Below are 57,523 nucleotides of genomic sequence, written 5' to 3' on the forward strand. Positions count from 1 at the left end.
TCGCGACCCGCGCGCAGCGCGGCGCCGCGCCGGTGCTGGCGCTCGCCCCCCGGGGGGGGGCGGGGGGGGGCGGGGGGGGGGGGCCGGGCGCCCGCCCCCCCCCCCCCCCACCACCCCGCCGTCGACAGGGCTACGGCTTCTCCCCGTCGCAGAGCGCGCTCACCTCCTCCGCGGTGAGCGCCTTGTCGTAGGCGTGGACCTGGTCCACCGCTCCGTCCCAGAAGTCGGTGTTCTCTCCGTTCCACTGGGCGCGGCCCACGGCGAGGGGGCCGGTGGCGACGTAGGCGGGGCCGGCGGTGGCCGTCGCCACCGGCTTGCCGTCGACGTAGAGCCTGATCCGGTCGGTCGCGTCGTCGCGGACACCGACGAGGTGGTACCAGCGGCCGGTCTCCGGCCGGGTCTCCAGCCGTGCGCGCTGCCCGTCGGGCGTGCTGAAGGCGAACGCGCCCTGGCCGTACTGCAGGTAGAAGGGGCTGGCCTGGCGCCGTCCGTCCTGGCTGACGGCGGTGGCGTAGTTGCCGGGGAGGGAGTCGAGCCTGACCCAGGCGGAGACCGTGTAGCTGCCGGTGGTGTCGAGCACCGGTCCGTCGGTCCGGGCGTACTGTCCCCGGCCGTCGAACTCCAGCGCGCTGCCGCTGACTCCGGTGGTCCAGCCGGTGCCCTCGCTCAGCGTGAGCGGCCTGTTGCCCGGGCCGTCGTCCTTCGCGGTGGTGCCGGTGCCCTCGTCGAGGGCCCAGGACCCGCCGCCCTTCAACTGCTCGCGGTCACCCGCCGCGGCGCCGGCCGCGATGACCTCGCGGTTGATCTCACGCACCCTGGCCGGGTCGACCTTGATCTCCCGGCGGTCGTAGGTGTAGAGGCCGTTGAGTTCGTTCTCCAGGTCGGTGATCTGGGTGTACACCGAGCCGGAGAGTTCGGCGCCGGCCTGGTCGAGGTAGAACTTCTCGGTGTTCTCGACGTACTTGCGGGTCAGTGCCTCCTTGTCGGTGACACCGCTGTAGATCACGGTCGGCGTGCCGGGCCACATGTGGCCCGGGGTGCGCAGCGTGAAGCCGCCGTGCTCACCGTCCATCGCCGCCCGGTGGTCCGGGAAGGGCGCGTCGTCGTTGTTGTAGTCGTGGTGGTCGATGATGTCGCCCTTGCCCGAGTCGCCCTTGGAGTTGCAGCAGTTGACACCACTGTGGGCGTTGACGATCCGGGACGGGTCGGCGGCCTTCACCGACTCGGCGATACGGCCGCTCTCCTCGCGGTTCCACTCGCCCCAGCCCTCGTTGAAGACGATCCAGCCGATGACGGAGGGCGAGCTGTGGTGCTGGCGCATCATCTCGCGGCCCTGGTCGACGAAGGCCCGCTGCCCGGTCTCGTTGGTGATGTTCCCGGAGACGAAGTCCTGCCAGACCAGCAGGCCGAGCCTGTCCGCGTGGTAGAACCAGCGGGGCGACTCCACCTTGATGTGCTTGCGGACGGCGTTGAAGCCGAGCTTCTTGTGCGCCTCGAGGTCGAAGGCGAGGGCGTCGTCGCTGGGCGCGGTGTAGAGGCCGTCGGGCCAGAAGCCCTGGTCGAGGGTGGCGAGGGAGAAGACCGGCTTCTTGTTGAGGACCAGCTTCGGGTAGCCGCCGACCTCTTCGATCCCGATCTCGCGCATGCCGAAGTAGCTGCCGACCCTGTCGGTGGACCTGCCGTCCTCGAGCCTGACGTCGAGGTCGTAGAGGTAGGGGTCGTCCGGGCTCCACAGGTGCTGCCCGGCCACGCGGAGGTCCAGCTCGCTGTTGGCCGGTCCGCCGACCCGGCCGACGACCTTGCCGCGGGCGTCGCGGGCCACGGCCTCGACGCGGGCGTGCTTCGAGGCGCCCTCGGACCGGACGGTCACCGCCAGGGTGCCGGTGTCGATGTCGGGCGTGGTGACGACGTCGTCGATGGAGGTGTCGGCGACGGGCTCCATCCAGACGGTCTGCCAGATGCCGGACGACTGGGTGTAGAAGATGCCGCCGGGGTGGGTGGACTGCTTGCCCGTCGGCTGGTCGGCGCCGCCGGTGTCGGTGACCGCGACGACGATCTCCTGCTTGCCCCGGCCCTTGATCGCGTCGGTGATGTCGGCACTGAAGGCGTTGTAGCCGCCGGTGTGTTCGGCGACCTTCCTGCCGTTGACCCAGACGGTGGCCCGGTAGTCCACGGCGCCGAAGTTGAGCTTCAGCCGGTTGGCGTCGCCGCTCTTGCCGACCTTCCAGCTCTTCGGCACGTCCACGAGCTTGCGGTAGAACATGTGGTCCTCGTGCCGCTCGAGCCCGGAGAGCTGCGACTCGACCGGGAACGGCACGATGATCTTCTCGTCCAGGTCCTTGCCGAAGACCGGCTGCTCACCGGCCTCGGCACCGCTGAACTGCCAGGGCCCGTTGAGGTTCTTCCACCGGGCGCGGACCTGCTGCGGCCGGGGGTACTCCGGCAGCGGGTCGTTCCTGTCGACCTTGTCGCCCCACGGGGTGGTGATGCGGTGGACGGACGTGTTCGTGGCGTAGCGGACGATCCGGGGCACGGTCCTGCCGCCGGCCGTGAGTCCGCCCTCGCCGTCGTAGGTGAACCGGACCTGCTGGTTCTTCTGGATCGGCGCGGAGAGCGTGATCAGAAGGGAGTCGGGGTCGCCGGGGGCGGCCGTCACCGACGTGACCGGCATGGCGGTCGTGTCGGCTTCGATCCTGAGGTGGCCGGCCACCTCGGCGAGGTCGCCCACCCGGTCCTCGAACCGGACGCGCAGCTGCCGGCCGTCCTCGGTGACGGCCGGTTCCACGGGGAAGACCTCGAAGCCGGCGGGCGGGGTGAACGCGGTCGTCGGCACCAGCTGCTTGGCCGTCGTCGGCGTCGACCAGCGCAGGAACATGTTGGCGCCGCCGACGTCCTGGAACATCTCCATACGGAAGTCGTGCTTCTCGCCGGCGGTCAGCTCGACCGGGGCGCTGGTCTGCTCCTTGTCCCAGTCGCCCACCCAGTGGTCGATGACCGGCTCGTCGTCGATGAAGAGCCGGAAACCGTTGTCGCCGACGGCGTGGAAGGTGTATTCACCGGTCTCCGGTGCCTCGATCTGCCCGGTCCAGCGGGCGGTCGTGTGCTCCGTCCGCCCGGTCAGCTCCTCGAAGGTTCCGGTCAGTCCGGAGAAGTTGATCTGCGGCTCCAGCAGGGTGCCGCCGAGTTCGGCGAAGTCCCGGGCGCCCGGTGCCGACATGCTGAAGTACTCGCCCTTCAGGCCGTGCACCACGGCGTCGGCGGCGGTCGAGCCGGCGGACACGTCGGCCATCGGCACGGCGGCCGACGCGGCGGGCGCCAGGGCGCCCATGGACAGGGCCAGGGCGGCCACGGTCAGCAGAGCCCACGATCTGGTTCTCGGGCGGGTGAGTTGTCTTGTCATCGAACCTTTCCTCGCGCAGGGGGCAGGGGACCAGGACGAAACAGGGGTGGCCGTCGGCTCGGCCGACCGTCATTCCAACGTTGGAAATCCGGTGTGCAGCGGAATGACAACACGCCGCCCGGCGACTGTCCAGGTCTCGCGCACAGCTGACGGACCGTCAATACGATTATCGGTACGGCGCGATGACGGGCTCCCGGGCGGCGGCCGGACTCCGCGGCTCTCTTGACACGCCCGCCACCGGTCACCATCCTGTGGGAACGTATTTCATCGATGTAAACCTCGGCGCGGAGGTGACGGGACGCGATGGCCGGACTTCCCGACAAGCCGATGGGGCTCCCTCGCCGGCCGGCCCGCGTCGTCGGCTTCGTGCTGTCCGGCGTCCTCGCCGCCGCGCTGACCCTGGCCTCCGCCGAGCCCGCCCGGGCCGACCGGACCGGTCTGCGCGCCGGAGATCGTGCGGGACGGCGGCCGCTACCACATCTACTTCACGGCCGGGCGCGGCGCGGCCCACCGGATGTACGTGATCAGCTCGACCAGCCCCGACAGCGGCTACTCCGCCGAGACGCGACTGGCCCTGCCCGACGACAAGTGGGCCATCGACGGGACCCTGTTCACCTTCAGCGGTCAGCGTTGGTTCGTCCGGTCCGGCTGGGCCGGGGACACCGACGTCGAGCAGAACCTGTACATCGCCCGGATGAGCAGCCCGACCACGCCGACCGGTGCGCGGTACGTCATCTCGCAGCCCCGGGAGAGCTGGGAGCGGGTGGTCGGCGACCCGTTCGTCGACGAGGGCCCGGAGCCCATCAAGGACCCCAACGGACAGGTGCACATCACGTACTCCGCCAACGGCAGCTGGAGCGACCGGTACTGCCTGGCCGACCTGCGGCTGCGGGCCGGCGGCGACCCGACGTACGTGTGGGACTGGTACGAGTCCAACGGCTGTCCGTTCGGCTCCGACCGGGCCACCATGATGGCCGGCTGGGACCCGACGCTGCACGTCGACGGCCCCGGCCACCACAGCTTCGTGCTGCTCGGCGGTGACATCGGCACCAGCCCGCCCGCCGGGCCGGGGTTCCCGCTGATGTTCCACGCGGTGCCGAAGGGCACGCCGTACGCGTGGGAGAACCGCTACTGGTACACGGGAACGTTCTGCTGGTGGGGCGACACCACCTACCGTCGCGCCAACGTGCCCGGGCCGAACACCGACACCGGCTGGAGCCTGAAGTTCTTCGAGTAGGTCAGCCCCTGCCGTCGGTGAACGGACCGCCGGCCGCGAAGGCGTGGGCGGCGAAGCGTTCGCCGATGCGGCGGTGCGCGGCCGCGTCGGGGTGGAGCCGGTCGGGCAGCGGCAGTTCGGAGTGGTCCGCCTCGCCGTAGAGGTCACGGCCGTCGAGGTGGTGCAGGTTCGGGTCGTCCGCCGCGCGCTGCGTCACGATGCGCCTCAGCTCGTCGCGGATGACGTTGAGCGTCAGCTTGCCCCCGGCCCGTTCCCCGGGGTCGCCCGCGGCGGTGAACAGGAGCCGGCCCTCATCGAGTCGGCTGAAGTCGTAGGCGGTGGGGCCGGGCGTGTCCTCGTGGATGGGGCACAGGATCGGTGAGACGACCAGCAGCGGCGTGGTGGGGTGGCCCTCGCGGACCGTGTCGAGGAAGCCGTGGACGGCGGGCGTGAAGGCGCGCAGCCGCATCAGGTCGGTGTTGACCAGGTTGATGCCGATCTTGACGCTGATCAGGTCGGCGGGCGTGTCGCGCAGGGTGCGCGCGACGAACGGGTCGAGCAGGGCACTGCCGGCGAAGCCCAGGTTGACCAGTTCCACACCGCCCGCGGCCGCGGCGAGCGCGGGCCAGGTCGCGGTGGGGCTCGCGGCGTCGGAGCCGTGACTGATGGAGCTGCCGTGGTGCAGCCATGTCCTGCGGCCGGAGGCGGGTGCGGGCTCGACGGGGGCGTCGGTGCGCAGGGCGACGAGTTCGGTGGTCTCGTTGTGCGGCAGCCAGATCTCGACGGTCTTGTCGCCCTCGGGCAGTCCGGCGAAGCGGAGGGTGGCGACGGGGCCGGTACCGCGTTCGGCGGTTCCGGTGCCCATGTCGATGGTCAGGGTGTTGCCCCCGGTCGCGCTCGCCCGGCCGGCCGGGCGTCCGTCGACCAGCAGGTCGTACAGGCCGTCCGGGCGGGGCGGGGCACCCACGTAGATCCGCTTGGTGGGCAGCGTGTCGAGCTCGACGGTGGTCGCCCGGGTGCGGAAGACCAGTCGTACGCCGGAGCCCTGGGACTCGGCCATGGCGAGCTGTCCGTCCGTGTTCTGGGCGCGGGCCCGGGCGGGCAGGCGGTGGGGCAGGACCCCGTTCGCCGTGGGCTCCAGGTCGAGGGCGCCGCGCACGAGGTCGGCGGTGATCGGTGCGGTGGTCCAGGTGTGCGGGGTGGAGGGCATGGTTTCCGTCCGTGGGTCGGGGCGGCTGGATGGTCCTGGGGCGGCGGTCAGGGCGCGGGCCAGTTGCGCAGGAGGGCGTCGAGCGCGTCGAGGACGCGTGACCAGGTGTCCTGCGTGTCGGGGGCGCTGTGGCTGAAGCCTCCGCCCATCTCGAGGCTGACGTAGCCGTGGAAGACGCTGCCCAGCAGGCGGACCGCGTGGGTCTGGTCCGGCTCCGTCAGGTCGTAGCCGCGCAGGAGGGCACGGGTCATCTGTGCGTGCCGCACCCCCGCGCTGCCCGCGGCCGCCTCCGGATCGAGCCGGAACTGGGCCGCCGCGTAACGTCCGGGATGCTCCCGCGCGTAGTCGCGGTAGACGTTCGCCAGCGCGGTCAGGGCGTCCTTGCCGGCCCGTCCGGCCAGGGCGTCGGCGGCCCGGTCGGCGAGTTCCTCCAGGGCGAGCAGCGCGATCCGCGTCTTGAGGTCCTGGGAGTTCTTCACATGGGAGTACAGGCTCGCCACCTTGACGTCGAAGCGCCGGGCGAGCTCCGAGACGGTCACCCGGTCGAAGCCGACCTCGTCGGCGAGCTCGGCTCCCGCACGGGTCAGGCGTTCGACGGTCAGTCCTACGCGTGCTGCCATAACCATCCTCGCAATCAACTGAAGTGATTGTGCACTTCCCTAATACTTTTAGGCAAGCGTGCCGCACGTGATCACCGGCGGGCCCCGTTGTCAGTGGTGGGCGGCAGGATGCGACGCATGACAACACCTGCAGCAGTGATCGTGGATGCCGCCGCCTACGCGCAGGCGGTCGAGGACTCCGTGCGGGCGGCCGCCGCCTATTACGGGGGCGGTACCTCGCCGCTGGACGACGACGCGTACGACCGGCTGGTGCGCGGGATCGCCGACTGGGAGGCGGAGCATCCCGACGGGATACTCCCCGACTCCCCCACCGGCAAGGTCGCCGGTGGCGCGGTGGAGGGCGACGTGCCGCACACGGTGCCGATGCTCAGCCTCGACAACGTGTTCTCCGCCGAGGAGTTCACCGCCTGGACGGCCTCCCTGTCCCGCCGTACCGGACGTGAGGCGACACGCTTCAGTGTGGGTCCGAAGCTGGACGGGCTCGCGATCGCCGCCCGGTACAGCGACGGCCGCCTCACCCGGTTGATCACCCGCGGGGACGGGACGGCCGGGGAGGACGTCTCGCACGCGATCGGCACCATCGAGGGGCTGCCCGAGAAGCTGGACGAACCGGTCACCGTCGAGGTGCGCGGGGAAGTCCTCATGACGGCGGCCCAGTTCGAGCACGCCAACGAGGTGCGCACCGGTCACGGCGGGCAGCCGTTCGCCAACCCGCGCAACGCGGCGGCGGGCACCCTGCGGGCGAAGGAGCGGCTCTACACGGTGCCGATGACGTTCTTCGGCTACGGACTGCTGCCGCTGCCCGGCACCGACTCCGCCCTCGCCGGGAAACTGAACGAGCTCGCGCACAGCGAGCTGATGGCGCTGGCCGCCGGCCTCGGCGTGCACACCAGTGCCCGGACCGCCGTCCCGGACGTCGTCGCCGAGACCGCCGAGGAGGTCCTGGACCGGGTGAAGGAGATCGCCGCGGTCCGCGCCGAGCTGCCGTTCGGCATCGACGGGATCGTCGTCAAGGCCGACCTCGCCGAGGACCGGCGGGCCGCGGGGTCCGGCTCCCGCGCGCCGCGATGGGCGATCGCCTACAAGCTGCCGGCCGTGGAGAAGATCACCCGGCTGCTGGAGGTGGAGTGGAACGTCGGCCGCACCGGCATCATCGCGCCGCGCGGCGTGCTCGAACCGGTCGTCATCGACGGCTCCACCATCACCTACGCCACCCTGCACAACCCGGCCGACATCACCCGCCGCGACCTGCGCCTGGGCGACCACGTCATGGTGCACCGCGCCGGCGACGTCATCCCCCGCATCGAGGCGCCGGTGGCCCATCTGCGGACCGGTGAGGAACGGCCCGTCGAGTTCCCGGCGCAGTGCCCGCGCTGCGGTTCGGACATCGACACCCGTGAGGAGCGCTGGCGGTGCGCGCAGGGCCGCAACTGCCACCTCGTCGCGTCCCTCGCCTACGCCGCGGGCCGCGACCAGCTCGACATCGAGGGTCTGGGCGCCACCCGCGTGGTGCAGCTCGTCGACGCCGGACTGGTCGCCGATCTCGCCGATCTGTTCACCCTGCGGCGCGAGCAGTTGCTCGCCCTGGAGCGGATGGGCGGGACCAGCACCGACAATCTGCTCGCCGCGCTCGCCAGGGCCAAGGAGCAGCCGCTGTCACGGGTGCTGTGCGCGCTGGGCGTGCGGGGCACGGGGAGGTCCATGTCGCGGCGCATCGCCCGCCACTTCGCCACCATGGACCACATCCGCGCGGCGGACGCCGACGCGATGCAGCGGGTCGAGGGCATCGGAGCGGAGAAGGCCCCCTCGATCGTCGCGGAGCTGGCCGAACTCGCGCCGCTCATCGACAAGCTCGCCGCCGCCGGCGTCAACATGACGGAACCCGGCGCCACTCCGCCACCGCCCGCGGGCGCCGAGGCCGACGCCCCCGCGGAGGGCGGCCCGCTGGCCGGGATGACGGTGGTGGTCACCGGCGCGATGACCGGGAAGCTGGAGAAGCTCTCCCGCAACGAGATGAACGAACTCGTCGAACGGGCCGGCGGCCGCTCCTCCTCCGGCGTCTCGAAGAAGACCGCCCTCGTGGTCGCGGGCGAGGGCGCCGGTGCCAAGCGCGTGAAGGCCGAACAGCTCGGCGTCCGCCTCGCCACCCCGGAGGAGTTCGCCGCCATGGTCGCCGAACTCCTCGGCTGAGCCGGGGCCGGCCCGCGCCCGGCCGTCAGGGCGCAGCGCACGCCTCGGCGATGGACAGGCTGTTCTCGTAGAGGTGGTGCCGGGTGATCCGGCCGCCCTCCACGGTGAGGCGCAGGGCGAACGGGCCCTGGAAGGACCGCCCCGTCGCCCGTACCGTCCCCGACAGGTGCCCCATCAGGACCGCGTCCTTCCCGTCGACGAGGAAGGTGTCGACGGAGGCCCGCGCGTCCTCGGGCACCGTGTGCTGCGCCAGCTCCGTCAGCTGGGCCGCGCATTCGGCGGCGGTGGAACGCGGGCGGATCCACGGGACGGCGGGGTTGTCGGCGAGCAGCCAGTCGACCTCGTCGGCGAAGACCGCGGCGAGCCGTCCGACGTCCCCGGCCGACCGGGCGGCGAGGAACTCCCCCACGACGGCCCGGGTGGCCTCGGCGTCGGAGTGCGCGGTGGTGACGGCGGAAGGGGTGGACATGACGTTCTCCTCGCGGCTGCGGCCGGGTCCCGGCGCGTGGTCTTCGTGGACGGACCCGATCCTGCCGGAGGAGGGAGGAGCCGGTCGATTACCTCGGACGTCATGCCCGGGCCGGGGCGGGGCACGGTCGCCGCCGGCGGGGCGGCTTCGTCCGTACCCGGCCCGTGCGGCGGGGTCACGCGGTGCCCGGGGTGCCCGTCGCCGTGAACGCGTCCGCGTGCTCCGTGGCCCACCGGGTGAAGGTGCGGGCCGGACGCCCGGTGACCTTCTCCACGGTGCCGACGACCGTGCGCCCCGCCTCCGGGGTGTTCCCGTACGCCTCGAGCAGGAAGCCGATCACCTCCTCGGAGTGTCCCGCCGCCCGCCACCGCGCGACCGCCTGCCCCTCGGTCAGCTCGACCAGGGCGATGTCCCGGCCGCGGGCGGCGGCGATCGCCGCCACCTTGTCGCCGACGGTCAGCAGCTCGGGGCCCGTGATCACGTACTCCTGGCCGGCGTGGCCCTCCTCGGTCAGCGCGACCGCGGCGACGGCGCCGATGTCGCCCTCGTGGACCATGGCGCTGAGCCGGGAGACGAACGGCTCGCGGACCTCGTCCGACGCGACGACCCCGTCGGCCCACTCCAGGGCGTTGGCCATGAACTCGACCGGCATCAGCACCGTCCAGTCCACGCCGTCGTCGGCCCGCACCGCGTCCTCCAGCGCGGACGGCCCGCCGCCGTGCAGCACGGTGACCCGGCGCACGCCGGCCGCGCGCGCCGACTCGAGGATCCGCGGGCCGGTCTCCAGCGGGGCGAGGCAGGGCCCGCCGAAGGTGATCAGATGCAGTCCGGTGACGCCTTCCAGGGCCGGGATCAGGCTGTCGGGTGCGGTCAGGTCCCCCTGGACGACCTCGACGCCGGCCGGGAATCGGGCCGCGGACGGGTTCCGGGTGAGCGCGCGGACCGCGTGGCCGCGGGCGAGGAGTTCGGCGACGACCTGACGGCCGACGGTTCCGGTGGCACCGGTGACGAGGATCTTCCGGGTCTGTGTCATGGGGCGACCGTACGAACCCTCGCGGTCGGATTCTGTCCGCCTGCCCGCAGGACGGGCGGGTTCGTCCGGAGTCCCCGCCCGACGGCCGATAATCGAGATCCGATCACTCTCTGCGAGGGGACGCCATGCCCGCCAACGGCCCGTACGAGATCCTGGACGACCGCTTCCGCACCGGACGCTGCGTGAACGGCGACAGCAGACTCGAGGTCCTGTACGACGGCTGCCGCTGGGCCGAGGGCCCGCTGTATCTGCCCGCCTGGCGCCAGCTGGTCTGGAGCGACATCCCGAACGACCGCATCCTGCGCTGGGACGAGGCCACCGGCGCGGTCGGCGTCTTCCGCACCCCGGCCGGTCACAGCAACGGCAACACCGTCGACCGGCAGGGCCGCCTGGTCACCTGCGAACAGGGCAACCGCCGGGTGACCCGCACCGAACCGGACGGGACCGTGACCGTCCTCGCCGACCGGTACGCCGGCAAGCGGCTCAACAGCCCGAACGACTCCGTCGTGCGCTCCGACGGCACGATCTGGTTCTCCGACCCGGACTTCGGCATCACCAGCGACTACGAGGGCCATCGCGCCGAGTCCGAGATCGGCGCGTGCAACGTGTACCGGATCGACCCGCTGTCGGGGCACGTCCACCTCGCCGCGGACGGGTTCGAGGGGCCCAACGGGGTCGTCCTCTCCCCCGACGAGAGCCGGCTGTACGTCTCCGACTCGCGGGCCGCCCGGATCCACGTGTACGGCATCCGCGAGGACGGCACCCTGTCCGACGGCGAGGTCTTCGCCGAGGGCCGGGACGACGTCCACTTCGACAACATCCGCTTCGACGACGAGGGCCGCCTGTGGGCCGCCGCCCTCGACGACGGCGTGCACTGCTACGACCCCGACGGCACCCTCATCGGGAGGCTGCGGGTGCCCGAGCCCGTCTCCAACATCGCCTTCGGCGGACCGAGGAACAACCGCCTGTTCATCACCGCCACCACCACCCTGTACTCCCTGGTGATGTCGGTGACCGGGGCTCCGCGCCTCTGAACGGGCCGCGCGAGGTCTCCGGCCACCGGGGTCCGCGCCCTTCGTCCGAAACGCCTGTTCCCGACCACGCTCCCCGTCCCGCCGGGTTCCGTGCGTCGCCTTCACGCCGTCGGCCGGGCGGGGAGAAGCGCCGTCGGCTCACCGGCCCGCCCTCTCCCCGCCGTGACATCCGCGGGTGAGTGGCGGGGCGATGACGGTTACCCGGCTCGGGTGGCCGAGGAAGGGAGCGAGCCGTGCGATTCCGAAGCCGTGCGCATGCCGGACAGGAGCTGGCCGTCAGGATGCTGGAGTGGGCGAGCAGCGGTGATCTCGCGAACGTGACCGTGCTGGCGCTGCCGCGCGGTGGTGTCCCGGTCGGGGCGGAGATCGCCCGGGCGATGCAGGTGCCCCTGGACGTCCTCGTGGTCCGTAAAATCGGGGCTCCCGGGTCCCCCGGGGTGGATGTCGGGGCGATCGCCGGGGACGACCCCCCGGTGTTCGACCGTACGGGGCTCAGGGCCCTGGACCTCTCGGAGGACAGGCTCGGCGCCGAGGTGGCCCGGGCACGGGTCGAGCTGCACCGGCGGGAGTGGGTCTACCGCGGCGGGCGGCCCGCCCCGGACATCGGCGGTCACAGCATCGTGGTCGTGGACGACGGGCTGGTCACGGGGATCACCGCCCGCGCGGCGCTGCGGCACCTCGGGCGCGGCGGTCCGCTGCGTCTGACGCTGGCCGTGCCGGTGTGCGGTCACGGGACCGCCGCGGCGCTGCGGGACGAGGCCGATGACGTGGTCTCCCTGTACCAGCCGCAGCGGCTGCGGTCCGTCGGCGAGTGGTACGACGATTTCCGCCCGGTCACCGACCAGGAGGTACTGGACGCCCTGCGGGAACTGCACCCGGCTTAGGCACCTCCCGGCCGACGGTCGCCAGCAGGTTCGCGACCAGTGGGTTCGGGTCGTTCCTCCGCCAGGCGACGGCGACACGGGTGCGGGCGGTGCCGGGTGCGACGGCGCGGAAGGCGACGCCCTTGAGGCGGATGCGCCGGATGCTCGCCGGGGCCAGGGAGACGCCGAGACCGGTTTCGACCAGGGCGCACACGGTCTGCCATTCCACCGCGTGCTGGGCGATCCGGGGCGTGAAGCCGGCCTCGGCGCACAGAGCGGTGATCCGGTCGTGGAGCAGCGGGCCGGCTTCGCGGGGCAGGAGCACGAACGGCGAGTCCGCCAGCCGGGCGAGTTCCACCGTCCGTCGGGCGGCGAGCGGGTGCGCCGCCGGCAGGACGGCGACGAACGGCTCGGTCAGGACGGTCCGCAGGCCGATCTCCGGCTCCCCGGTGGGGGGTTCGCGCAGCAGGCCGATGTCGATGGTCCTCCCGTGCAGGGCGGCGATCTGGGGCGCGGTGGTCATCTCGTGGATGTCCAGGTGCACGTCGGGGAACCGCTGCCGGAAGGCGCGCAGCAGTCCGGGCAGGACGGTCAGCGCGAGGGAGGCGGCGAAGCCGATCCGCAGACGGCCGGTCCGGCCGCTTCCGGCGGCGCGGGCGGCGGACAGGCCGTCCGTGAGGCCGGTCAGGGCCCGTCGTACGGCCGGAAGCAGTTCGCGGCCGGCCGGGGTGAGGGTGACGCTCCCCGGTTCCCGGTGGAACAACGGATGCCCGACCTTCTCCTCCAGGCGGCGGATCTGCTGGCTCAGCGGCGGCTGGGCGATGCCCAGCCGGGTGGCCGCGCGGCCGAAGTGCAGTTCCTCGGCGAGTACGGCGAAGGCGTGCAGTTGCGGCAGCGGGAGCTCGGGGCGGGCCTCGGGACGCGTCATACGTCCAGAGATATCAGGTGATGCCTCTCACGGTATTAGACGTATCAGTGCTGGTCACCTAGCGTCCCGCGTATGACAGAGCGACGCGCGATCCTCAGCGGCTCGACGTTCGAGGAGCAGATCGGTTACGCCCGCGCCGTGGTGCACGGCGACTGGGTGCACGTGTCCGGCACGACCGGCTTCGACTACACCACCATGACGATCTCCGACGACGTGGTGGAGCAGGCCGAGCAGTGTCTGCGCACCATCGGGGCCGCGCTGGCCGAGGCGGGGTGCACCTTCGCCGATGTGGTGCGGGTGCGCTATCTGCTGCCCGACCGGGCCGACTTCGAGCCCTGCTGGCCGGTCCTGCGCCGCTGTTTCGGCGAGGTCCGGCCGGCCGCCACCATGCTGGTGTGCGGCCTCGCCGATCCCCGGATGAAGATCGAGATCGAGGTGTACGCGCAGCGGCCGGCCCGGTGACGGCGGGGCCGGCCGTCCCGGCCCTCAGCTCCCGGCCGGGGTGAGCACCACGAAGTCCGCGTCGAAGGGGTCGAGGCAGACGGCCATGCGGCCGACGCCCTCCGCGTCCACCGGCCCCGTCTGCACGCGCCCGCCGTTCCCGGTGACCTCGGCCACCGCCGCGTCGCAGTCGGTGACGTGGAAGACCGGATGCCAGTACGGCCGTCCGTTCGCCAGGGCGAGGTCCTCCTTGCGGACCTCCATCAGGCCGCCGTGCATCCGCTCCTCGGGCAGCCCGGCCGGGGTGATCAGGGTGTACGTGCCCCCGCCGCCCGGCATCTCCGTGTCGCCGAACCGCCAGCCGAGGACACCGCCGTAGAACTCCTTCGCGGCCGCCGCGTCGCTCGTGTACAGCTCGGTCCAGAACAGCGAGCCCGGCTCGTCCACCAGGTCGACGCCCTTGCTCTCCCCCGGCTGCCAGACGGCGAACTGGCCGCCCAGCGGGTCGCTGTACTGCGCCATCCGGCCCCATTGCTCGAGGTCCGTCGGCGGCACCCGCACGGTGCCGCCGGCCTGCTCCACCGCCCGGGTCGTGGCGTCCGCGTCGGCGACGGTGTAGTAGATCATCCAGGCCGGACGCGCGCCCTCCTCGGTGAGCTTGCCGAGCCCGGCGACCATCCTGCCGTCCTTGCGGAACATCCCGCCTTCCACGTCCTCCCCGTCGCCCATGGGCTCGTAGTCCCAGCCGAGGACCGCGCCGTAGAAGGCGGCGGCGGCCCGGACGTCGGGGGCGCCGAGGTCGAGCATGCAGGGCGAGCCGGGGGCGAAGTCAGTGGTGATCACCGCGGTGTCCTTTCGCTGGTTCCCTTTGGCCTCAGCCTGCCACCGGGCACCGGCACCCGCCCTCCGGATTCGCCGTCCGGGCGTTGCGGGCCGGCTGCTCCCCGTTCGCCGCCCCACGCTTCGTGAACGGCAGCACGAGCCGCGAGGGGTGGGCCTGAACGGCGGCCGGGCCGCGGCGGCCCGTGAGATCGCCTCCGCCGGCGGCCCGATCGCCGTGAACAGCCTGCCGCCCGGCACCCCGGGCTCGGCGGCGCACGGCGTCGCCCCGGAGGCCCTGGGCAGCGGCTTCGGCACCGCGTACCTGGTGTGCGGTGCGGCGGCCGCCGTCGCCGCCGCCCTGACCGCGTTCGGCATGACGGGTCTGCGCGGCCCGGGCACGGCCGAGGACGAGGAGCCCGGCGCCCTGCCCTCCGCTGCGGACGGCACGACGCCGGACCCGGTGCCCGCGCGCTAACCGAGCGGTTCGATACGGATGTTGCGGTAGCGCACCGCGTTCCCGTGGTCCTGCAGCCGGATCGCCCCGGCCGCGGGACCTTCGGGCGCCCCGCCTCCGGTCGGACCGTCGATCGCGACGTCGTCGTGGATCCTCTTGCCGTTCCACACCACGGTGACCCGCGCGTCGGCCGTCTTGTTGCCCTCGGCGTCGTGGCGTGCCGCGCGGAAGACGATGTCGTACGACTGCCAGGTCTCGGGTGCCCTGGCGGCATTCACATCAGGGGCCTTCTTCAGGTAGATCGCTCCCGCTTCGTTGGTGTCGAGTGTGGTGTCGCCGTAGGAGTCCAGGATCTGGAGCTCATAGCGGTCCTGGAGGTAGACGCCGCTGTTGGCGCGGTCCTGGCCCGTCACGTCCGGGGGCAGCTTCGGCAGCCGGTACTCCACGTGCAGCTTGAAGTCGTCGTAGCTGTTCTTGGTGCGGATGTCCCCGCAGCAGACCTCCGTCGCGCCGTCGGTGACGGGCCACTGCACCGGGCGCCCGTCGGTGTGCTGCCACCGGTCGAGTCCGTCGCCGTCGAACAGGTCGACCGGTCTGCCGTGCCGGTCGACGGTGAGGAGGTCGAGGTTGACGTGGCCGGTGTCGCCCTCGTCGTACCGGTAGGCGACGGTGTTGTGCCCGGCGCGCAGGCGCAGGGCCTCGGTCTGCGTCGACCAGGTGTCCCAGTCGCCGGTGCTGCGGAACTCGGTCTGCTTCACCTTCCGGCCGTTGACGTACAGGGAGAGGGACTTGGTGCCCTGGAAGGGGTTCGGGCCGTTGGAGTAGCGCAGCCCCAGGTCGTACGTTCCGCTGCGGTCCACCTCGACGTCGAAGGTCGTGGTGACGCCCGGGGTGCCGTACCGGTCGACGAATCCGCTGCCGGAGTAGCCCCGGTGGTCCGTGTTGATGCCGGCCGCGCCGGTGAGGGCCGCCTCCTCGGCCTCGTACAGCGGACCCGGTGCGGGCTGCCGGCCCGGCATGGCGTTGAGGGTGTACCAGGCCTCCGTGCTCCACAGGGTCTCGCCCGACGCCGAGCCGAACGGGCGCGGGGAGCGCAGGTGCACGACGCGGCCCTCCTTGAGTCCCTCGACGGCCAGGGTCACCTTCCTGCGGTCGCCCGACAGCTTCGCCGAGGTCACCTCCAGGGTCTCCTCGGCGATCTTGGGGCCGCCGTAGTCACGGGTCGGGGTGTAGCGCCACTGCTCGGCCTCGTAGTGGCTGACAAGGTTGTCAGCGGTCTCCTGCGACAGGGGCTGGGTGTACTCCAGCTCGAAGCCGCCCTTCTTGACCCGCATGGCCTGGATGTCGAAGGTGTTGCCGCCGTTCGGCGTCAGCTTCTGGAGGCCGTACCTGAGCTTGCCCTCCTGGCCCCAGTTGCCGTCCGCCCCCAGACCGCCCGCGTAGATCGCGCCGTCGGGACCCATGGTGATCCGGTTGACGCCGGCTTCGAGGCCCTGGGTGAAGCGGAAGACCGCGCCCTGGTACTGGCCCTCGACCTTCTCCAGGTAGGCGCGCTGGAGACCGCCGTAGGTGACGTCACCGATCAGCATCTGCCCCTTGAACCTGCCCTTGGTCAGGTGGAGCGGCGTGCTGGGCGAGTTGGCGATCTCGTTCTGCGGGAGCCAGAGCACCGGCTGGGTCACCGGCTCGGAGTCGAAGGGGCCCGCGGGATTGGTGTAGTGGTTGAAGAAGCGGTCCTGCTTGATGTGGACCAGCTTCGACGAGGGCAGCCAGCCGCCCTGGTTGTCGGTGGCGAAGATGTCGCCGCCGGGGCCCCAGCCGATGCCGTTCGGGGTGCGCAGGCCCCCGGCGAGGTAACTGACCTCACCGGTCTTCCTGTTGACCTTGACGGTCGTGCCGCGGCCGGGTGCGGGCTGCGGATCCGTGGTGGCGCCGCCGTAGTTGATGGCGACGGAGAGGTTCAGATAGAAGTAGCCCTTGCGGTACAGCAGTCCGAAGGCGAACTCGTGGAAGTTGCCGCCGTGGGGCCAGGTGGCGATCGTCTTGAACTCGTCCATGACGCCGTCGCCGTCGCTGTCGCCCAGCTCCGTCAGTTCGTGCTTCTGGGAGACGAAGACGGTGCCGTCGACGACCTTTAGGCCCATCGGCTCCTTGAGGCCCTCGGCGATCCTCGTGGCCCTCACCTTGTCCGGGCCGGTGGTGCCGGTGACCTCGTCCATGACGTAGACCTCGCCGGCCGTGTTGTCGGTGCCGCCCCAGGTGCTCACCACCAGACGGCCGTCGGGCAGCCAGTCCATGCCGGTGACCTGCGGCTCGAAGCCCTCGGGGCGCAGGTCGGTCAGGGTGTGGTCGGGGCGTACCGAGTTGAGCGGGAGGCCGTCGCCCGGCGAGTCCCTGACGCCCTCGCACTCCTTGCGGCCCGGGGCGGTGACCCGGACCACGCCGGCGTCGGTGCTCAGCGCCGTGTTCGGCACGGTCGCGAAGCCGTCGGCGCCCGGCGGCCGCCAGGCGAGGGTGAGCTGCTCCCCGCCGCCGCGCTCGAAGTGGTCGATGCGCAACGCGTGCATGCCCTCGGTGAGCTGGACGGTGCCGTCCTTGGGCTCGGCGCCGTGCAGCCCGTCGTGGTCGATGACCGGTTGGTCGTCGATCAGCAGCCGTGAGCCGTCGTCGCTGGTCAGCCGGAAGGTGTACGAACCGTCGGCCGGTACATGGATGTTGCCGGTGACCTGGGTGACGAAGTTGTCGGCGAACCCGCCGAAGTCGCCGGTCGTGCTCCAGTCGACGGTCGGCATCAGCTTGTCGACGTTGGGGGTCTGTCCGGGCTTGAGCGTGCAGATCCTCTCGAGCGGGACCTGGACGTCGAAGACGCGCAGGGTGACGCCGGGCTCCTGCGGCGGCACGTCGGCCCGCGGTGCGGAGCCCGGCCGGGCCGATGCCAGGGGGGCGCCCCAGAGCCCGCCCGCGACGAACGCGCCGACGAGCAGTCCTGTCAGGGATCTTCGGGCGTGCCGGTACAGCCGTGCGTCCATGCTTCCTCCTGCTGGGTCGACCGGAGGGCCGGATGACTCCGGTACCGAATGGGCGAAACGCCAACGGTTGCGGCGACACGCTAGGAGACTTCCGCTCAACCCGTCCAGACTTTGTACTCGATGAGTTCAAAGTCGGTTCGGTGGGCAGTCTTCATCGATGTAAGGGGCGGCGCCGGGACGGCGTGGTGATTACGGCGAGACCGGGAGGCGGTAGACGGAGACGTGGGAGCGCGACTCGGCGGTGAATTCGGCGCCGTCCCAGTCGGCGTGCCTGGATTCCAGCTCGAAACCGGCCAGTCGGGCCATGAGGTCGAGTTCGGCCGGCCAGATGTAGCGGTGCGGGGTGCAGAACAGTTCGGCCTGCTTGGTGCCGTCGAAATGGAAGTGGTGCGAGACGACCCGCTGTTCGAGGGTGTCGTAGGTGTCGAGGACGATGTATCCGGGCTCCGACAGGCCGACCGTGGCCGGCGCGCCCGGTGGCAGCTTGCGAAGTTCGGGCACCCACAGTTCGATCACGAACCGTCCGCCGGGGCCGAGATGACGGGCGACGTTGCGGAAGCACTCGACCTGCTCGGCCTGGGTGAGCAGATTGGCGATGGTGTTGAAGACGAGGTACACCAGGGTGTATTCGCCCGGCGCGGCGGTGGTCGCCATGTCACCCATGAGCACGGGGATGGTGGTCTCGTCGGCCTTGGCGCGCAGCTGCTCGACCATCGGCCGGGACAACTCGATCCCGGTGACGGGGACTCCGCGTGCGGCGAGCGGGAGGGCGACCCGGCCCGTGCCGATGGCGAACTCGAGCGCCGCCCCGCCCCGGGCGAGCAGGGCGAGGCGGTCCACGGTCGGTCCCAGTACCTCGGGGGCGAACATTCCGGTGCCGGGGGTGTCATAGCGCCGCGCGGCGTCGGCGTTCCAGATCTCTTCTTGGCCCATTGCGTCAACGCTGGCCGCCCACACCGGTGTTGTCCACCGAATAACCTACGGCTTGCGGGCGAGTCCCCCGTGCTCGGCGACGACCTCCGGCGTGGGCGTGTCGCCGTCCGGACGCCAGAGCGGGACCGGGACGACGCCGGGCTCGAGCAGCTCCAGACCCTCGAAGTACGCCGTGATCTGGTCGACGGTGCGCAGGTTGTAGGGCACGGCGCCGCTCTCGTTGTAGGCGTCCTGGGCCCGCTCGAAGACGGGGTCGACGCCCCGTGAGCCGTCGTTGACGGAGAGGTGGCTGCCGGACGGCAGTGCGGCCATCAGCCGGGTGACGACGGAGCGCGCCCGGTCGTGGTCGGCGATGTGGCCCAGGATGTTGCTGAGGATGAGGGCGGTGGGACGCCTGAGGTCCAGCGTCCGCGCGGCGATCTCCAGGATGCGGTCCGGGTCCAGGATGTCGGCGTCCACGTACGCGGTCGCCCCCTCCTGGGTGGAGTAGAGCAGGGCGCGGGCGTGGGCCAGGACCATCGGGTCGTTGTCGACGTAGACGATCCGGGACTCGGGGGCGATCCGCTGGGCGACCTGGTGGGTGTTGTCGGCCGTCGGCAGTCCGGTCCCGATGTCCAGGAACTGCCGGATGCCCGCCTCGCCGGCCAGGTAGGTGATGGTGCGGCGCAGGAAGGCACGGCTGCTGCGGGCGATGGTGACGATTCCGGGGAATACGGCGGTGTAGGCGTCGCCGGCCTCCTCGTCGACGGGGTAGTTGTCCTTCCCGCCCAGCCAGTAGTTCCAGATCCGGGCCGAGTGCGGCACCGAGGTGTCGATCTTCTGTTGCGCTGATCCGGGCGCCGCGGCAGGGTCGGTCATGAGTACCGTCCGTAGTCATTCGAAGGCTGTTCTGGCCAACGCACAATCTACGGTCCCACAGCTCACCGGCGCGGGCTTGTTCGCGGGACACGGGGCCGCTCCCGGCACGGATCAGCCGGGTCGCGTCGACGTCCGGATCCGCCCGGCGGGGCGGAGCCGGCTCGTCGAGGGGGCGGCCGGGGTGCGGCGGACGGTCCCTGCCGTCACTCCCGGTCGCCGGGCCGGCCGGGGGCCGGCCCCCGGCTCAGGCGAGTACCACGACGAGGTCACCGCCCTCCACCTGCTGGACACGGTTGATGGCCAGCCGGGTGACCGTGCCGGACTTCGGGGCGGTGATCGCGGCCTCCATCTTCATCGCCTCGATCGTGGCGACCGTGGCACCGGCCGCCACCTCGTCGCCCTCGGCGACCGCGAGGGACACCACACCGGCGAAGGGGGCCGCCACATGGCCGGGGTCGGCCCGGTCGGCCTTCTCGGTGACCGGGACGTCGGAGGCCGCCGCCCGGTCGCGGACCTGGATCGGCCGCAGCTGACCGTTCAGGGTGGACATCACGGTGCGCATGCCCCGCTCGTCGGCGTCGCCCACCGCCTGCAACTCGATGAGCAGCCGCACACCGGGATCGAGGTCGACGCCGTACTCCGTGCCGGGGCGCAGCCCGTAGAAGAAGTCCTTGCTGTCCAGGACGCTGGTGTCGCCGAAGGACTGGCGGTGCGTCTCGAACTCCCTTGTGGGGCCGGGGAAGAGGAGCCGGTTGAGGGTCGGCCTGCGGTCCTTCGCCAGGCCGGCGCGGTCGTCGGCGGTCAGCTCCCGGACCGGCTTGGGCCCGGCGCGGCCCCGCAGGGCCCTGCTGCGGAACGGCTCGGGCCAGCCGCCGGGCGGGGTGCCCAGCTCGCCGCGCAGGAAGCCGATCACGGAGTCCGGGATGTCGAACCGGTCCGGCTCCTTCTCGAAGTCCTCCGGGGAGACGCCCGCGCCCACCAGGTGCAGCGCCAGGTCGCCCACCACCTTCGACGAGGGGGTGACCTTCACCAGGCGGCCGAGCATCCGGTCGGCGGCGGCGTACATCGCCTCGATGTCCTCGAAGCGGTCGCCCAGGCCCAGCGCGATCGCCTGGGTGCGCAGGTTGGACAGCTGCCCGCCGGGGATCTCGTGGTGGTAGACACGGCCGGTCGGCGCGGCCAGGCCGGCCTCGAAGGGGGCGTAGACCTTGCGGACGCTCTCCCAGTAGGGCTCCAGGTCGCCGACGGCCTGAAGGTCCAGTCCGGTGGGGCGCCCGGAGTGGTCGGTCGCGGCGACGATCGCCGACAGGGAGGGCTGGGAGGTGGTGCCCGCCATCGAGGCCACCGCTCCGTCGACCGCGTCCGCGCCGGCCTGGACCGCGGCGAGGTAGGTGGCGAGCTGGCCGCCGGCGGTGTCGTGGGTGTGCAGGTGGACCGGCAGGTCGAACTCCCGGCGCAGGGCCGACACCAGCGTCGCCGCCGCGGGGGCCCGCAGCAGTCCGGCCATGTCCTTGACGGCCAGGACGTGTGCGCCCGCCTCCACGATCCGCTCGGCCAGGCGCAGGTAGTAGTCCAGGGTGTAGAGCCGCTCGGACGGGTCGGACAGGTCGGCGGTGTAGCACAGGGCCACCTCGGCGACGGCCGTGCCGGTCTCGCGCACGGCGTCGATGGCGGGCCGCATCCGGGAGACGTCGTTCAGCGCGTCGAAGATGCGGAAGATGTCGATTCCGGTGGCCGCCGCCTCCTGGACGAAGGCGTCGGTCACCTCGGTCGGGTACGGGGTGTAGCCCACGGTGTTGCGGCCGCGCAGCAGCATTTGGAGGCAGATGTTGGGCACGGTCTCCCGCAGGGCGGCCAGGCGCTCCCACGGGTCCTCGGCGAGGAAGCGCAGGGCGACGTCGTAGGTGGCGCCGCCCCAGCACTCCAGCGAGAGCAGCCCGGGCAGGGTGCGCGCCACCAGGGGGGCGACGGCGAGCAGGTCCTTGGTGCGGACCCGGGTGGCGAGCAGCGACTGGTGGGCGTCGCGGAACGTGGTGTCGGTGACGCCGATGGTCGGCGAGTCGCGCAGCCGGCGGGCGAAGCCGTCGGGGCCGAGTTCGGCGAGCCGCTGCCGCGAGCCGGCCGGCGGCTCACCCGCGGGCAGCGGCGGCAGCTTGGTGAGCGGGTCGATCAGCTGGGGCCGCTCGCCGTGCGGCTTGTTCACCGTGACGTCGGCGAGGTACGTCAGCAGCTTGGTGCCGCGGTCGGCGGAGTGGCGGGCGGTGAGCAGTTCGGGACGCCGCTCGATGAACGACGTCGTGACGCGTCCGGCCTGGAAGTCCGGATCGTCCAGGACCGCCTGCAGGAAGGGGATGTTGGTGGCGACGCCGCGGATGCGGAACTCGGCCACCGCTCGCCGGGCCCGGCCCACCGCGGCGCCGAAATCCCGGCCCCGGCAGGTGAGTTTCACCAGCATCGAGTCGAAGTGGGCGCTGATCTCCGTGCCGGCGTGGGTGGTTCCGCCGTCCAGGCGGATGCCGGAGCCGCCGGGCGAGCGGTAGGCGCTGATCCGGCCGGTGTCCGGACGGAAGCCGTTGGCGGGGTCCTCGGTGGTGATGCGGCACTGCAGCGCGGCGCCGCGCAGGGTGACGGTCTCCTGCGAGAGACCGAGGTCGGCGAGCGTCTCGCCGGCGGCGATGCGCAGCTGCGCCTGCACGAGGTCGACGTCGGTGACCTCCTCGGTCACCGTGTGCTCGACCTGGATGCGCGGGTTCATCTCGATGAAGACGTGGTTGCCGTCCCGGTCGAGGAGGAACTCCACGGTGCCGGCGTTGCGGTAGCCGATCCGCCGGGCGAAGTTCACGGCGTCGGCGCAGATGCGGTCGCGCAGCCCGGGGTCGAGGTCGGGCGCGGGCGCGAGTTCGATCACCTTCTGGTGGCGGCGCTGCACCGAGCAGTCCCGTTCGAACAGGTGGATGACGTCGCCCTGCCCGTCGGCGAGGATCTGCACCTCGATGTGGCGGGGTTCGACGACGGCCTTCTCCAGGAACACCGTGGGGTCACCGAACGCGGACGCCGCCTCCCGGGACGCCGCCTCGACGGCCTCCCTCAGCCGGGCGGGGTCCTCGACGCGGCGCATGCCGCGGCCGCCGCCGCCGGCGACCGCCTTGACGAACACGGGGAAGCCGATGCCGTCGGCGGCGCCGACGAGTTCGTCGACGTCGGTGGAGGGCGCCGAGGAGCCGAGCACGGGCACCCCGGCCTCGCGGGCGGCGGCCACCGCACGGGCCTTGTTCCCGGTCAGTTCCAGGATCCGGGCGTCGGGTCCGACGAAGGTGATGCCGGCCTCCTCGCAGGCCTTGGCCAGCTCGGGGTTCTCCGACAGGAATCCGTAGCCCGGGTAGACGGCGTCGGCGTCCGCGCGGCGTGCGGCGCGGACGATCTCCTCCACCGAGAGGTAGGCCCGCACCGGATGTCCCGGTTCGCCGATCTCGTACGCCTCGTCCGCCTTCAGGCGGTGCAGCGAGTTGCGGTCCTCGTGCGGGAAGACGGCGACGGTTCGGGCACCCAGTTCGTAGCCCGCGCGGAACGCCCGAATCGCGATCTCGCCGCGGTTGGCGACCAGCACCTTGCGGAACATTCTCGATCCCTTCAGCCTGCCGGTGACGAGGACCATCGTGTCGGTGGCGGGTCCGGTACGCCATGTGAACCGGACCACTCGTCCCGGCCCGCCGACGGGGTGAGGGGCCGCGGAGAAGAAGCGTTTCTTCCCAGCGGCCCCCACGCGTGCCGGTGGAGCACCGCTCCGGGATCCCGAACAGCTCGTCCGGTGGGCCGGTGCCGGGGCCGCCGATCCCGTCCGCGGTGGCCGCGCCCGTCGGCGCCGTCGCCACGGCCGCCGGGGCGACGGCGTCGGGCCGGTGCCAGGACGGCGCCAGGGCGGCCGGGCGGGCGGCCGCCGCGCCGGCCACGTGGGGGGCGGGCCACGGCCGGCCCGGGCGGGGAGGTCCGGGTCCGGGTCAGGCCTCACCGGTCTCGAAGCGGGAGATGCGGCCGTCGTCGTCGACGGTGAAGGACCACCGGGTGCGCATCTCGCCCCAGGTGTCGTTGCTGTAGCGGGCGAGGAGGCGGCGGCCGCCGCCGGATTCGTTGTCGACCTCCAGGTGCCCGTGGGAGGAGAAGATCTCCCGGTCGATCCACTCGGTGAGGTCACGCTCGAAGCCGTCGTCCGCCATGGTGGCACCGGGCGCCAGCAGAGCCAGGAAACCGTCCCGGTCGTGGTGGTTGACGGCCCTGACGAAGGCGCGGACGGCGGGGTCGCTGAGACGCGTGCTCTGAATCGCCATGTCCGCCAGCGTCGTACCGGCCGCCGGGCCCCGCCACCCGCGTCACCCGAACGGCGACCGGTGGCGCGCCGTGCCGGTGGTGGGGATGAGACGGTGGGCGGGCCAAGCCACTGCTCCGGGAGACGACGTGACCTGTTACGACCGACGTGATCTGGGCCTGCTGCTGCTCCGGCTGGGAACGGGCGGGGTGCTCGCGGCGCACGGCGCGCAGAAGCTGTTCGGCTGGTTCGGCGGCGGCGGCCTCGAGGGCACCGGCCAGTTCATGGAGTCCATCGGCTACGCGCCCGGCAGGGCGAGCGCCACGGCGGCGGGCCTCGCCGAGGCCGGCGGGGGCGTGCTGCTCGCGCTCGGTCTCGCCACCCCGGCGGCGGGCGCCGCGGCGGCCGGCGCGATGGCGGGCGCGTCCGCCGTGCACGCGCCCAACGGCTTCTTCAACCAGGAGGGCGGCTTCGAGTACGCCGCGTCCCTGGGCCTGACGGCCGCCGGACTCGCCGTCACGGGCCCCGGCCGGCTCTCCCTGGACCACGCGCTCGGCCACGCGGTCAACCGGAGCTGGATGATCCCGGCGGCCTTCGCGGTGACCGCGGCGGCCACGACGATGACGGTGGGGGCGCGCGTCCGGCGGCTGCGGAAGGCCGAGGAGGGCGAGAAGGGCGAGCAGGAGGCGTTGTTCGAGGAGTAGTCCGACGCCCCGGCGGCCTCAGCGGCCCGTCGGCTCCGTGCACGGCCCGCCCTCGGGCAGATGCGCCTCGGCCCACTTGCCGAGTTCCCTGAGCGCGGGCCCCAGCGCCGCGCCCGACTCCGTCAGACGGTAGGCGACCCGCAGCGGCGGTCCCTCGTCGACCTCGCGGACCACGAGTCCCGCGGCGCCCAGTTCGGTCAGCCGGTCGGAGAGCATGCGCTCACTGATGCCGGGGACGGCCCGGCGCAGATCGGCGAAGTACGCCGGCTGTTCCACCAGCACGGCCACGATCGGGCCGGTCCAGCGCTTTCCGAGCAGCTGGAAGACGCGGCTGATGCCGCCGTCCACCTTCTTGCACGCCTCTGACCCATGCGCCTGCTCGACCGCCATGCCCCCAGGGTACTACCCCTCCACAAGGGGGTGAAAAAAAGTAAGCCCCTGTGTTATTCATAGTCGAGTACGAATTCTCAGCGATGGCGTCCCTGCGTCACCGCCCCTGCGTTCATGGGAGAAGACCCCCGATGGCCACCCTTCTGCACATCGACTCCTCCGTACTCCCGGCGTCCCTCTCCGCGTCCCGCGCCGTGGCGGAGACCTTCCGCACGGCATGGGAGGAGCAGCACCCCGAGGGCACGGTGATCCACCGCGACCTCGCCACCGACCCCGTTCCGCACCTCAGCGCCGACGCCCACACGGCGGGCTTCGCGGATCCCTCCACGCACACTCCCGGGCAGGCCGCCGCCTTCGCCGCGCGCCTGAAGCTGATCGAGGAGTTCGAGCGGGCGGACGCGCTGCTGATCGGCGCCCCTATGTACAACTTCACGATCCCCTCCACGCTCAAGGCGTGGCTGGACAACGTGGCCCTGATGGGCCGCACCGCGGGCGAGAACCCCTCCGCCAAGGGCACCCCGGTCACCGTGATCGCCAGTCGCGGCGGCTCCTACGCGCCGGGCACCCCGCGCGAGGGCTACGAGTACGTGCAGAACTACCTGCGGGCGGTGCTGGTCGACTTCCTCGGCCTCGACCTGGACTTCATCGTCCCGGAGCTGACCATGGCCCCGCAGAACCCGGCGATGGCCGAACTGGTCCCGCTCTACGAGAGCTCCCGCGAGCGCGCCCACCAGGACGCGACCCTCAGGGCCAAGACCCTCGCCGAGCGGCTGGCCGCGTAGCGGCGACGGCTCCACGGTCACCGCGGACGGGGCCCGCACGGGCGAGGAGGACCGGTCGCCGGTCCGGGGGCCCGGCCACCCGGACCGGGCGGGCCGGCCGGCGAACGTCCGCCGCCCCCCTCGCGCCCGTCGTCGACATCCCGGGTCCGCCGCCGGAAGCGGGCCGCCCCGGAGTCCCCGGCGACCCCGGACGGACCGGCCGCGCGAGGGCGCCGCCCACCGGACCGTGCCGGTCTCCGGCGCCCCCGCGGACACCGGAGCGGCCCCGGCCCATTGACTCATCCTTACGCACAGGTAAGTTTACTCCGGAGTAAGTACGGCAGCACCAGCACGAGAGCACCAGCCGCGACCGGGAGCCGTCATGGGCGTACGCAAGGATCTGGAACGGGCGAAACGACGCACGGATCTGTCGAGCAGGGCCGGGGTCGAGACCGTCAGGGACGAACACGGTGTCGTGCGTGAGGCCCGTACGGCGGCCCTGGCCCCGCGGCGGACCACCGGCAGCACGGCCGACATCCCGTTCACCAACGCGGCCGAGGCCCCCGACGCGGTGGTGCTGCGGCGCGAGGAGCACGGCGCCTGGCGCCCGGTGACGGCGGCGGCCTTCGCCGACGAGGTCACCGCCGTGGCCAAGGGGTTGATCGCCGCCGGCCTGGAACCGGGCGACCGGGTCGCCGTGATGTCCCGCACCCGCTACGAGTGGACGGTCCTGGACTTCGCGGTCTGGTCCGCCGGCGGCCGGACCGTGCCGGTCTACCCCACCTCCTCCGCGGAGCAGGTGGGGTGGATCGTCCGTGACTCCGGCGCCAGGCACGTCGTCACGGAGACCGCGCGGAACACGGCCGCCGTCCTCACCGGCACCGCCGCCGGAAGCGGGCCCCCGCGCGTGTGGGAACTGGACGCGGACGCCCTCGCCGAGCTCACCGCACTCGGCCGGGACGTCCCCGACGAGGAGGTCACCAAGCGCCGTACGGCCCTGACCCCCGGCACCGTCGCGACCGTCTGCTACACCTCCGGCACCACCGGACGCCCCAAGGGCTGCGTCCTCACCCACGCCAACCTGTACGCCGAGGCCGTCAACACGGTCGAACTGCTGCACCCCGTCTTCAAGGAGGTCACGGGCCAGACCGCCTCGACCCTGCTCTTCCTCCCGCTCGCCCACGTCCTCGGCCGCACCATCCAGATCGCCTGCCTGCTCGCCCGCATCGAGATCGGCCACTTTCCCAGCATCAAGCCCGACGAACTCCGTCCCGCCCTCAAGGCGTTCCGCCCGACGTTCCTGGTCGGCGTGCCCTACCTCTTCGAGAAGATCCACGACACCGGCCGGGCCACCGCCGAGAAGATCGGCCGCGGCGCCTCCTTCGAACGCGCCCACCGTGTCGCCGTCCGCTTCGGCGAGGCCCACCTCAACCGGTTCCTGGGCCGCGGCAGGGGGCCCGGCCCCGGTCTGTACGCCGCCTGGGCCCTGTACGACCTGCTGGTCTACCGCCGGGTCCGCAAGGAACTCGGCGGCCGGACGCGCTACGCCATCAGCGGCGGCTCCCCGCTGGAGCGCGACCTCAACCTCTTCTTCTACGCCGCCGGGATCATGGTCTACGAGGGCTACGGCCTGACCGAGACCACCGCCGCCGCCACCCTCGTCCCGCCGCTGGGCCCCCGCCCCGGCACGGTCGGGGTCCCGGTCCCCGGCACCGCGGTCCGCATCGCCGACGACGGCGAGGTGCGGATCAAGGGCGGCATCGTCTTCGGGTCGTACTGGAACGACCCGGCCGCCACCGACGAGGTGCTCACCGACGGCTGGTTCGCCACCGGCGACCTCGGTTCCCTGGACGGGGACGGCTATCTGACCATCACCGGCCGCAAGAAGGACATCCTCGTCACCTCCGGCGGCAAAAACGTCTCCCCGGCCGTGCTGGAGGACCGGCTGCGCAGCCGCCCGCCCGTCGGCCAGTGCCTCGTCGTCGGCGACAACCGCCCCTTCGTGGCCGCGCTGATCACCCTCGACCCCGAGACGGTCGCCCACTGGCTGGCGGTCCGCGGGCTGCCCGCCGGCACGCCGATGTCCGAGGTCGTCCGCGACCCGCGGATGCGCGCCGAGGTGCAGAAGGCCGTGGACTACGCCAACGAGGCCGTCTCCCGCGCGGAGTCCATCCGCGCCTTCACCCTGATCGAGGGCGAGTTCACCGAGGAGAACGGACTCCTGACGCCGTCGCTCAAGGTCAGGCGGCGGGCGGCGCAGGAGGCCTACGCGGACGAGATCACGGCCCTGTACTCCTGACCCCCACGTCCCGCAGGGCGCGGAGGTAGCGCCCGCGCACAAGGAGCTGGGCCGACAGGAGAACGGGGAAGAGCGGGCGCCAGGGGCCCGCCGGCGCCGCCCGGGTCAGGGAACGCAGGGTCAGCAGGACCCGGCCGTCGCCGTCCCGGTGCACGACGAAGGCCTCTTCCCCGCTGACCGGGTGGCCCCGGCGGGTGCCGTAGGCGAAACCGCACCGGTCCCCGGTCTCCACCACGGCGACGACCTCGACCGGTTCCCGCACGACGCACCGGCCGAGGCCGGCCGTGACGGTGTACCGCCCGCGCTCACGCGCGCCGATGCCGCCCCCGTCGGCCGGCGCGACGGCGAAGCCGCTGCGCCGTTTGACCTCCCACCGCAGCACCGCCTCGCCGGCGGCGGTCCAGACGTCCTCTCCCCGTCCGATCGTCACGGTCGTCTCGAACCGGCGGAACCCGGGCGGGGACGCGGACCAGACCGGGGCCTGCGGGGCGGTGACGGCGCGGGGGCCGTAGGTGAGACCGCCGTCCTCACCCATGCGCGTCCGTCCTCCGCCCCAGGAAGGCGGACAGGCCCGTCAGCAGCCGGTCGACGTCCTCACCGCTGGTGTAGGGGGCCAGTCCGACGCGCAGGCCGCCGGTGTCGCCGAGGCCGAGGCGACGGGACGCCTCCAGCGCGTAGAAGCTGCCGGAGGGCGCGTGGACGCCGCGTTCGGCGAGGAAACGGTAGGCGTCCTCGGTGCGGTGGCCGTCGAGGGTGAGCAGCAGGGTCGGGGTGCGCCGGGCCGCCCGGGAGTGGACGGTGACCTGCGGCAGGGCCGCCAGCCCCTGCTCCAGCCGGTCGCGCAGGACGCCCTCGTGTTCCTCGATCGCCTCGAACGCCGCGGCGAGCCGTTCGCGGCGGCTGCCGCCCAGCCCGGGGGCCAGCCCGGCCAGGAAGTCGACCGCCGCACGGGTGCCCGCGAGGAACTCGTAGGGCAGCGTGCCGAGTTCGAAGCGCTCGGGCACCACGTCCGTGGAGGGCAGCAGTTTGTCCGGGCGCAGTGTCTCCAGGAGTTCGGGGCGGGCGGCCAGGACGCCGTGATGGGGGCCGAGGAACTTGTACGGGGAGCAGACGAAGAAGTCCGCGCCGAGCGCCTCGACGTCGACCGGGGCGTGTGCCGTGTAGTGCACGCCGTCGACGTACAGCAGGGCGCCCGCCTCGTGCGTGATCCGGGCGATCTCGGCGATCGGGGGCATCGTGCCGATCAGGTTGGAGGCCGCGGTGACGGCCACCAGCCGGGTGCGCCCGGAGAGCTGGGCGCGGATGTCGTCGGCGGTCAGTTCGCCGGTGGCCGGGTCGAAGTCCGCCCGGCGGACGGTGCAGCCGGTCCGCTCGGCCGCCTGGACCCAGGGGCGGATGTTGGCGTCGTGGTCCAGCCGGGTGACGACCACCTCGTCGCCCGGTGCCCAGGTCGCGGCGAGGGTGCGGGAGAAGTCGTAGGTGAGCTGGGTGGCGCTGCGGCCGAAGACGACGCCCGCCGGGTCGGCGCCCAGGAGGTCGGCCATGGCGCGCCGGGCCTCGACGACCACGGTCTCGGCGTTGCGCTCGCCGGGCAGGCCGTCGCCGCGGATCGAGAGCGGCCGGGACAGCGCGGCGGCGATCGCCTCGATGACGGGCAGCGGCGTCTGGGTGCCGCCGGGGCCGTCGAAGTGCGCGGTGCCGGCGGCCAGCGCGGGCACCCGGGCACGCAGTGCGGTGAGGTCGTACGTCATGGAGGGCCTCCTGTCGGTGCGGTGGGTGAGGGTGCCGGTCAGACGGACGAGCCGTCGGCCCGCGGTGCGGGCGGCGGGTCGGAGAGCTGCTCGCGCAGATAGTTCCAGACGACCGCGATCAGCGCGGCCACCGGTACGGCGAGCAGGCTGCCGACGATGCCGGAGAGACCGCCGCCGAGCGTCACCGCCAGCAGGACGACCGCCGCGTGCAGTCCGAGACCGCGGCTCTGGATCATGGGCTGGAGCACATTGCCCTCGAGCTGCTGCACCGCGACGATGATGGCCAGCACGATCAGCGCGTCCGTCAGACCGTTGGACACCAGCGCGATCAGTACCGCGACGAAGCCGGCGAACAGGGCGCCCACGATGGGCACGAACGCGGACACGAAGGTCAGCACGGCCAGCGGCAGCACCAGGGGGACGTCGAGGATCCACAGGCCCAGGCCGATCAGCACGGCGTCGATCAGGCCGACGAGCGCCTGGGAACGCACGAACGAGCCCAGGGTGAGCCAGCACCGCTCGGCCACGGCCGGGACGTCGGCGGCCAGCCGGCCGGGGAGCTGCCGGCCGAGCCACGGCAGGAAGCGCGGACCGTCCTTGAGGAAGAAGAACATCAGGAAGAGCGCCAGTACGGCCGTGACCACGCCGCTGAAGACGGTGCTCACCCCCGTGACGGCGGTGGTGGCGATGGTGCCGGCGCTGTCCTGGATGCGAGCGGTCGCGCTGTCGAAGGCACCGGCGATCTGGGCGTCGTCGATGTTCAGCGGCGGCCCTGCGGCCCATTCGCGCAGCCTCTCGACGCCCTCGACGACCCCGTCGGCCAGCTCGCCGGACTCCGACGCCACGGGCACCGCGATCAGCGCCACGGTACCCGCGGCCAGCAGCAGGAACAGCACGGTCACCAGGGACGCGGCGAGCGCGGGGGCCAGCCCGCGCCGACGCAGGAAACGGGTCGGGGGCCAGGTGAGCGTGGTGAGGAGGAGGCCGATTATCAGGGGCCAGATCACCGACCACATCCGGCCCAGCAACCACAGCACCACCGCCGCCGCGACCAGGACCAGCAGCAGCTCACCGGAGACACGCGCCGACGTACGCAGCGCGGCGCGGGTTCTCCCCGCGTTCAACGTGGCAGACATGGAGGCACCTTATGGGGCCCGCCGGTCACGGTGATCACCCGGGATCCGCCCGGGAGGACGTCCGGCGGGGTTCCGCCGTGTCGGCCGGGGAGCGGCCGGGGCCGGTGAGGCAGACTGAGGTCATGGGCGACCTCTGTGCCCGCGGGACACCGTCGCGTCGGTTCCCTCCGGCGCCGAAGAGCGTGGCGGAGGCCCGGCGGTTCGTGCGGGCCGCCCTCGGCGACGCCGCGCCGGACCTGGTGGACACGGCTCAGCTGCTGGTCAGTGAACTGGTGACCAACGTCGTCCTGCACGCCCGCACCGAGGTCGAGGTGACCGCTCGCGTCGACGACGGCACGGTCCGCGTGCGGGTCGGCGACCGCCGGCCGGACCACGGGCTCGTGCCGCACGGATTCCCGCCCTGCGCCGGTACGGGACAGGGTCTGCCGCTGGTCGCCGGGCTGTCGTCCCGGCGGGGCGTCGAGACCGGTGACCGGGGCAAGACGGTCTGGTTCGAGCTGCGGCCCGAGGGACCGCCCCGGTACCCGGAGGAGTGGGAGCCCGCCGCGGACCCCTCCGGCCCTGGAGCCACGGTGACGCTGCTCGACGTGCCTGCGGCGCTCTACGCGGCGGCCCAGCAGCACCGGCACGCCCTGTTGCGGGAGGTGACCCTGGCCGTCGGCGCCGGCCACGACCTCGGTGTCCCCCCGGAGGACCTCGTCGTCGCGCTGGACATGAGCCGGCTGATCACCGCGTCCGTGACGGCCGCGCTGCGGCGGCAGCCCTCCGGGCAGGCGATCCGCTCGCTGCCCCTGTCGGTGCCGCCGGACGCCGAGCCGTCGGTGCAGACCCTGCGCGCGGTGCTCGACCTGGCCGAGGAGGGCGCCCGCGCGGAGCGCCTGCTGACGCTCCCCGCGCTGCCGCGGCAGCGACTCTTCCACCAGTGGCTGTTCGACCAGATCGTCGGACAGCTGGCCGGGGCGCACCCCACGGCGTGGACGGTGGTGCCCGGGGAGCCGGGCACCAGTCCCTCGGAACCGGTGGCGTGGGACGCCGGGCAGGTGCAGGGGAGCAGGGCTCCGACGATCGCCGCCGACGAGCGGAACCGGATCATCGCGGTGAACGGGCCGGTGGCGGACCTGCTCGGCTGGCACGCGGACGACCTCGTCGGGCGGCCGCTCACCACACTCGTCCCGGAGCACCTGCGCAGACGGCACGTCGCGGCCTTCACGTCCCTGCTGCTCAGCGGGCAGCCCCGGATCCTGGGCCGCTCGGTGCCGCTGCCCGCGCTGCACCGGGACGGCCGGCTGATCCCCGTGCGGCTGTTCGTCCAGCCGCAGGAGACGGCCGACGGGCGCACCGTCTTCGTCGCCCAGCTCGCCCCGCGGGCGGCGGATCCCGGTCCCCCCGCGGACCCTGCCGGCCGCGTCCGGTCCCTGGCACAGGAGGAACCGGAGCGGCTGCCGCCGCCGGCCACCGGCGACCCCGGCCGGGACGCGGACCGGTCCGCGCTGGAGCGGCTGTCGCTGCTGGCCGACACCGCGGCCGCGCTGAGCAACGCCCCGTATCTGGGCGAGGGTCTGGAACGGGTGGGCCGGATCCTCACCCGGCGGCTGGCCGACTGGTGCGCGGTGGACCTGTTCACGGAGAGCGGCCAGGTCGAACGGGTCTGCCTCACCCACCGTTCGCCCCGCGGTCACCGGCCCGCGGAGTACGAGGGCCGGCTTCCGCCGGTGTCCGACTCCGCCCGCGGTCCCCTGGCCCGTGCGCTGCGCGGGGCGGGCCCGCTGCTGCTCACCGGGCCGCCGTCGCCCAGCCAGGTCGCGAGTCCCCTGGACGCCCACTACCTGGGGCTGTTCCGGACCATGGGCGCGGACAGCGCGGTCGTCGCCCCGCTCCGGGCCCGCCGGCAGATCATCGGTGTCCTCACCGTGGCCCGCCGCGGACGGGACAGGCCGTTCACGGAAGAGGACCTGCCGCTGGTCCACGACCTGGTGCGCGGCCTCGCCCTGGGCGTGGACAACCTCCGTCTCCACCAGGAGACGCGCAACATCGCCGAACGTCTCCAGCGCTCGCTGCTGCCGAGGCTGCCGGAGGTCGAGAACCTGCGGCTGGCCGCCCGCTACGCGGCCTCCTCCGCCACCGCCCAGGTCGGCGGTGACTGGTACGACGGCTTCGTCCTGCCCGACGGGGACACGGCACTGGTCATCGGTGACGTCACCGGGCACAACCTGGACGCGGCCATCGCCATGAGCCAGCTGCGCAGCATGCTGCGGGGCATCGCGGTGGACCGTCAGGAGCCGCCCGAGACCGTGCTGAACCGCCTCGACATGGCGAACCACAGCCTGTACCGCGAGTCCACCGCCACCTGTGTCTACGCCCTGGTCAAGGGCCGCGGGGACGGTCCCTGGGAGCTGGTGCACTCCTCCGCCGGGCATCCGCCGCCGCTGCTCATCGAACCGGACGGCCGCACCCGCTATCTGGAGGGCGGCTCGGGGCTGATGCTCGGGGTGGACCCGCGGGCGCTCCGTCCCCGGGCCCGGGACGCGATCCCGGCGCACGCGACGGTGCTGCTGTACACCGACGGGCTGATCGAACGCCGGGGAGAGCACCTGGACGACGCCTTGGAGCGGCTCCGCCGGCACGCCGCCGCCCTGGCCCGGGAGCCGCTCGACGTGCTCTGCGACGAGTTGCTCATCGGGCTGGGCACCGACGGCGACGACGACATCGCCGTCCTGGCCGTGCGGCCGGTGCCGCCGCGCTGACCGTCGTTCCCCCGTCCGGTGGCGGCGCCCGGTCCGCGCGCCGCCGCCGGCACGGTGTCCTCCGTACGGGAGCGGTCAGTCGAACGGGTCGAGGGTGAGGGAGGCCTGGCTCGGGTTGCCGTCGTGGACGAGCGACTCGTGGTTGCCCACGTCGTCGAAGGCGAAGGCGTACGCCTTGCCGTCGGCCATCTGCGCGTGGACGGCGCGGGCGTAGTGGTTGGTGACGGAGTCCTGGTAGAAGCCGCCGGAGCCGGAGTCGGGCTGGCTGGGGTTGGTCAGGAGCGTGGAGCGGTTGAATCCGGCGCACAGGGTGCGGGAGATCGGGCCGCGCACCTGGTCGTTGGGGGCGTCGAGCCTCCTGTGGCAGCCGAAGACGGAGGAGGCGTCCGGCTTCTGGAAACTGGTGACGACGGCTCCCGCGCTGTCGGTGAAGTTCATGACGTCGCCCGAGACCCGGCCGTGGTACTTGACGCCCGGCCGGTCGGCGAAGGGCGCGACGGTCAGGGCGGAGCCGGTGTACTTCTGCCAGACCCGGTTGACGTAGTCGTCCATGACCGACGCGGGCAGGGCGCCCGTCTCCAGTCCGTACAGCGGGGACAGGGCGCGCAGCACGGTGCCGTCGGAGCGGGTCTGGATCAGGCCGGCCCAGCCTCCGGACTGTCCCCTGAGCGCATTGAGGACCGCGCGGTAGCCGCCGGGCCTGAGCCTGCCGGTGCTCGCGGTGCTGCCGTCGGCGCGCTGCACTCCCACCGAGTAGGGCGCGGAGAACATGTCGACCTGGGTGCTGTTGAGCCACAGGCCCGAGTCGTTGAGCGTGTACTCCGACCAGTTGAACAGGATGGCGCGGTTGGGGTCCGACGGGTTCTGCACGGCGGGCTGCACCAGGCCGCCGGTGGTCAGCTTGAACACGAGCTTCTGGCCGTAGGAGAAGTAGATGCGGCCGGAGAACCTGGGGACGCGGATGGTCGTGGACCGTCCTGCCGCCGGGCCCGCGATGGAGGCGTCGGGCGCGGGGGTGGGCGGGTTGCCGCCGGCGGGCCAGGGGTGGAAGGTGCCGCTCGCGTCGGCCCAGCCCTGTCTGCCGGTCGACAGCTGGGTGCCGAGGTTGTAGACGTACACCTGCTCGCCGCGGCCCGAGTTGTTGGTGATCTTCAAGGGGATGGTGTCCGGGACCGCGGCGGCGTGGGCGGGGGACGGCGCTCCGGTGGCGAGCAGTGAGCCGCCGAGCACCGTGACGATGCTCAACCCCACCGCCATGGCCCGGCGTCCGAGTGTGCGCAGCATGCTCCCTCTCCGTTCGACTGTGGGGGGAATGGTTCTGAGAGCGCTCTCAGCGTCTCGCCCTGGTATGAACCTGTCAACGGTTGGGGGTCACCGGGTCCGCCGCGCGCCGAGACGGCGGTCAGCCGCCGCTCTGCACCACGCCCCGGGTCGAGAAGGTGACGGGAGCGCCGGGGGCGAAGTCGCCCGGCGGGAAGCCCGGATGGTGCCCCTCGGGCGGCTTCGGCCGCGCGGGGACCGGGCCGAGCGCGAGGCGGGAGACGATGCGGTAGCGGTCGCCCCGGTAGAGGGAGCGGACGTACTCGACGGGGCGGTCGCCGGTGTCGGTGGTGAGGCGTTCGAACAGCAGGGCCGGCGACAGCTCGGGCACCTCGAGCAGGTCCGCCTCCGCGCGGGTCACGACCGTGGGCTCGATGGACTGCACCGCCTCGCCGACCCGCACGCCGTGCCGGTCGCGGAAGTGCTCGTACAGGTCGCCCCGTTCCAGTTCCTCACCGGTCAGGTCCGGTACGAGGTCGGCCGGGATGTGCAGGTGCTCGATGGCCATGGGTGAGCCGTCGACCAGCCGCAGGCGGGCCACGTAACGGATGCGCGCCGCGGGCGACATGCGCAGTCTGCGCCCCACCCGGGCACCGGCCGGCAGGGTGCGGAGCTCCAGGACCCGGCCGGTCCACACACCGCCGGCCCGGGGCACGGCGAGGGAGCCCCGCCCGGAGACCAGTTCCTGGGTGATCTTCTCCGCGGCGACGAACACGCCGCGGCCGTGCTCGCGCACCAGCAGCCCCGCGACCACGAGTTCGTCCACGGCGGCGCGCAACGTGGGCCGGGACACGCCGAGTCGGGCGCACAGACTGCGTTCGGAGGGGATGGCGTCGCCGGGGCGCCGGGCCTCGATCAGCTCGAGGACCGCGTCGCGGACCCGTTCACGCTTGAGCACGGCGCCCGAGGCGGCGCGGTCGATCTCCATACGGGACTCCCGTTCGTCGTCGGGCGGCGTGGCAGACCGTGCGGCCGTCGGGGCACTGGTACGGCTTCGACCCTAACTGGTCCGCTCCGCAAGGGAGTCCGTCCCGGAACGCCTGCGGGAAGGGTTGACGTCCACATTGGTCCATGCCACCTTCTCTCGACATCGACTGGTAAAGCCCCGGCGGCAACTGGTCAACCCGACGACGGGCCGGGCCGCCACCGTGAGCCCCCGGCTCACCGCGCAGACGATCCGCCGTGCGCCACCCCCACAGCGAAAGGACACGGATGAGCATTCGTCCCACCGGCCGCCGCACCCGTGCGGCACTCGCGCTGACCGCGCTGCTCGGCAGCGCCGCCCTGGCCGGTCTCCCCGCCACCACCGCCGCCGCCGCCGCGGACGGCGCCCTCACCGTGCAGTACCGCACCGGCTCGGGCGGGGCCACTGCCGACCAGAGCGAGCCCTGGCTGAAGGTCCGCAACACCGGTTCCTCACCGGTGCAGTTGAACCAGGTGAAGGTCCGCTACTACTTCAAGGCCGACGCCCCGGACACCACGTACCGCTTCGCCTGTTCCTGGGCGGTCAGGGGCTGCTCCGCCATCACCGGCACGTTCGGGACGCTCGCCCGCCCCACCGCGACGGCCGACCGCTATCTGGAGATCGGGTTCACCCCGTCCGCCGGATCACTGGCTCCCGGCGCCGACACCGGGGACATGCAACTGCGCTTCCACCGGTCCGACTGGCAGACGCTCGGGCAGAGCGACGACTACTCCTTCGACGGCGCCCGGACCTCGTACGCGGACTGGAACAAGGTCACCGCCCGGCTCGCCGGCGCCACGGTGTGGGGCACCGCCCCCGAGGGCGACGACCCCACCGATCCGACCGGTCCCACGGACCCGACCGACCCGCCGGGCGGCGGCCAGACCCTGTTCGACGACTTCGACTACACCTCGCACACCGACCCGGCGCTCTCCGCGCACGGCTGGAGCGTACGGTCCGACTCCGGCGGCCCCGGCGTGCCCGGCGCGACCTGGGACCCGTCCAAGGTCACGTTCGGCTCCTCGGGCGGCGACTCGGTGATGAACCTGGAGACCTCCACCGCCGGCACCGGCGCCTCCACCGTCCACACCGAAGTCCTCACGAAGAGCACGAAGTTCAGGAACGGCACCTACGCGGCCCGCGTGCGGTTCTCCGACGCCCCGAAGCACGGTCCGGACGGCGACCGCGTCGTCCAGACCTTCTTCACCATCAACGACCTCAAGGCCCCGATGGCCGACGACTACGCCGAGTACGACTTCGAGTACCTGCCCAACGGAGGCTGGGGCGAGCCGGCCAACATCCTCTACACGACCTCCTGGGAGACCTATGCCCCGGATCCGTGGCAGGCCGTCAACCAGCACAGCGAGAGCCGACGGAGCTTCGCCGGCTGGCACGACCTGGTGGTGACCATCGACGACCACGCCATCACCTACTACGTCGACGGTCGGCACTTCGGCACGCACGACGCCGCGTACCTGCCGGAGCGCCCGATGTCGATCAACTTCAACCAGTGGCTGATCGACCTGGACGGCCGGACGTCGACCACCCCCCGCGCCTACGACCAGCAGGTCGACTACGTACTGCACGTCAAGGACCAGGTACTCACCCCGGCCCAGGTGACCGCGAGGATCGACGCGTACCGGGACACCGGCACGTCCTTCGTGGACGGGATCCCGACCCCCTGAGGCACTGGGCCGGCCGGTGGGAACCGTCCGGTGGGGCGGGCCCCCCTTGCCTGCGGCGGGCGGTCGGCGCAGGCTGGTCCCATGGGTGCGGGCCCCACGCTCATCACCTCCGTACAGCGAGCCTTCCGGCTGCTGGAGGCGGCGAGCGCCCACCGGAACGGCGCACCGGCGAAACAGCTGGCGCGTGAGACGGGGCTGCCCCTGGCCACGGCCTACCACCTGCTGCGCACCCTGGTGCACGACGGGTATCTGCGCAAGCTGGACGACGGCGGATTCGTCCTGGGCGACCGGTTCCAGACCCTGCACACGGCGGGCGGCGGCCAGGCGCTGCTCAGCCGGGTCCGGCCGGCGCTCGCGGCGTTGCGGGACGAGCTGTCCACCGCCGCCTACCTCACCTTCTACGAGGACGGCGAGATCCGCGTCGCCGAGATCGTCGACAGCCCCCGTACCCCGCGGGCCGAGCTGTGGGTGGGGTTCGAGGACGCCGGGCACGCCACCGCGCTGGGCAAGTCGGTGCTCCGGGAACTGGACGACGAGGCGCGCAGGGAGTACCTCTCCCGGCACCCCCTCAACGGCCTCACCCCACGGACGATCACCACGGCTCCGGAGCTGATCCGCCGGCTCGAGTCCAGCGACCTGGCGCCGGCCGTCGCCGACGTGGAGGAGTACTCCCTGGGCACCGTCTGCGTCGCCGTGCCGGTCTACAGCGGGCACACCCTGGGCTCGCTCGGGGTGTCCATGCCCAAGGACCGGCTGCACCGGCTCGACGAGGTCCGCCGGCGCCTCCTGCCGACCGCCGGACGGGTGACCCGGGGACTGTCGCTCACTATCTGAAAAGCACACCCTTGTGACGTCCGACACGATCCTATTTTCTTTTTAAGTCAGACATTTGAGGACGCGCGCACGCCGCGCAAAGGTGAGGACTGCGGACGACACATGAGTCACGCCCGTCAGCATGGACGCGACCACTGGCCGATGCGGCAGTACAAGCGGGGGGCGCGCCGCACATGGTCGCCCCGGGCCCGGGCCGTCGCGCACTGGGCCGCCGGCACACCCGCCCTCCCCGTACTGATCGTCTTCCCCGTCGTGCTCGTCGACCTCGTCGGCGGAACGGGCAAGGTCTGGCTGCCGCTGCTCGCCGCCGGGCCGGCGCTGGCCGCGGCCACCAGCCGGCCGGTGGGGGTTCTCGGGGTGGGTCTCCTCGCCTTCCTCCTCGGCGCGGTGATCGGCGCCCGGCACGGAATGGCGGCCTCGGAGCTGGCCGTCGTACTCGCCGCGCTGGTGACCGTCACCCTGGCCGGCACGCTCGCCAGCGCCCTGCGCGGACGCCGGGAGCGGGTGCTCGCCGCCGTCCGCTCCGTCGCGGAGACCGCGCAGCACGCCCTGCTCAAACCGGTCCCGGAGACCGTCGGCCCGTTCCAGGCGGCGGTCCGCTACAGCGCCGCCGCGGCGGAGGCCCGGATCGGCGGTGACCTCTACGCCCTCATCCCCACGCCGTACGGGGTCAGGGTGATCGTCGGCGATGTGCGCGGCAAGGGGCTGCCGGCCGTGGGGACGGCCGCCCTGGTGCTCGGTGTCTTCCGGGAGGCCGCCCACGACGAGCCGGACCTGCTGGACGTCGTCTGCCGGATCGAGCGGAGTCTGGCCCGCAACCTCGGCCACGACGACTTCGTCACCGCCGTGGTCGCCGGCTGCCCGGAGCCGGGGCGGCTGGAGATGGTCAACTGCGGACACGCTCCCCCGCTGCTGGTCCGCGGCGCCGAGGTGGTGCCGGTGGACCCGGTCCGCCCGGCGCCGCCCCTGGGGCTGCGTGCCCTGTCGGGCGAGTCCCCCGGCCTTCAGGTGGTGTCCTTCACCGAGGGCGACCAGCTGCTGTTCTACACCGACGGGGTCACGGAGGCCCGGGACGCCGGCCGTGCGTTCTACCCGCTGGCCGAGGGCCTGGCCCGGCATCTGTGCGACGAGCCGGCCCGCACGCTCGCCGCGCTCCACCGGGAACTGCTGGACCATGTGGGCGGCCGGCTGCACGACGACGCGGCCCTGCTCCTGCTGCGCAAGCCCGTCCCCGCCGCCGGGGCGGCGGACGCCGGCGGCCTTGCGCCCACCGGCTCCCCCGTCGTCCGGCCGCTCACGGCGCAGCCGGAGCCGGGCACCGGCGGCGCCTCCGAGGACCGTGAGGGCGCCGCCTAGGGGCGGCCCGTCAGGGCCGCTGGGCGGCGATCATGCGCCGGTACCAGTGGTAGCTGTCCTTCGGGGTGCGCTTCTGCGTGTCGTAGTCGACCCGGACGATGCCGAAGCGCTTGTCGTAGCCGAAGGCCCACTCGAAGTTGTCGAGCAGGGACCACACGTAGTAGCCGCGCACGTCCACACCGGCGTCGATCGCGGCCCGCAGCGCGGTGAGGTGGTCGCGCAGATAGGCGACGCGGTCGGTGTCGTGCACGGCGCCGTCGGGGCTCACCCCGTCGTCCTCGGCGGAGCCGTTCTCGGTGATGTGGATCGGCGGCAGGGCGTCGCCGTACTGCTCCCGCAGGTCCACCAGGAGATCGGTGAAGGTGTCCGGGGCCACCGGCCAGCCCATCGCGGTGTGCCGGACGCCGGGCATCGGCGTCTCGGTGCAGCGGTTGTCGGTCGCCACGCGCAGGGCGGGGTCGCCCTCGCGGTACGGGGCGTCGGCGACGACGATCGGGCGGTAGTAGTTGATGCCGAGGAAGTCCAGCGGCCGGCTGATCAGCTCCAGGTCTCCGTCGCGGCGGAAGTCCTGTCCGGTGATCAGTTCGCCCCAGGTCTCCTCCTCGGTGTCCGGGTAGCGCCCGGCGAGGATCGGCTCGGTCCACACCAGGTTGTGCAGGGTGTCGGCGCGCACGACGGCTTCCCGGTCGGCGGCGGAGCCGGTGGCGGGCAGGTGGTGGTCGAGGTTGAGGGTGATGCCGACCTCGCGGACCCCGGCGGACCGCAGTGCCCGCACGGCGAGTCCGTGGCCGACCAGGAGGTGGTGGGCGGCGGCCAGGGCGCCCCGGCCCTCGCGGGCGCCGGGCGCGTGGCGGCCGACGGAGTAGCCGAGGAAGGCGCTGCACCACGGCTCGTTGAGGGTGATCCAGCGGGGCACCCGGTCGCCCAGGTGCCCGGCGACGACGGCCGCGTACTCGGCGAACCGCTCGGCGGTCTCCCGCACCCGCCAGCCGCCCCGGTCCTCCAGGGCCTGCGGGAGGTCCCAGTGGTAGAGGGTGGCGGCGGGCTCGATGCCGGCGGCGAGGAGCTCGTCGACCAGGCGGGAGTAGAAGTCCAGGCCCTTGGGATTCACCGGGCCGGTGCCGTCCGGCACGATGCGCGGCCAGGCGATCGAGAAGCGGTACGAGCCGACGCCGAGGTCGCGCAGCAGGGCCACGTCCTCGGGATAGCGGTGGTAGTGGTCGCAGGCGACGTCACCGGTGTCGCCGTTCGCGACCAGGCCGGGGGTGTGGCTGTAGGTGTCCCAGATCGACGGGCCGCGGCCGTCCTCGTGCGCCGCGCCCTCGATCTGGTACGAGGCGGTCGCGGCGCCGAAGACGAAGCCGGGCGGGAAACGGGGGAAGTCGCTCATGTGGTGCGAGTCCATCTCGGTGTGTGCGGTGATCACTTGACGGAGCCCCCGGTGATGCCGGCGGCGATGTACTTCTGGGCGAGGACGAGCAGGATCGCGGCCGGGACGGCGGAGAGCACGGACGCCGCCATCACCGAGCCCCAGTCGCCGACGTGGGCGCCGATGTACTGGTAGATGCCGAGCGTGATCGGCTTGACGTCGTCGGTGGTGTTCAGGGTGAGCGCGAACATGAAGTCGCTCCACGAGAACAGGAACGCGAACAGGCCGGAGGTGATCAGCGAGTTGCGGCTCATCGGGATCACCACCCGCAGGAAGACCCGTACCGGGCCGGCGCCGTCGATCTCGGCGGCCTCGATGACCTCGCCCGGAATGGACACCATGAAGGAGCGCATGAGGACGATGGAGAAGGGGATGCCGAGCGAGGCGTCCGCGAGCATCAGGCCGAAGTAGGAGTTCACCAGGCCCAGGTCGACGTACGAGTTGTAGAGGGCGTTGGCGATGACGATGCCCGGCACCATCTGGGTGATCAGGGTGCCGAAGACGATGGTGCGCGAGCCGCGCAGGCCGAACCGGGCCAGGCCGTAGGCCGCCGGGGCGGAGATCGCCAGGCAGATGGCGACGGCGCCGAACGAGACCAGCAGGGAGGTCAGCAGGTGACCGCCCTGGTCGGTGACGGCCTTGGAGAATCCGGAGAGGTCCAGGCTGCCCGGCACCGGGTCGACCTGGAGCAGGCCGGACTCGGGCTGGAGTGCCGTGTTGAGCATCCAGTACAGCGGGAAGAGCATCACGCCCAGGACGAGCACACCGGCGACGGTGGAGCCCCAGCGGCGCCGGGACGCGGCGGGAGTGTGGGCGGCCATGTCGGTCACTTCCCCTCGGTGCGGTTGGCCCGCAGGTAGAACACCGCGAACACCGCGGAGATGAGGATGAGCACGTTGCCAACGACCGCGCCGGCGCCGAAGTCCAGTTCCACGAAGGAGTTCTGGTAGGTGAGCGTGCCCAGGGTCTGGGTGGCGTCGGCGGGTCCGCCGTCGGTGAGGGCGAGGATCAGGTCGAGGATCTTGACCGTCGACATGAAGCCGAGCACCAGGACGACCGTGATCACCGGCTTGAGCATCGGCAGGGTGACGGAACGGAAGGTCCGCCAGCCCGAGGCGCCGTCCAGGGCGGACGCCTCGTACAGCTCCTTCGGGATCTCCTGGAGGCCGCCGTAGAGGATGACCATGTTGAACGGGATGCCGATCCAGATGTTGACCAGGATCACCGAGAGCAGCGCCATGTCGGGGCTGGTCAGCCACGGGGTCTGACCGCCCAGGCCCAGGGTGTCCAGGAACGTGTTCAGTACGCCGGTGTCCTGGTCGAGGATGCGGCGCCACACGATGCCGGAGACCACCATGGGCACCAGCCAGGGCAGCAGGATCAGCGACCGCAGGACGCCGTTCAGGGGGAACCTGCGGTTGAAGAAGACGGCGAGGGCGAGGCCGATGCAGAACTGGCCGAGCAGGGAGCCGGCGGTGAAGACGAGGGTGTGCCACAGCGCCTTGCCGAAGAGGACGTCCTGGAAGACGGACGACCAGTTGTCGGCGCCGTTGAAGGGGGCCTCGCCGGTGAAGAACGTCTTCGGTGTGTAGTGCTGGAAGCTCATCACGATGTTGCGGACGAGCGGGTAGCCGAAGAACAGCAGCATGAAGACGACGGCGGGGGCGACGAAGCCCCACTGGGCGAGTCTGCGGCGCAGGCGCTGCCGGTCCGGGTCCGGCGCGGCGGTCTTCCCGGAGGTCTTCGCGGACACCGGGGCGGTGACGGTGGACGTGGTCATGGGCGCGTACCTCAGTTCCCGCTCGTGGCGCGCTGCTGGGCGCGCTGCAGGGCGGTTTCGCTGGACTGGCCGGTCAGGGCGGACTGGAAGGCGCTCTGCAGGGCGAGCGAGACGCCCGACCAGCCGGCGCCGAGCTTGGCGGTGCGGGACCGGGCGGCGGCGACCTGGTCGGCCAGCGCGTCCAGCTCGGGCACCTCCTCGCGCCACTTCGCGGCGGCCTTCTCGTTGGCCGGGACCATCCAGCTGTTGAGGGCGTAGGTGAGCTGTTCCTCCTCGCTCGCCAGACAGGCGACGATCCGGCCGGCCGTCTTCTCGCGCTCCGTGTCACCGGTACGGGGCACGGTGAGCACCGCGCCGCCGAGCGGTCCCACCGAGTCGGCGCCCTCCTCGGGGACGGGGATCTGCGCGATCTCCCAGTGCAGCGACTTCTTGGTGTTGAGGGTCTCGACCTGCCACGGGCCGTTGATCATCATCGCGGCGTTCCCGGCCATGAACTGGTCGTTCACGTCGGCCTGCGTCCAGTTGACCGTGGACTTGGAGAGCGACCCGTCCTGGAGCAGCGCCTTCCAGTAGTCGAGCGCCCCGACGACCTGAGGGCTGTCGAGGTCCGTCTCGTCGCCGCCGTTGGACCACATGAACGGCGTGAACTGGAAGACGCCGTCCTCGGCGCCGCCCGCGCTGAGCGCCAGGCCGTACCGGTCGCCCTCGGTGAGCTCCTTCGCCGTCTCCCTCAGCTCGTCCCAGGTGGTGGGCACCTTCACGCCCGCCTCGTCCAGGACGTCCTTGTTGTAGAAGAGCGCGAGGGTGTTCACGGAGCGGGCCGCGCCGTAGTACGTGTCCTTGTAGGAGCCGAAGTCGACGATGCCCTCGGGGACGTCGTCGGTGGCGAGACCCAGGGTGCGCAGGTCGACGAGCCCGCCGGCGTCGGCGAAGGTCGGCATCTCGGAGGCGTCGAACTGCACGATGTCCGGCAGCGACTTCGACGAGGCCATGCGCAGGGCCTTCGTCATCACCTGCGAGGCGGGGACGCTCTGCTGTTCGACGCGCACGCCCAGCCGCTTGCCGCAGCGGGCCATCGCCTCGGCGTCCCAGCGGTGGTAGGTCTCGTCGGTCGAGGAGTTCATCACGGTGTACACGTCGCTGTCGCGCTGCTGTGCGCAGCCGCTCAGCGCCGCTCCGGCGACGAGGACGGAGACGGCGGCGAACGACGTGACGGCTCCGCGCGAACGTCCGCGCGCGCGGTGTGCGGCAACCGGAGGATGTGCTGTCACGGTGGGTGCCCTTGCGTGGGGACCGGCTCAGCGTGCGCTGAGCCGGTGGCTCTTTCGGGAGGCTGGTGAAGCGCTTCGACTCGCGGCGGCTCCTGCCGAGGTGTTGCCTGGCGCTGCACCGGGTGTAATTTGTTTTGCCTGATTACTAATACGCCAGCGGAAGCCGGTCGCGCTAGACCCCCAGCGATACGATCTGCTTGTGCCAAGGCGTGACAGGCTCTGCGTCTCCTGTCATAGTTCCTGGTCAGAGGCTTTCTCCCGGGCCTCTGCCGCCCTCCCCCTCCGAGGAAGACCATGAAATTCACTGACGGCTTCTGGCGCATCCGCGACGGCGTCCAGATCGCGTACGCCACCGAAGTGCGCGATGTGCGCCCGGAATCGAAGCGCTTCACCGGCTATGCCGCCGTGAAGAAGGTGACACGCAGGGGCGACACCCTGAACGCGCCGCTGATCACCGTCGAGTGCTTCTCCCCCGCCGAGGGTGTGATCGGTGTCCGGGTCACCCACCACGCGGGCAAGTACCGGCCGGGCCCCGACTTCGTCCTCGCCGGGGACGCGGACGGCGCGGGGACGGTACGACAGGACGGCACCGTCACCGAGCTGACCAGCGGTCCCCTGACCCTGCGCCTGGACGGGAGCGGTCCCTTCGCGCTCACCTTCCACGACGCGGACGGACGCGAGCTGACCCGCGCCGGCGCCAAGAGCACCGCCTTCGCCACCACCGGCGAGGGAGCCCACCACGTGCTGAGCCGGCTGTCGCTCGGCGTCGGCGAGCAGGTCTACGGCCTGGGCGAGCGCTTCACCCCGTTCGTCAAGAACGGCCAGACCGTCGACGTCTGGCAGGCCGACGGCGGCACGAGCAGCGAGCAGGCCTACAAGAACGTCCCGTTCTACCTCTCCTCCCGCGGCTACGGCGTCTTCGTCAACCACCCCGGCGCCGTCTCCTTCGAGGTCGGCTCGGAGTCCGTCGGGCAGGTCCAGTTCAGCGTCGAGGACCAGGCGCTGGAGTACTACGTCGTCGCCGGCCCGACCCCGAAGGACGTCCTCGGCCGCTACACGGCCCTCACCGGGCGCCCGGCCCTGCCGCCGGCCTGGTCTTTCGGCCTGTGGCTCAGCACCTCCTTCACCACGTCGTACGACGAGGCGACGGTGACCTCGTTCGTCGACGGCATGGCCGAGCGCGGCATCCCGCTGTCCGTGTTCCACTTCGACTGCTTCTGGATGCGCGAGTACCAGTGGTGCGATTTCCAGTGGGACCCGGACGTCTTCCCCGACCCGGAGGGCATGCTGACCAGGCTCAAGGAGAAGGGCCTGCGGATCAGCGTCTGGATCAACCCGTACATCGCCCAGAAGTCCCCGCTCTTCGACGAGGCCGCGGCCCTCGGGCACCTGGTGCGCCGCCCGAACGGCGACGTGTGGCAGTGGGACCTGTGGCAGGCCGGCATGGGCCTGGTCGACTTCACCAGTCCCGACGCCCGCGCCTGGTTCCAGTCGAAGCTCAAGCCGCTGCTCGACCAGGGGGTGGACAGCTTCAAGACGGACTTCGGCGAGCGCATCCCCACCGATGTCGTCTGGCACGACGGCTCCGACCCCGAGCGGATGCACAACTACTACACGCACCTGTACAACCGGACGGTGTTCGAGCTCCTGGAGAAGGAGCGCGGGCAGGGCGAGGCGGTGGTCTTCGCCCGGTCCGCGACCGCCGGCGGCCAGCAGTACCCGGTGCACTGGGGCGGCGACTGCTGGTCGTCCTTCGAGGCGATGGCCGAGTCGCTGCGGGGCGGCCTGTCCCTGTCACTGAGCGGGTTCGGCTTCTGGAGCCACGACATCGGCGGCTTCGAGGGCACGCCCGTCCCCGAGGTCTTCAAGCGCTGGCTCGCCTTCGGCCTGCTCTCCTCGCACAGCCGGCTGCACGGCTCCACGTCGTACCGGGTGCCGTGGGAGTTCGGCGACGAGGCGGTCGACGTCGCCCGGCGGTTCACCCTGCTCAAGCACCGCCTGATGCCGTATCTGTACGGCGCCGCCGCCGAGGCCCACCGCACGGGCGTCCCGATGATGCGGCCCATGGTGCTGGAGTTCCCGCAGGACCCGGCGTGCCGCCCGCTCGACCGCCAGTACATGCTGGGCCCCGACCTGCTGGTCGCACCGGTGTTCAGCGAGGACGGCGAGGTGGAGGTCTACCTGCCCGGGGGCACCTGGACCCACCTGCTGAGCGGCGAGCGGGTCACCGGCCCGTGCTGGCGCACCGAACGGCACGGCTACGACAGCCTTCCGCTCTACGTCCGCGAGGGCGCCGTGCTGCCGCTGAGCGGCGACGAGTCCCGGCCCGACGGCGACTGGCTGGACGCCCCGGTCCTGCTCGTGCACCCCACGGCCGCGGCCGACTACGCGGCCGAGGTCACCGTGCCGGACACGGCGGGGCTCGCGGCCGCGACGTTCCGGGTCCGGCGGGACGGCGACGTGCTGCGGGTCGCCGCGTCCGGGACCGACCGCCCGTTCACGGTGCGCGTGGCCGGCGGGGCGCAGGCACAGGGCGCGGGTGAGGTGACGCTGCCCCTGGGGTGACCGGGTCACGTGTCCGGGTGACTGCCCGGGCCGTGGCCGGGACCCGCGAGGGGGGTCGGTGAGAGGGCCGAGGGTTCCTCACCGGCCTCCAGCAGGGTGTCCGCCGCGCCCACGATCAGCGGGTCCGGCTTGCCCAGGGCCTCGTGGTCCTTGGCCGGATAGTCGCAGCGGTCGAGGAGACTGCGCATGGCCTCGAGCCGGCCCCGCCGCTTGTCGTTGTTCTTCACGACCGTCCACGGCGCGTGGGAGGTGTCCGTCGCCCGGAACATCTCGACCTTGGCCTCGGTGTAGTCGTCCCAGTGGTCGAGCGAGGCGAGGTCCATCGGCGAGAGCTTCCAGCGGCGCAGCGGATCGACCTGGCGGATCGCGAACCGGGTCCGCTGCTCGGCCCGGGACACGGAGAACCAGAACTTCACCAGCATGATGCCGTCGTCGGTGAGCAGCCGCTCGAACAGGGGCGCCTGTGCGAGGAACTGGTGGTACTCCTCGTCCGTGCAGAAGCCCATGACCCGCTCGACGCCCGCGCGGTTGTACCAGGAGCGGTCGAAGAAGACGATCTCGCCGCAGGCCGGCAGGTGGGCCACATAGCGCTGGAAGTACCACTGGCCCGCCTCCCGCTCGGTCGGCTTCTCCAGGGCGACCACACGGGCGCCGCGGGGGTTCAGGCGTTCCATGAACCGCTGGATGGTGCCGCCCTTGCCGGCCGCGTCCCGTCCCTCGCAGAGCACGACGATGCGCTGACCGGTGTCCTTGATCCACCGCTGCATCTTCAGCAGTTCGATCTGCAGGATGCGCTTGGTCCTGTCGTACTCCGCCCGGCGCATCCGGCGGTCGTAGGGGTAGTTCTCCCGCCAGGTCTCGATCGGGGTGCCGTCGGCGTCGAGCAGCACGGGCCGCTCCGGGCGCCGGTCGTCCACCTCGAGACCGTGGAGCAGATCGTCGCCGATCCCGCCGGTCTCCGTCCGGCCGTCCGGCGCGTCCGTGTGTTCGGCCGTCACGTCGTCTCCCGCCTCTTCACGCGTGCGCTACGAGAAGCGTATGCCCACCGGGCGCTATGTGATGATTCGGCCGCGGGGGCGGGAAGGGAGCGGCGGCGCCTTCCGTCCGTGTTCGGGGATCTCATGCAGGCACGGGTACCCAGGCGAAGGGGACGCACGACGTGCGGATCGGCCCGAGGGGCCGTACGGCGCCGCTCGCCGTGGGCCGCGGGTCCGCCGGGCGGGCCGGGAGCACGGGAGTCACGGTGAATCCGGCCGTCGCGGGACCGGCCCGCGCCGGCGGTGCGGCGGGCTTCGTCCACGGGCCGGTGGACCGCGGGCCGGCGGTGGTCAGCGGAGCAGCTGGACGAGGGCGACGGTGCCGATCGTGACGATGAGGCCGCGCAGCACCGCGGGGCTGAACCTGCGGCCGGTCCTCGCTCCGAGTTGGCCGCCGAGGGCGGATCCGGCCGCGATGAGCGCGACGGCCGTCCAGTCGAAGTCGGCGACGAAGAGGAAGAAGGCCGCGGCGACCGTGTTGACGATCGCCGCGAGCACGTTCTTGACGGCGTTGAGGCGTTGCAGCGGCTCGTCGATGAGCAGGCCCATCAGGGACATGTAGATGATGCCCTGGGCGGCGGAGAAGTAGCCGCCGTAGACGCTGGCCAGGGTCAGGCCGGCGGACAGCGGCCAGCCGCCGTCACGGTGCGGGGAGTCTCCCCTCGCGCGGCGGTTCCGTATCCTCCTGCCGATCAGGGGCTGGAACGCGACGAGGACGAGGGCGAGCCCCACCAGGGTCGGCACGATGGTCTCGAACGCCTCGGCGGGCAGGGCCAGCAGGAGCGTCGCGCCGCAGAGCCCGCCCAGCGCGGCGCCGATGCCGAGCTTGCGCACGCGGCGGCCCTGGCCGGCGAGTTCCCTGCGGTAGCCGACGGCGCCGCTGACGGAGCCGGGTATCAGTCCGAGCGCGTTGGAGACCGTGGCGGTGACGGGGGACAGCCCGGTGGCGAGCAGCACGGGAAAGGTGACCAGCGTCCCCGAGCCGACGACCGCGTTCATGGCTCCGGCGCCGACGCCCGCCGCGAAGACGCCGAGCATTTCCAGCGGCGTCATGCCGTGCCCCCGCTCGCCCGGTCGCCGCCCGGGGATGTCCGCTGTCGGCCGAGGCCCGAGGAAACGTTCATGGGAGGACGCTAGCCTCCGCGCCCTTCGGCGATCACCGAAGGGTCCGGGACGGCCCCGGGGCGCGCGACGCCCGCGGCCTCGCCGCCGTCCTCGGGGGGCGGCGCGGCCGCCCGGAGGCACGGGGTGGCGCCCTGCCCGGCGAGCCGGGCGGCCGTCCGCCGCGCGAACCGGCGGTTCGGCCGGGCGGCGGCCCGCGCCCGGTGCGGCTTCCCCCCTCCCCCCGACGGCCCCGTCGGCCGGGTGGCCGTCCCCGCCGCCGAGGAGCCGGTCGTGGGCCCGCGCCGGGTGTGCCGTGCCGGTGTCGGTGCGCGGAGGGCCGGCGGGGGTGCGCGGAGGGCCGGCGGGGGTGCCGGCCGGCACGGCCGAGTACGTCCCGGGAGCGGCCCGGAAGTGCCTGACGGTCACCGGGTCCCGCACGCCGGCCAGCGCACGGGGAGAGGGAGACGAACCGTCAGCCGGCCCCCGGCGGCGGTGCCGTGCTGGCGCGCCGCACCAGCCGGGTCGGGACGAGGGTGGTGCCCCGCTCGGGGCCGACCTGGCGCATCTTGCTCAGCACCGCCTGCACGCAGAGCCGTCCCACCTCGGCGAAGTCCTGGTGGACGGTGGTCAGCGGAGGCAGGAAGGAGGACGCCTCGGGGATGTCGTCGAAGCCGATGACGCTGACGTCCTCGGGGACGCGCCGGCCGTGTTCGTGCAGGGCGCGCAACAGACCGAGCGCCATCTGGTCGTTGGCGGCGAAGACCGCCGTGCACTCCTGGCGGGCGGCGAGTTCGAGGCCGGCCCGGTAGCCCGAGTCCGCCGACCAGTCCCCCCGGACGAGAGGCGGCGGCACCCGTCCGGCCTCGGTGAGGGCGGCGTGCCAGGCCGCCGTACGGCGTTGCGCGGCGAACGAGTCCTCGGGGCCGCCGAGATGCCACACCGTGCGGTGGCCGAGGCGGAGCAGGTGCCGGACGGCGGCGCGGGTGCCGCCCGCCTGGTCGGTGTCGACGACCGTGTAGCGGTCGCCGGCGTCGGAGTCGACCACCACGACCTGGACGTGCGGGGGCAGGGTGACCGTCGCCGCGTCCAGCAGATGGACCTCCATGATGACGATCACGGCGTCGACGGCGAGTTCCTCCAGCCGGGAGAACGCCCCGCGCACCTCGTCCTGGGTGGGCACGGCGACCGGCAGCAGCGTCACCGCGTAGCCCTCGTGCGCGGCGGAGGTGGCGATCGCCTCCAGGGTGCGCACGTTGCCGGTGGTGGACAGGGTGAAGGTGATGACACCGATGGTGCGGAACTCGCCGCGTTTCAGGGCGCGGGCCGCGCTGTTGGGCCGGTAGCCGAGTTCCTTCATCGCGGCCAGCACCTGGCGGCGGGTCTCCTCGGTCACCCCCGCGTAGCCGTTGGAGACGCGGGAGACGGTCTGGGACGAGACCCCCGCCAGGCGGGCCACGTCGGCCATGGAGGCCGTGTTCCGGGCACCGCCCCGGGTGCGGCGCGCGCCGCCGGCCGCGGGGGCCGCCCCGATGGCGGGGCCGGGTGCCTTCGCCGGCGTTCTCTCGGCCGTGTCCACTCGCCGTCAGCCGCCTTCCTGTCACTGCTCGCGCCACGGTTTCCCCGGGGAGCCCTTGACCGTTCTCAGGAGGGCAGTGTAAACATTCCGCCATCCGATGTTTACGTAAACATAACAGCTCGGCGGCGCTTCGCGGCAGCGGATGTTTACGCAAACATCACGTGCAGGGGGCATGCCGTCCGGTTCACGCGCCGGGCGGCGGCCGGTCCGCAACGGTGACGAGCGAGGAACGACATGACGACGCTGCAACCACCGGTGGCCGCCGAGGCGCGGCCGGCCCCGCCCCCGGCGAGACGGGACCGCCGCTCATGGACGGGGTGGGGCTTCATCGGCCCCTTCGTGGCGGTGTTCGCCCTGGTCTTCCTGGCGCCGATCGCGTACTCGCTCTACCTGAGCCTCTTCCGCGACCAGCTCATCGGCGGGACCACCTTCGTCGGCCTCGACAACTACGAACAGGCGCTGCGGGACGACCGGTTCTGGGCGGCCCTCGGCCGGGTCTCGCTCTTCCTGTGCGTCCAGGTGCCGATCATGCTCGGCATCGCGCTGCTGGTGGCGCTGGCCCTGGACAGCGGCCGGCTCTACGGCAAGAGCTTCTTCCGCATCACGATCTTCCTGCCGTACGCGGTGCCCGCCGTGGTCGCCACCCTCATGTGGGGCTTCATGTACGGCACGAAGTACGGCCTGGTCGGCGACATCAACGGGGCGTTCGACGTCTCGCTCCCCGACCCGCTCTCCCCCGACCTGGTGCTGGCCTCCATCGGCAACATCGTCACCTGGGAGTTCGTCGGCTACAACATGCTGATCTTCTACTCGGCGCTGCGCGTCATCCCGAACTCCCTGTACGAGGCGGCGGAGATCGACGGCGCCGGACAGATCCGCGTGATCACCGCGATCAAGCTGCCCGCGATCCGGGGCGCCCTGGTCATCGCGACGATCTTCTCCATCATCGGCAGCTTCCAGCTGTTCAACGAGCCGAACATCCTGCGTCCGCTCGCCCGCAACGCCATCACCACCGACTACACGCCGAACTTCTACACGTACTCGCTGTCCTTCAACGGCCAGCAGCACAACTACTCCGCGACGGTGGCCATCATCATGGGCCTGATCACGATGGTGATCGCCTACGTCGTGCAGCTGCGCGGCATGCGCAAGGGAGCGTGACCCGATGAGCAGCCCTCTCACCACCGCCTCCCCGGCCGTACCCGCCAAGGCCTCCGGTCCCGGCCGCAGCGCGCCACGGCTGCGCGGGACCCGCAGGCACTCCGCCGACAAGCCCCGGCGCAGCGTGCTGCTGACCGTGCTGACCTCCCTGGTCGTCGTCTACACCGTCGTGCCGCTGGTCTGGCTGGTCATCAACGCCACCAAGACGCAGGCGGGTCTGGCCGACTCGTCGGGGATGTGGTTCGCCGACGACTTCGCGCTGTGGGACAACATCCGCGACACGTTCACCTACCAGGACGGCGTGTTCACGCGCTGGCTGCTGAACACCCTGCTGTACGTGGTGCTGGGCGCCGGCGGGGCCACCCTCCTCGCGGTCCTGGGCGGTTACGCGCTGGCGAAGTTCGACTTCCCCGGCAAGCGCGGCGTCTTCGCCACGGTCATCGGCGCGGTGGCGGTCCCCGGCACGGCCCTCGCGGTGCCCACCTTCCTGATGTTCAGCAAGATGGGCCTGACGGACACCCCGTGGGCGGTGATCATCCCCTCACTGGTCTCGCCGTTCGGCCTGTACCTGATGTGGGTGTTCGCCACCGAGGCCATCCCCACCGAACTCCTCGAGGCCGCCCGCATCGACGGGGCCGGCGAGGCACGCACCTTCTTCACCGTCGCCCTCCCGCTGCTCGCCCCGGGCATCGTGACCGTGCTGCTGTTCACCACGGTCGCCACCTGGAACAACTACTTCCTGCCGCTGATCATGCTGAAGGACTCGGAGTGGTACCCGCTGACGCTCGGGCTGAACGCGTGGAACTCCCAGGCCGAGACCGTCGGCGGCGAGGTCATCTTCAACCTGGTGATCACCGGTTCGCTGCTCACCATCCTGCCGCTCATCGCCGCGTTCCTGCTGCTCCAGAAGTACTGGCAGTCGGGTCTCGCCGCGGGCAGCGTCAAGGAGTGACCGCGCGGCTCCCCGGCCGCCCCCTCGACCCCACAGCCCGGCACCCCCGCACCACCCTCCTCACCCCGTCCCACCCACGAAGAAGTGGAAGCACCCTCATGCGCAGAAACACCAGCCGCCTGCTGCGCGGCATCGCCCTCCTGTCCGCCGTGACCCTGGGCGCCACCGCCTGCGGCGGCTCCGGGGAGGACTCCGCCGACAAGGCGGTCTCCGCCTCGGACATCCAGGCGGCCCTGAAGAAGGGCGGCACGGTGACGGTGTGGTCCTGGGAGCCCACGCTGAAGACGGTCGCCGCCGACTTCGAGAAGAAGTACCCGAAGGTCAAGATCAACCTCGTCAGCGAGCGGTCGGGCGACAAGCACTACACCGCGCTGTCGAACGCGATCTCGGCCGAGAAGGGCGTCCCGGACGTCGCGCAGGTCGAGTACTTCGCGGTGAACCAGTACGCCCTCGGCAAGGGCCTCACCGACCTGGCCCCCTTCGGCGCCGACAAGCTGGCCTCCGCGTACACGCCCGGCCCGTGGAACGCGGTGAGCGAGGACGAGGCGGTCTACGGCCTGCCGATGGACTCCGGCCCGATGGCGATGTTCTACAACAAGAAGGTCTTCGACAAGTACAAGATCGCCGTCCCGACCACCTGGGACGAGTACGTCGACGCCGCGCGCAAGCTGCACAAGGCCGACCCCAAGGTCTACATCGCCAACGACGCCGGCGACGCCGGCTTCACCACCAGCCTGCTGTGGCAGGCCGGTTCGCGGCCGTACAAGGTCGACGGCACCAACGTGAAGATCGACTTCAGCGACGCGAAGGCCAAGAAGTACACGGACACCTGGCAGAAGCTCATCGACGAGAAGCTCCTCGCCCCGGTCAACGGCTGGACCGACGAGTGGTACAAGGGCCTGGGCGACGGCAGCATAGCCACCCTGACCACCGGTGCCTGGATGCCCGCCAACTTCGTCAGCGGCGTGCCGAACGCGGCCGGCGACTGGCGCGCGGCCCCGATGCCGGCCTGGACCAAGGGCGACAAGGCCAGCGCGGAGAACGGCGGCAGCTCGCTGACCCTGCCCTCGCTCGGCAAGAACAAGGAACTCGCCTACGCCTTCGTGGAGTACGCGAACTCCGGTGACGGCGTCCGGACCCGCGTCGAGCAGGGCGCCTTCCCGGCCACCAAGGCGGAACTGCAGTCCGCCGACTTCCAGAGCACCAAGTTCGACTACCTCGGCGGCCAGGAGGCGAACAAGATCTTCGCCGAGTCCGCCGCGAACGTCGCCAGCGACTGGTCGTACCTGCCGTTCCAGCAGTACGCCCACTCGATCTTCAACGACACGGTCGGCAAGGCCTACGTCTCGAACACCACGCTCGCGGACGGTCTGAAGGCCTGGCAGGACGCCTCGGTGAAGTACGCCGAGGAGCAGGGCTTCACCGTCGAGAAGTAGCACACGCCGGGCGGCGCGGACCTCCCGCGCCGCCCGACGCCCCCACCCGGAAGGACCACCATGATCTCCACCCTCCTGTCCCGCACCGGCGGGGCGGACGGTGCCCCCGTCCCCCGTCTCGTCTACGGCGCCGACTACAACCCCGAGCAGTGGCCCCGCACCGTGTGGGAGGAGGACGTCCGGCTGATGCGCGAGGCCGGCGTGAACCTCGTGTCCGTGGGGATCTTCTCCTGGGCCCAACTGCAACCGGCCGAGGACAGCTGGGACTTCGCCTGGCTCGACGAGGTGATGGACCTGCTGCACCGGGGCGGCGTCGGAGTCGACCTGGCCACCGCCACCGCCTCCCCGCCGCCCTGGCTCACCACCGCCCACCCGGAGGTCCTCCCGGTCACGGCCACCGGCGAGACCCTCTGGCCGGGGGCGCGCCAGCACTGGCGGCCCACCTCGCCCGTCTTCCGCCGGTACGCGTTGCGCCTGGTGCGGGAGCTGGCGACCCGCTACGCCGGTCATCCGGCACTCGTCGCCTGGCACGTCAACAACGAGCTGGGCTGCCACAACGTCTACGACTACTCCGACGACGCGGCCCGCGCCTTCCGCGACTGGCTGCGCGCCCGCTACACCACGCTGGAGGCGCTCAACAGCGCCTGGGGCACGGCGTTCTGGTCGCAGCGGTACACCGACTGGGAGCAGATCCTGCCGCCGCGGCTGGCCGCCTCCCACCCCAACCCCACCCAGCAGCTGGACTTCAAGCGCTTCTCCTCGGACGTGCTCAAGGAGCATCTGCGCGCCGAGCGGGAGATCCTGCGGGAGCTCACGCCGGACGTCCCCGTCACCACCAACTTCATGCTGACGGGCGGCATCAAGGGCATGAACTACCCGGACTGGGCGGGCGAGGTCGACTTCGTCTCCAACGACCACTACGTCCACCCCGGCCCGCAGGACCGCGACGAGCTGTCCTTCTCCGCCAACCTCACCAGCGGCATCTCCGGCGGGCGGCCCTGGTTCCTGATGGAGCACTCCACCAGCGCCGTCAACTGGCAGCCCGTCAACGTCGCCAAGCGCCCCGGTGACCTGGCCCGCGACTCGCTGCTGCACGTCGCCCACGGCGCCGACGCGGTCTGCTTCTTCCAGTGGCGGCAGTCGGCGGCGGGCGCCGAGAAGTACCACTCGGCGATGGTCCCGCACGCCGGCGCGGACAGCGAGCTGTTCCGCGCGGTGGCCGCGCTCGGCGCCACCCTCAAGACCCTCGCCCCGATCGCCGGGTCCGAGCGGGAGCCCGCCCGGGTCGGCATCCTCTACGACTGGGAGTCGTGGTGGGCGAGCGAGCAGGACTCCCACCCCACCTCCCTGCTCGACTACCGGCAGGAGGCGCTCGACTGGTACTCGGCGCTCCTCGCCCTCGGCGTCCGCGCCGACCTCGTCACCACCCGGGCCGACCTGCACCGCCACCAGGTGCTGATCGCCCCCGTGCTGCACATGGTCCCGGCCGAACTGGCGAAGACCCTCACCCGGTACGCCGAACAGGGCGGCCATCTGATCACCACGTACTTCTCCGGTGTCGTCGACGAGCACGACCACGTCTGGCTCGGCGGCTATCCGGGTGCCCTGCGGGACCTGCTCGGCATCCGCATCGAGGAGTTCGGCCCGCTGCTCGCCGGTGACGACGTGGAGCTCGACGACGGCACGACCGGTTCCCTGTGGACCGACCGGATCACCGTGACCGACGCCGGGACCGAGGTGCTGGCCCGCTACCGCACCGGTGAACAGTCGGGCAGGCCCGCCGTCACCCGGCGGCCGGCCGGCGGGGGTTCCGCCGCGTACGTCTCCACCCGGCTCGGTGTCGAGGGCCTCACCTCGCTGCTGCCCCGGCTGCTGGAGCCGGCCGGCGTGGAGAGCGAACTGCCCGCCGAGGTACGGGGGCTGATCGAGCCGGTCGTACGCCGGAGCGCCGAGGGCCGGTTCCTGTTCCTGGTGAACCGGACCGACGACACCGTCGTGGCGCGCGGCCTCGACGGGGAGGTGCTCGTCGGCACCACCGGCACCGACGGCGCCCTCACGCTCGGGCCCCGCGCGGTCGCCGTACTGCGGCAGCCGTCCGTCTGACACCCCCTCACTCCCCGGAACGGCACGCACCCGTTCCGGGGGCCGTCCCCTCCCGCCGGCCGCCGGTGCGGCAGGAGGGTCCACGAGCGCGACCACACACCTCATGTTGGGAGCACACGATGGCACGCCGCACCCGCAACAGACGGCTCCTCACGGCCGCCGGGCTCACCGCCGCCCTGGCCACCGGGGCCGCCCTGATCCCCGGGCCGACGTCCGCCGCCCAGGCCGCGGACCTCCCCTCCGTCACCGTCCGGCCGGACCCCTCCTACCAGCAGGAGGAGTTCGAGGGCTGGGGCACCAGCCTGGTCTGGTTCGCCAACGCCACCGGCGACTACCCGCCGGAGATCCGCGAGAAGCTCGCACGGCTCCTGTTCGGCGACGACGGCCTCGCCCTGAACATCGCCCGGTACAACGTCGGCGGCGGCAACGCCCCCGACGTCAAGGACTACCTCCGTGCGGGCGGAGCCGTGGAGGGCTGGTGGAAGGCGCCCGCGGGCACCACCCGCGAGGACACCGACTGGTGGGACGCCGAGGACCCCGCCGACTGGAACGAGGACGCCGACGCCACCCAGCGGTGGTGGGTGGACCGCATCAAGAAGGACATCACCCACTGGGAGACCTTCAGCAACTCCCCGCCCTGGTTCATGACCGTCAGCGGTTACGTGTCCGGCGGGTTCGACGCCACCGCCGACCAGCTGAAGACCGGGTCGGTCGACGACTTCGCCGCCTACCTGGCGGGCGCCACCAAGCGGCTGGAGAAGGCGCACGGCATCGAGGTCGACACCGTCGACCCCTTCAACGAGCCGAACACCAACTACTGGAGCACCCGCCTCGGCGCGGACGGCGAACCCGTCGGCGGACGCCAGGAGGGCGCCCACATCGGCCCCGGGCTCCAGGAGAAGGTGCTGCACGCGCTCGCCCCGGCGCTGAGGAAGGCGAGGACCAAGGCGGAGATCTCCGCGATGGACGAGACCAACCCCTCCCTCTTCGCGCAGAACTGGAACGCCTACTCGCCCGAGGCGCGTGACCTCGTCGGCCGGATGAACGTCCACACCTACGGCACCGGTCAGCGCACCACCGTGCGCGACATAGCCAAGGCCGAGGACAAGCCGCTGTGGATGAGCGAGGTCGAGGGCGACTGGGGCGACGGGCAGAGCTTCACGGACATGCGCCCCGGTCTCGGCCTCGCCCAGCGCATCGTCGACGACCTGCGTGAACTGGAGCCGCGTGCCTGGGTGTTCTGGCAGCCGGTCGAGGACCACGACAACATGAAGCCGGGCGGGGAGTCCGCCAAGGGCGGCAACTGGGGCGAGATCCAGCTCCCCTTCGGCTGCACCGCCGAGGACACCCTCGAGACCTGCC

At 72.2% G+C, this 57,523-nt stretch carries 43 protein-coding genes and 1 pseudogene (1 of these 44 cut by a window edge); 19 read left to right on the forward strand and 25 right to left on the reverse strand.

The features are described from left to right. Window positions 1-130: 130 nt before the first annotated feature. Complete coding sequence (locus ACFY3N_RS24190) at window positions 131-3,400, reverse strand: LamG-like jellyroll fold domain-containing protein (protein ID WP_390818792.1); 3,270 nt, start codon at window positions 3,398-3,400, stop codon at window positions 131-133. A 430-nt stretch (window positions 3,401-3,830) separates the two neighbouring features. On the opposite strand from ACFY3N_RS24190, the pseudogene ACFY3N_RS24195 reads away from it, so the two are divergent. After that, window positions 3,831-4,637, forward strand: a pseudogene (locus ACFY3N_RS24195) (family 43 glycosylhydrolase); the annotation flags it as partial. Between the two features lies 1 nt (window position 4,638). On the opposite strand, the gene ACFY3N_RS24200 reads toward ACFY3N_RS24195, so the two are convergent. Continuing rightward, window positions 4,639-5,826, reverse strand: coding sequence for a GDSL-type esterase/lipase family protein (locus ACFY3N_RS24200; RefSeq protein WP_390818793.1), 1,188 nt, complete (start codon window positions 5,824-5,826; stop codon window positions 4,639-4,641). A 47-nt stretch (window positions 5,827-5,873) separates the two neighbouring features. After that, window positions 5,874-6,446: a TetR/AcrR family transcriptional regulator gene (locus ACFY3N_RS24205; protein WP_390818794.1), complete on the reverse strand. Its 573-nt coding sequence runs from the start codon at window positions 6,444-6,446 to the stop codon at window positions 5,874-5,876. A 117-nt stretch (window positions 6,447-6,563) separates the two neighbouring features. On the opposite strand from ACFY3N_RS24205, the gene ligA reads away from it, so the two are divergent. Next, complete coding sequence (gene ligA / locus ACFY3N_RS24210) at window positions 6,564-8,636, forward strand: NAD-dependent DNA ligase LigA (protein ID WP_390818795.1); 2,073 nt, start codon at window positions 6,564-6,566, stop codon at window positions 8,634-8,636. Between the two features lie 25 nt (window positions 8,637-8,661). Here ligA and ACFY3N_RS24215 read toward each other — a convergent pair whose 3' ends face one another. Together ACFY3N_RS24215 and ACFY3N_RS24220 are read right to left on the reverse strand one after the other, a co-directional pair. Then, complete coding sequence (locus ACFY3N_RS24215; RefSeq protein ID WP_390818796.1) at window positions 8,662-9,105, reverse strand: nuclear transport factor 2 family protein; 444 nt, start codon at window positions 9,103-9,105, stop codon at window positions 8,662-8,664. 175 nt (window positions 9,106-9,280) lie between these two features. Continuing rightward, on the reverse strand, window positions 9,281-10,138 hold the full coding sequence (locus tag ACFY3N_RS24220) for an NAD(P)H-binding protein (RefSeq protein ID WP_390818797.1): 858 nt from the start codon (window positions 10,136-10,138) through the stop codon (window positions 9,281-9,283). A gap of 125 nt (window positions 10,139-10,263) precedes the next feature. Between ACFY3N_RS24220 and ACFY3N_RS24225 the strand changes: the two genes are divergently transcribed. After that, window positions 10,264-11,172, forward strand: coding sequence for an SMP-30/gluconolactonase/LRE family protein (locus ACFY3N_RS24225; RefSeq protein ID WP_390818798.1), 909 nt, complete (start codon window positions 10,264-10,266; stop codon window positions 11,170-11,172). A 233-nt stretch (window positions 11,173-11,405) separates the two neighbouring features. Continuing rightward, window positions 11,406-12,056, forward strand: a complete 651-nt coding sequence (locus ACFY3N_RS24230; protein ID WP_390818799.1) for a phosphoribosyltransferase — start codon at window positions 11,406-11,408, stop codon at window positions 12,054-12,056. Here ACFY3N_RS24230 and ACFY3N_RS24235 read toward each other — a convergent pair. Continuing rightward, window positions 12,007-12,963 (reverse strand): LysR family transcriptional regulator, encoded by a 957-nt coding sequence (locus tag ACFY3N_RS24235; RefSeq protein ID WP_390818800.1) that lies wholly within the window; start codon window positions 12,961-12,963, stop codon window positions 12,007-12,009. The two genes, ACFY3N_RS24230 and ACFY3N_RS24235, sit on opposite strands and share 50 nt — an antisense overlap. A 72-nt stretch (window positions 12,964-13,035) precedes the next feature. Here ACFY3N_RS24235 and ACFY3N_RS24240 point away from each other — a divergent pair, with 72 nt between their 5' ends. After that, complete coding sequence (locus ACFY3N_RS24240; protein WP_390818801.1) at window positions 13,036-13,425, forward strand: RidA family protein; 390 nt, start codon at window positions 13,036-13,038, stop codon at window positions 13,423-13,425. 24 nt (window positions 13,426-13,449) lie between these two features. Here the strand turns inward: ACFY3N_RS24240 and ACFY3N_RS24245 are convergent, their stop codons facing one another. Beyond that, a complete protein-coding gene (locus ACFY3N_RS24245) occupies window positions 13,450-14,247 on the reverse strand; it encodes a VOC family protein (protein WP_390818802.1) in 798 nt (265 codons plus the stop codon). A gap of 148 nt (window positions 14,248-14,395) precedes the next feature. Here ACFY3N_RS24245 and ACFY3N_RS24250 point away from each other — a divergent pair, with 148 nt between their 5' ends. After that, window positions 14,396-14,701 carry a hypothetical protein gene (locus ACFY3N_RS24250; RefSeq protein ID WP_390818803.1) on the forward strand — a complete coding sequence of 102 codons (306 nt, stop codon included), beginning with the start codon at window positions 14,396-14,398 and terminating at the stop codon, window positions 14,699-14,701. On the opposite strand, the gene ACFY3N_RS24255 is transcribed toward ACFY3N_RS24250, so the two are convergent. The 5 genes from ACFY3N_RS24255 to ACFY3N_RS24275 all read right to left on the reverse strand — a co-directional run bounded on the left by ACFY3N_RS24255 (window position 14,698) and on the right by ACFY3N_RS24275 (window position 23,825). Next, window positions 14,698-17,709: a family 16 glycoside hydrolase gene (locus ACFY3N_RS24255; RefSeq protein WP_390818804.1), complete on the reverse strand. Its 3,012-nt coding sequence runs from the start codon at window positions 17,707-17,709 to the stop codon at window positions 14,698-14,700. The two genes, ACFY3N_RS24250 and ACFY3N_RS24255, sit on opposite strands and share 4 nt — an antisense overlap. Window positions 17,710-17,898: 189 nt before the next feature. After that, a complete protein-coding gene (locus ACFY3N_RS24260; RefSeq protein ID WP_390818805.1) occupies window positions 17,899-18,642 on the reverse strand; it encodes a class I SAM-dependent methyltransferase in 744 nt (247 codons plus the stop codon). Between the two features lie 45 nt (window positions 18,643-18,687). After that, the gene (locus tag ACFY3N_RS24265) at window positions 18,688-19,500 is read right to left on the reverse strand and encodes an SAM-dependent methyltransferase (RefSeq protein ID WP_390818806.1); all 813 of its coding nucleotides are present in this window, start codon (window positions 19,498-19,500) and stop codon (window positions 18,688-18,690) included. 244 nt (window positions 19,501-19,744) lie between these two features. Next, window positions 19,745-23,119 (reverse strand): pyruvate carboxylase, encoded by a 3,375-nt coding sequence (locus ACFY3N_RS24270; RefSeq protein ID WP_390818807.1) that lies wholly within the window; start codon window positions 23,117-23,119, stop codon window positions 19,745-19,747. A 379-nt stretch (window positions 23,120-23,498) separates the two neighbouring features. Beyond that, on the reverse strand, window positions 23,499-23,825 hold the full coding sequence (locus tag ACFY3N_RS24275; RefSeq protein WP_390818808.1) for a nuclear transport factor 2 family protein: 327 nt from the start codon (window positions 23,823-23,825) through the stop codon (window positions 23,499-23,501). 127 nt (window positions 23,826-23,952) lie between these two features. Between ACFY3N_RS24275 and ACFY3N_RS24280 the strand changes: the two genes are divergently transcribed. Further along, entirely contained in the window at window positions 23,953-24,507 is a 555-nt protein-coding gene (locus tag ACFY3N_RS24280; protein ID WP_390818809.1) for a DoxX family protein, read from the forward strand. A gap of 18 nt (window positions 24,508-24,525) precedes the next feature. Here ACFY3N_RS24280 and ACFY3N_RS24285 read toward each other — a convergent pair whose 3' ends face one another. Further along, a complete protein-coding gene (locus ACFY3N_RS24285) occupies window positions 24,526-24,897 on the reverse strand; it encodes a winged helix-turn-helix transcriptional regulator (protein ID WP_390818810.1) in 372 nt (123 codons plus the stop codon). A gap of 131 nt (window positions 24,898-25,028) precedes the next feature. Between ACFY3N_RS24285 and ACFY3N_RS24290 the strand changes: the two genes are divergently transcribed. Both ACFY3N_RS24290 and ACFY3N_RS24295 read left to right on the forward strand, forming a co-directional pair. Next, window positions 25,029-25,679, forward strand: coding sequence for an FMN-dependent NADH-azoreductase (locus tag ACFY3N_RS24290; RefSeq protein ID WP_390818811.1), 651 nt, complete (start codon window positions 25,029-25,031; stop codon window positions 25,677-25,679). Window positions 25,680-26,040: 361 nt separating this feature from the next. Then, window positions 26,041-27,957 (forward strand): AMP-dependent synthetase/ligase, encoded by a 1,917-nt coding sequence (locus ACFY3N_RS24295; protein ID WP_390818812.1) that lies wholly within the window; start codon window positions 26,041-26,043, stop codon window positions 27,955-27,957. On the opposite strand, the gene ACFY3N_RS24300 is transcribed toward ACFY3N_RS24295, so the two are convergent. Genes ACFY3N_RS24300 through ACFY3N_RS24310 form a run of 3 tightly spaced genes read right to left on the reverse strand, consistent with a single transcriptional unit; the run spans window position 27,938 to window position 30,844 of the window. Then, entirely contained in the window at window positions 27,938-28,492 is a 555-nt protein-coding gene (locus ACFY3N_RS24300; protein ID WP_390818813.1) for a DUF1990 family protein, read from the reverse strand. The two genes, ACFY3N_RS24295 and ACFY3N_RS24300, sit on opposite strands and share 20 nt — an antisense overlap. Continuing rightward, on the reverse strand, window positions 28,485-29,708 hold the full coding sequence (locus ACFY3N_RS24305; RefSeq protein WP_390818814.1) for a cysteine desulfurase-like protein: 1,224 nt from the start codon (window positions 29,706-29,708) through the stop codon (window positions 28,485-28,487). Before ACFY3N_RS24305 ends, ACFY3N_RS24300 begins: the two co-directional genes overlap by 8 nt. Window positions 29,709-29,746: 38 nt before the next feature. Then, the gene (locus tag ACFY3N_RS24310; RefSeq protein ID WP_390818815.1) at window positions 29,747-30,844 is read right to left on the reverse strand and encodes an AI-2E family transporter; all 1,098 of its coding nucleotides are present in this window, start codon (window positions 30,842-30,844) and stop codon (window positions 29,747-29,749) included. A gap of 122 nt (window positions 30,845-30,966) precedes the next feature. Here ACFY3N_RS24310 and ACFY3N_RS24315 point away from each other — a divergent pair, with 122 nt between their 5' ends. Then, window positions 30,967-33,588, forward strand: coding sequence for a SpoIIE family protein phosphatase (locus ACFY3N_RS24315; RefSeq protein WP_390818816.1), 2,622 nt, complete (start codon window positions 30,967-30,969; stop codon window positions 33,586-33,588). A gap of 75 nt (window positions 33,589-33,663) precedes the next feature. Here ACFY3N_RS24315 and ACFY3N_RS24320 read toward each other — a convergent pair whose 3' ends face one another. Both ACFY3N_RS24320 and ACFY3N_RS24325 read right to left on the reverse strand, forming a co-directional pair. Next, complete coding sequence (locus ACFY3N_RS24320; RefSeq protein WP_390818817.1) at window positions 33,664-34,872, reverse strand: glycoside hydrolase family 64 protein; 1,209 nt, start codon at window positions 34,870-34,872, stop codon at window positions 33,664-33,666. A 118-nt stretch (window positions 34,873-34,990) separates the two neighbouring features. Further along, window positions 34,991-35,836, reverse strand: a complete 846-nt coding sequence (locus ACFY3N_RS24325) for a GntR family transcriptional regulator (protein ID WP_390818818.1) — start codon at window positions 35,834-35,836, stop codon at window positions 34,991-34,993. A gap of 284 nt (window positions 35,837-36,120) precedes the next feature. Here ACFY3N_RS24325 and ACFY3N_RS24330 point away from each other — a divergent pair, with 284 nt between their 5' ends. From ACFY3N_RS24330 to ACFY3N_RS24340, 3 genes are all read left to right on the forward strand, one after another. Beyond that, window positions 36,121-37,557, forward strand: a complete 1,437-nt coding sequence (locus ACFY3N_RS24330; protein ID WP_390818819.1) for a cellulose binding domain-containing protein — start codon at window positions 36,121-36,123, stop codon at window positions 37,555-37,557. Window positions 37,558-37,638: 81 nt separating this feature from the next. After that, window positions 37,639-38,391 carry an IclR family transcriptional regulator gene (locus ACFY3N_RS24335; RefSeq protein ID WP_390818820.1) on the forward strand — a complete coding sequence of 251 codons (753 nt, stop codon included), beginning with the start codon at window positions 37,639-37,641 and terminating at the stop codon, window positions 38,389-38,391. Window positions 38,392-38,493: 102 nt separating this feature from the next. Beyond that, window positions 38,494-39,747 carry a PP2C family protein-serine/threonine phosphatase gene (locus tag ACFY3N_RS24340; protein WP_390818821.1) on the forward strand — a complete coding sequence of 418 codons (1,254 nt, stop codon included), beginning with the start codon at window positions 38,494-38,496 and terminating at the stop codon, window positions 39,745-39,747. Window positions 39,748-39,757: 10 nt separating this feature from the next. Here the strand turns inward: ACFY3N_RS24340 and ACFY3N_RS24345 are convergent, their stop codons facing one another. From ACFY3N_RS24345 to ACFY3N_RS24360, 4 genes are read right to left on the reverse strand one after another with little or no spacing between them, the layout of a single operon-like run. After that, window positions 39,758-41,137, reverse strand: coding sequence for a GH1 family beta-glucosidase (locus tag ACFY3N_RS24345; RefSeq protein ID WP_390818823.1), 1,380 nt, complete (start codon window positions 41,135-41,137; stop codon window positions 39,758-39,760). Window positions 41,138-41,169: 32 nt separating this feature from the next. Continuing rightward, window positions 41,170-41,997: a carbohydrate ABC transporter permease gene (locus ACFY3N_RS24350; protein WP_390818825.1), complete on the reverse strand. Its 828-nt coding sequence runs from the start codon at window positions 41,995-41,997 to the stop codon at window positions 41,170-41,172. A 5-nt stretch (window positions 41,998-42,002) separates the two neighbouring features. Next, window positions 42,003-42,956 carry a carbohydrate ABC transporter permease gene (locus tag ACFY3N_RS24355; protein ID WP_390818826.1) on the reverse strand — a complete coding sequence of 318 codons (954 nt, stop codon included), beginning with the start codon at window positions 42,954-42,956 and terminating at the stop codon, window positions 42,003-42,005. 11 nt (window positions 42,957-42,967) lie between these two features. Beyond that, the gene (locus ACFY3N_RS24360) at window positions 42,968-44,227 is read right to left on the reverse strand and encodes an ABC transporter substrate-binding protein (protein WP_390818828.1); all 1,260 of its coding nucleotides are present in this window, start codon (window positions 44,225-44,227) and stop codon (window positions 42,968-42,970) included. A 294-nt stretch (window positions 44,228-44,521) separates the two neighbouring features. Between ACFY3N_RS24360 and yicI the strand changes: the two genes are divergently transcribed. Beyond that, window positions 44,522-46,792 carry an alpha-xylosidase gene (gene yicI, locus ACFY3N_RS24365; protein ID WP_390818829.1) on the forward strand — a complete coding sequence of 757 codons (2,271 nt, stop codon included), beginning with the start codon at window positions 44,522-44,524 and terminating at the stop codon, window positions 46,790-46,792. A gap of 5 nt (window positions 46,793-46,797) precedes the next feature. Here the strand turns inward: yicI and ppk2 are convergent, their stop codons facing one another. From ppk2 to ACFY3N_RS24380, 3 genes are all read right to left on the reverse strand, one after another. Then, complete coding sequence (ppk2, locus tag ACFY3N_RS24370) at window positions 46,798-47,790, reverse strand: polyphosphate kinase 2 (protein WP_390818830.1); 993 nt, start codon at window positions 47,788-47,790, stop codon at window positions 46,798-46,800. A gap of 330 nt (window positions 47,791-48,120) precedes the next feature. After that, window positions 48,121-48,882: a sulfite exporter TauE/SafE family protein gene (locus ACFY3N_RS24375; RefSeq protein WP_390818831.1), complete on the reverse strand. Its 762-nt coding sequence runs from the start codon at window positions 48,880-48,882 to the stop codon at window positions 48,121-48,123. Window positions 48,883-49,405: 523 nt separating this feature from the next. Further along, complete coding sequence (locus ACFY3N_RS24380) at window positions 49,406-50,398, reverse strand: LacI family DNA-binding transcriptional regulator (protein WP_390818832.1); 993 nt, start codon at window positions 50,396-50,398, stop codon at window positions 49,406-49,408. Window positions 50,399-50,743: 345 nt separating this feature from the next. On the opposite strand from ACFY3N_RS24380, the gene ACFY3N_RS24385 reads away from it, so the two are divergent. The 5 genes from ACFY3N_RS24385 to ACFY3N_RS24405 all read left to right on the forward strand — a co-directional run. After that, on the forward strand, window positions 50,744-51,670 hold the full coding sequence (locus ACFY3N_RS24385) for a carbohydrate ABC transporter permease (RefSeq protein ID WP_390818833.1): 927 nt from the start codon (window positions 50,744-50,746) through the stop codon (window positions 51,668-51,670). A 4-nt stretch (window positions 51,671-51,674) separates the two neighbouring features. After that, window positions 51,675-52,622 (forward strand): carbohydrate ABC transporter permease, encoded by a 948-nt coding sequence (locus ACFY3N_RS24390; protein WP_390818834.1) that lies wholly within the window; start codon window positions 51,675-51,677, stop codon window positions 52,620-52,622. Window positions 52,623-52,720: 98 nt separating this feature from the next. Then, entirely contained in the window at window positions 52,721-54,058 is a 1,338-nt protein-coding gene (locus tag ACFY3N_RS24395) for an ABC transporter substrate-binding protein (protein WP_390818835.1), read from the forward strand. Between the two features lie 60 nt (window positions 54,059-54,118). Next, the gene (locus ACFY3N_RS24400; RefSeq protein ID WP_390818836.1) at window positions 54,119-56,161 is read left to right on the forward strand and encodes a beta-galactosidase; all 2,043 of its coding nucleotides are present in this window, start codon (window positions 54,119-54,121) and stop codon (window positions 56,159-56,161) included. Between the two features lie 119 nt (window positions 56,162-56,280). Next, window positions 56,281-57,523, forward strand: partial view of an RICIN domain-containing protein gene (locus ACFY3N_RS24405; RefSeq protein WP_390818837.1) — the 5' portion only. The gene runs 797 nt beyond the window's last position; the window shows 1,243 of its 2,040 coding nt (coding positions 1-1,243); its start codon is at window positions 56,281-56,283; the stop codon falls past the right edge of the window.

Source organism: Streptomyces sp. NPDC000348 (assembly GCF_042898795.1).
Lineage (GTDB): Bacteria > Actinomycetota > Actinomycetes > Streptomycetales > Streptomycetaceae > Streptomyces.

Bases quoted from the DNA above. Each gene is read 5' to 3' on its own strand.
- ACFY3N_RS24375 (WP_390818831.1), bottom strand. From the start codon at position 48,882: ATGACGCCGCTGGAAATGCTCGGCGTCTTCGCGGCGGGCGTCGGCGCC.
- ACFY3N_RS24350 (WP_390818825.1), bottom strand. From the start codon at position 41,997: ATGGCCGCCCACACTCCCGCCGCGTCCCGGCGCCGCTGGGGCTCCACC.
- ACFY3N_RS24260 (WP_390818805.1), bottom strand. From the start codon at position 18,642: ATGGGCCAAGAAGAGATCTGGAACGCCGACGCCGCGCGGCGCTATGAC.
- ACFY3N_RS24270 (WP_390818807.1), bottom strand. From the start codon at position 23,119: ATGTTCCGCAAGGTGCTGGTCGCCAACCGCGGCGAGATCGCGATTCGG.
- ACFY3N_RS24380 (WP_390818832.1), bottom strand. From the start codon at position 50,398: ATGGCCGACGTGGCCCGCCTGGCGGGGGTCTCGTCCCAGACCGTCTCC.
- ACFY3N_RS24265 (WP_390818806.1), bottom strand. From the start codon at position 19,500: ATGACCGACCCTGCCGCGGCGCCCGGATCAGCGCAACAGAAGATCGAC.
- ACFY3N_RS24220 (WP_390818797.1), bottom strand. From the start codon at position 10,138: ATGACACAGACCCGGAAGATCCTCGTCACCGGTGCCACCGGAACCGTC.
- ACFY3N_RS24300 (WP_390818813.1), bottom strand. From the start codon at position 28,492: ATGGGTGAGGACGGCGGTCTCACCTACGGCCCCCGCGCCGTCACCGCC.
- ACFY3N_RS24345 (WP_390818823.1), bottom strand. From the start codon at position 41,137: ATGAGCGACTTCCCCCGTTTCCCGCCCGGCTTCGTCTTCGGCGCCGCG.
- ACFY3N_RS24255 (WP_390818804.1), bottom strand. From the start codon at position 17,709: ATGGACGCACGGCTGTACCGGCACGCCCGAAGATCCCTGACAGGACTG.
- ACFY3N_RS24295 (WP_390818812.1), top strand. From the start codon at position 26,041: ATGGGCGTACGCAAGGATCTGGAACGGGCGAAACGACGCACGGATCTG.
- ACFY3N_RS24395 (WP_390818835.1), top strand. From the start codon at position 52,721: ATGCGCAGAAACACCAGCCGCCTGCTGCGCGGCATCGCCCTCCTGTCC.
- ACFY3N_RS24305 (WP_390818814.1), bottom strand. From the start codon at position 29,708: ATGACGTACGACCTCACCGCACTGCGTGCCCGGGTGCCCGCGCTGGCC.
- ACFY3N_RS24240 (WP_390818801.1), top strand. From the start codon at position 13,036: ATGACAGAGCGACGCGCGATCCTCAGCGGCTCGACGTTCGAGGAGCAG.
- ACFY3N_RS24200 (WP_390818793.1), bottom strand. From the start codon at position 5,826: ATGCCCTCCACCCCGCACACCTGGACCACCGCACCGATCACCGCCGAC.
- ACFY3N_RS24355 (WP_390818826.1), bottom strand. From the start codon at position 42,956: ATGACCACGTCCACCGTCACCGCCCCGGTGTCCGCGAAGACCTCCGGG.
- ACFY3N_RS24340 (WP_390818821.1), top strand. From the start codon at position 38,494: ATGAGTCACGCCCGTCAGCATGGACGCGACCACTGGCCGATGCGGCAG.
- ACFY3N_RS24400 (WP_390818836.1), top strand. From the start codon at position 54,119: ATGATCTCCACCCTCCTGTCCCGCACCGGCGGGGCGGACGGTGCCCCC.
- ACFY3N_RS24285 (WP_390818810.1), bottom strand. From the start codon at position 24,897: ATGGCGGTCGAGCAGGCGCATGGGTCAGAGGCGTGCAAGAAGGTGGAC.
- ACFY3N_RS24335 (WP_390818820.1), top strand. From the start codon at position 37,639: ATGGGTGCGGGCCCCACGCTCATCACCTCCGTACAGCGAGCCTTCCGG.
- ACFY3N_RS24385 (WP_390818833.1), top strand. From the start codon at position 50,744: ATGACGACGCTGCAACCACCGGTGGCCGCCGAGGCGCGGCCGGCCCCG.
- ACFY3N_RS24215 (WP_390818796.1), bottom strand. From the start codon at position 9,105: ATGTCCACCCCTTCCGCCGTCACCACCGCGCACTCCGACGCCGAGGCC.
- ACFY3N_RS24205 (WP_390818794.1), bottom strand. From the start codon at position 6,446: ATGGCAGCACGCGTAGGACTGACCGTCGAACGCCTGACCCGTGCGGGA.
- ACFY3N_RS24190 (WP_390818792.1), bottom strand. From the start codon at position 3,400: ATGACAAGACAACTCACCCGCCCGAGAACCAGATCGTGGGCTCTGCTG.
- ACFY3N_RS24390 (WP_390818834.1), top strand. From the start codon at position 51,675: ATGAGCAGCCCTCTCACCACCGCCTCCCCGGCCGTACCCGCCAAGGCC.
- ACFY3N_RS24325 (WP_390818818.1), bottom strand. From the start codon at position 35,836: ATGGAGATCGACCGCGCCGCCTCGGGCGCCGTGCTCAAGCGTGAACGG.
- ACFY3N_RS24310 (WP_390818815.1), bottom strand. From the start codon at position 30,844: ATGTCTGCCACGTTGAACGCGGGGAGAACCCGCGCCGCGCTGCGTACG.
- ACFY3N_RS24330 (WP_390818819.1), top strand. From the start codon at position 36,121: ATGAGCATTCGTCCCACCGGCCGCCGCACCCGTGCGGCACTCGCGCTG.
- ACFY3N_RS24275 (WP_390818808.1), bottom strand. From the start codon at position 23,825: ATGGCGATTCAGAGCACGCGTCTCAGCGACCCCGCCGTCCGCGCCTTC.
- ACFY3N_RS24320 (WP_390818817.1), bottom strand. From the start codon at position 34,872: ATGCTGCGCACACTCGGACGCCGGGCCATGGCGGTGGGGTTGAGCATC.
- ACFY3N_RS24235 (WP_390818800.1), bottom strand. From the start codon at position 12,963: ATGACGCGTCCCGAGGCCCGCCCCGAGCTCCCGCTGCCGCAACTGCAC.
- ACFY3N_RS24225 (WP_390818798.1), top strand. From the start codon at position 10,264: ATGCCCGCCAACGGCCCGTACGAGATCCTGGACGACCGCTTCCGCACC.
- ACFY3N_RS24290 (WP_390818811.1), top strand. From the start codon at position 25,029: ATGGCCACCCTTCTGCACATCGACTCCTCCGTACTCCCGGCGTCCCTC.
- ligA (WP_390818795.1), top strand. From the start codon at position 6,564: ATGACAACACCTGCAGCAGTGATCGTGGATGCCGCCGCCTACGCGCAG.
- ACFY3N_RS24315 (WP_390818816.1), top strand. From the start codon at position 30,967: ATGGGCGACCTCTGTGCCCGCGGGACACCGTCGCGTCGGTTCCCTCCG.
- yicI (WP_390818829.1), top strand. From the start codon at position 44,522: ATGAAATTCACTGACGGCTTCTGGCGCATCCGCGACGGCGTCCAGATC.